The sequence below is a fragment of the Yoonia sp. MH D7 genome, assembly GCF_054439475.1.
On sequence record NZ_JBTJCF010000005.1, the window covers coordinates 113,117 to 158,748 of the forward strand.

At 53.2% G+C, this 45,632-nt stretch carries 41 protein-coding genes and 5 pseudogenes (1 of these 46 cut by a window edge); 31 read left to right on the plus strand and 15 right to left on the minus strand.

Annotated features, from left to right (window positions below):
- The 10 genes and pseudogenes from ACXLHR_RS18990 to ACXLHR_RS19035 all read right to left on the minus strand — a co-directional run.
- Positions 1-1,367: the 5' portion of a glycerol-3-phosphate dehydrogenase/oxidase gene (locus ACXLHR_RS18990; protein ID WP_458793023.1), read on the minus strand. It extends 70 nt beyond the left edge of the window; 1,367 of the gene's 1,437 nt are visible here — the first part of the coding sequence; its start codon is at positions 1,365-1,367; its stop codon lies off the left edge, out of view.
- Positions 1,368-1,448: 81 nt separating this feature from the next.
- Entirely contained in the window at positions 1,449-2,453 is a 1,005-nt protein-coding gene (locus ACXLHR_RS18995) for an aldo/keto reductase (protein ID WP_458793024.1), read from the minus strand.
- Positions 2,446-3,420 (minus strand): sugar-binding transcriptional regulator, encoded by a 975-nt coding sequence (locus ACXLHR_RS19000; protein ID WP_458793025.1) that lies wholly within the window; start codon positions 3,418-3,420, stop codon positions 2,446-2,448. The genes ACXLHR_RS18995 and ACXLHR_RS19000 overlap by 8 nt, the downstream gene beginning before the upstream one ends.
- Positions 3,417-4,451: an ABC transporter permease gene (locus tag ACXLHR_RS19005; protein WP_458793026.1), complete on the minus strand. Its 1,035-nt coding sequence runs from the start codon at positions 4,449-4,451 to the stop codon at positions 3,417-3,419. The genes ACXLHR_RS19000 and ACXLHR_RS19005 overlap by 4 nt, the downstream gene beginning before the upstream one ends.
- 5 nt (positions 4,452-4,456) lie before the next feature.
- Positions 4,457-5,491, minus strand: coding sequence for an ABC transporter permease (locus ACXLHR_RS19010; protein ID WP_458793027.1), 1,035 nt, complete (start codon positions 5,489-5,491; stop codon positions 4,457-4,459).
- Positions 5,488-6,891: a sugar ABC transporter ATP-binding protein gene (locus tag ACXLHR_RS19015; protein ID WP_458793028.1), complete on the minus strand. Its 1,404-nt coding sequence runs from the start codon at positions 6,889-6,891 to the stop codon at positions 5,488-5,490. The genes ACXLHR_RS19010 and ACXLHR_RS19015 overlap by 4 nt, the downstream gene beginning before the upstream one ends.
- Positions 6,892-7,093: 202 nt before the next feature.
- On the minus strand, positions 7,094-8,104 hold the full coding sequence (locus tag ACXLHR_RS19020; RefSeq protein ID WP_458793029.1) for a sugar ABC transporter substrate-binding protein: 1,011 nt from the start codon (positions 8,102-8,104) through the stop codon (positions 7,094-7,096).
- A gap of 725 nt (positions 8,105-8,829) precedes the next feature.
- Positions 8,830-9,967 (minus strand): annotated as a pseudogene (locus ACXLHR_RS19025) (IS3 family transposase).
- A gap of 63 nt (positions 9,968-10,030) precedes the next feature.
- A pseudogene (locus ACXLHR_RS19030) lies at positions 10,031-11,154 on the minus strand (IS3 family transposase); the annotation flags it as partial.
- Between the two features lie 856 nt (positions 11,155-12,010).
- The gene (locus tag ACXLHR_RS19035) at positions 12,011-12,571 is read right to left on the minus strand and encodes a hypothetical protein (protein ID WP_458793030.1); all 561 of its coding nucleotides are present in this window, start codon (positions 12,569-12,571) and stop codon (positions 12,011-12,013) included.
- Between the two features lie 210 nt (positions 12,572-12,781).
- On the opposite strand from ACXLHR_RS19035, the gene ACXLHR_RS19040 reads away from it, so the two are divergent.
- The 12 genes and pseudogenes from ACXLHR_RS19040 to ACXLHR_RS19095 all read left to right on the plus strand — a co-directional run.
- Positions 12,782-13,066 (plus strand): hypothetical protein, encoded by a 285-nt coding sequence (locus ACXLHR_RS19040; RefSeq protein ID WP_458793031.1) that lies wholly within the window; start codon positions 12,782-12,784, stop codon positions 13,064-13,066.
- A complete protein-coding gene (locus tag ACXLHR_RS19045) occupies positions 13,023-13,334 on the plus strand; it encodes a hypothetical protein (RefSeq protein WP_458793032.1) in 312 nt (103 codons plus the stop codon). The genes ACXLHR_RS19040 and ACXLHR_RS19045 overlap by 44 nt, the downstream gene beginning before the upstream one ends.
- A gap of 90 nt (positions 13,335-13,424) precedes the next feature.
- A complete protein-coding gene (locus ACXLHR_RS19050; protein ID WP_458793033.1) occupies positions 13,425-13,877 on the plus strand; it encodes a hypothetical protein in 453 nt (150 codons plus the stop codon).
- A gap of 21 nt (positions 13,878-13,898) precedes the next feature.
- The gene (locus tag ACXLHR_RS19055) at positions 13,899-14,402 is read left to right on the plus strand and encodes a hypothetical protein (protein WP_458793034.1); all 504 of its coding nucleotides are present in this window, start codon (positions 13,899-13,901) and stop codon (positions 14,400-14,402) included.
- On the plus strand, positions 14,402-14,752 hold the full coding sequence (locus ACXLHR_RS19060; RefSeq protein WP_458793035.1) for a hypothetical protein: 351 nt from the start codon (positions 14,402-14,404) through the stop codon (positions 14,750-14,752). The genes ACXLHR_RS19055 and ACXLHR_RS19060 overlap by 1 nt, the downstream gene beginning before the upstream one ends.
- 147 nt (positions 14,753-14,899) lie before the next feature.
- Positions 14,900-15,205 carry a hypothetical protein gene (locus ACXLHR_RS19065; protein WP_458793036.1) on the plus strand — a complete coding sequence of 102 codons (306 nt, stop codon included), beginning with the start codon at positions 14,900-14,902 and terminating at the stop codon, positions 15,203-15,205.
- 33 nt (positions 15,206-15,238) lie between these two features.
- Positions 15,239-15,700 carry a hypothetical protein gene (locus ACXLHR_RS19070; RefSeq protein ID WP_458793037.1) on the plus strand — a complete coding sequence of 154 codons (462 nt, stop codon included), beginning with the start codon at positions 15,239-15,241 and terminating at the stop codon, positions 15,698-15,700.
- Between the two features lie 91 nt (positions 15,701-15,791).
- On the plus strand, positions 15,792-16,343 hold the full coding sequence (locus tag ACXLHR_RS19075; RefSeq protein WP_458793038.1) for a hypothetical protein: 552 nt from the start codon (positions 15,792-15,794) through the stop codon (positions 16,341-16,343).
- 419 nt (positions 16,344-16,762) lie between these two features.
- Complete coding sequence (locus tag ACXLHR_RS19080; protein ID WP_458793039.1) at positions 16,763-17,029, plus strand: recombinase family protein; 267 nt, start codon at positions 16,763-16,765, stop codon at positions 17,027-17,029.
- A 1,021-nt stretch (positions 17,030-18,050) separates the two neighbouring features.
- Positions 18,051-19,393 (plus strand): IS3 family transposase gene (locus ACXLHR_RS19085; RefSeq protein ID WP_458789593.1). Its coding sequence is split into 2 segments (ribosomal slippage): positions 18,051-18,378 and positions 18,378-19,393, totalling 1,344 coding nucleotides; the frame shifts between segments, so codons are not numbered across the junction.
- A gap of 80 nt (positions 19,394-19,473) precedes the next feature.
- The gene (locus ACXLHR_RS19090; RefSeq protein ID WP_458793040.1) at positions 19,474-20,277 is read left to right on the plus strand and encodes an HWE histidine kinase domain-containing protein; all 804 of its coding nucleotides are present in this window, start codon (positions 19,474-19,476) and stop codon (positions 20,275-20,277) included.
- A 553-nt stretch (positions 20,278-20,830) separates the two neighbouring features.
- Positions 20,831-21,355, plus strand: a pseudogene (locus tag ACXLHR_RS19095) (transposase); the annotation flags it as partial.
- 73 nt (positions 21,356-21,428) lie between these two features.
- On the opposite strand, the gene ACXLHR_RS19100 reads toward ACXLHR_RS19095, so the two are convergent.
- Positions 21,429-21,806 (minus strand): helix-turn-helix transcriptional regulator, encoded by a 378-nt coding sequence (locus ACXLHR_RS19100; RefSeq protein ID WP_458793041.1) that lies wholly within the window; start codon positions 21,804-21,806, stop codon positions 21,429-21,431.
- Positions 21,807-22,150: 344 nt separating this feature from the next.
- On the opposite strand from ACXLHR_RS19100, the gene ACXLHR_RS19105 reads away from it, so the two are divergent.
- From ACXLHR_RS19105 to ACXLHR_RS19140, 8 genes and pseudogenes are all read left to right on the plus strand, one after another.
- On the plus strand, positions 22,151-24,724 hold the full coding sequence (locus ACXLHR_RS19105) for a vWA domain-containing protein (RefSeq protein ID WP_458793042.1): 2,574 nt from the start codon (positions 22,151-22,153) through the stop codon (positions 24,722-24,724).
- Complete coding sequence (locus tag ACXLHR_RS19110) at positions 24,721-25,614, plus strand: hypothetical protein (RefSeq protein ID WP_458793043.1); 894 nt, start codon at positions 24,721-24,723, stop codon at positions 25,612-25,614. Before ACXLHR_RS19105 ends, ACXLHR_RS19110 begins: the two co-directional genes overlap by 4 nt.
- 393 nt (positions 25,615-26,007) lie before the next feature.
- A complete protein-coding gene (locus tag ACXLHR_RS19115) occupies positions 26,008-26,637 on the plus strand; it encodes a tyrosine-type recombinase/integrase (RefSeq protein WP_458793044.1) in 630 nt (209 codons plus the stop codon).
- Positions 26,638-26,640: 3 nt separating this feature from the next.
- The gene (locus ACXLHR_RS19120; RefSeq protein WP_458793045.1) at positions 26,641-26,889 is read left to right on the plus strand and encodes a WGR domain-containing protein; all 249 of its coding nucleotides are present in this window, start codon (positions 26,641-26,643) and stop codon (positions 26,887-26,889) included.
- Between the two features lie 52 nt (positions 26,890-26,941).
- Positions 26,942-27,190 carry a type II toxin-antitoxin system ParD family antitoxin gene (locus ACXLHR_RS19125; RefSeq protein WP_458793046.1) on the plus strand — a complete coding sequence of 83 codons (249 nt, stop codon included), beginning with the start codon at positions 26,942-26,944 and terminating at the stop codon, positions 27,188-27,190.
- A pseudogene (locus ACXLHR_RS19130) lies at positions 27,187-27,483 on the plus strand (type II toxin-antitoxin system RelE/ParE family toxin). The gene ACXLHR_RS19125 and the pseudogene ACXLHR_RS19130 overlap by 4 nt, the downstream one beginning before the upstream one ends.
- A 48-nt stretch (positions 27,484-27,531) precedes the next feature.
- Positions 27,532-27,777: a transposase gene (locus ACXLHR_RS19135; RefSeq protein WP_458793047.1), complete on the plus strand. Its 246-nt coding sequence runs from the start codon at positions 27,532-27,534 to the stop codon at positions 27,775-27,777.
- 32 nt (positions 27,778-27,809) lie between these two features.
- Positions 27,810-28,097 (plus strand): hypothetical protein, encoded by a 288-nt coding sequence (locus tag ACXLHR_RS19140; protein WP_458793048.1) that lies wholly within the window; start codon positions 27,810-27,812, stop codon positions 28,095-28,097.
- An 8-nt stretch (positions 28,098-28,105) separates the two neighbouring features.
- On the opposite strand, the gene ACXLHR_RS19145 is transcribed toward ACXLHR_RS19140, so the two are convergent.
- Complete coding sequence (locus ACXLHR_RS19145; RefSeq protein ID WP_458793049.1) at positions 28,106-29,020, minus strand: LysR family transcriptional regulator; 915 nt, start codon at positions 29,018-29,020, stop codon at positions 28,106-28,108.
- Between the two features lie 126 nt (positions 29,021-29,146).
- Between ACXLHR_RS19145 and ACXLHR_RS19150 the strand changes: the two genes are divergently transcribed.
- From ACXLHR_RS19150 to argE, 4 genes are read left to right on the plus strand one after another with little or no spacing between them, the layout of a single operon-like run.
- Entirely contained in the window at positions 29,147-30,118 is a 972-nt protein-coding gene (locus ACXLHR_RS19150; protein WP_458793050.1) for a Bug family tripartite tricarboxylate transporter substrate binding protein, read from the plus strand.
- A 32-nt stretch (positions 30,119-30,150) separates the two neighbouring features.
- Positions 30,151-30,660, plus strand: coding sequence for a tripartite tricarboxylate transporter TctB family protein (locus tag ACXLHR_RS19155; RefSeq protein ID WP_458793051.1), 510 nt, complete (start codon positions 30,151-30,153; stop codon positions 30,658-30,660).
- Between the two features lie 15 nt (positions 30,661-30,675).
- Positions 30,676-32,166, plus strand: a complete 1,491-nt coding sequence (locus ACXLHR_RS19160; protein ID WP_458793052.1) for a tripartite tricarboxylate transporter permease — start codon at positions 30,676-30,678, stop codon at positions 32,164-32,166.
- Positions 32,163-33,356 carry an acetylornithine deacetylase gene (gene argE, locus ACXLHR_RS19165; RefSeq protein ID WP_458793053.1) on the plus strand — a complete coding sequence of 398 codons (1,194 nt, stop codon included), beginning with the start codon at positions 32,163-32,165 and terminating at the stop codon, positions 33,354-33,356. The genes ACXLHR_RS19160 and argE overlap by 4 nt, the downstream gene beginning before the upstream one ends.
- On the opposite strand, the pseudogene ACXLHR_RS19170 reads toward argE, so the two are convergent.
- Positions 33,324-33,757: pseudogene (locus ACXLHR_RS19170) on the minus strand (nitronate monooxygenase). The gene argE and the pseudogene ACXLHR_RS19170 sit on opposite strands and share 33 nt — an antisense overlap.
- 569 nt (positions 33,758-34,326) lie before the next feature.
- On the opposite strand from ACXLHR_RS19170, the gene ACXLHR_RS19175 reads away from it, so the two are divergent.
- Positions 34,327-34,683 (plus strand): hypothetical protein, encoded by a 357-nt coding sequence (locus tag ACXLHR_RS19175; protein WP_458793054.1) that lies wholly within the window; start codon positions 34,327-34,329, stop codon positions 34,681-34,683.
- Positions 34,684-34,707: 24 nt separating this feature from the next.
- Here ACXLHR_RS19175 and ACXLHR_RS19180 read toward each other — a convergent pair whose 3' ends face one another.
- A complete protein-coding gene (locus ACXLHR_RS19180; protein ID WP_458793055.1) occupies positions 34,708-35,775 on the minus strand; it encodes a Fic family protein in 1,068 nt (355 codons plus the stop codon).
- Positions 35,776-36,122: 347 nt separating this feature from the next.
- Positions 36,123-36,524: a hypothetical protein gene (locus ACXLHR_RS19185; RefSeq protein ID WP_458793056.1), complete on the minus strand. Its 402-nt coding sequence runs from the start codon at positions 36,522-36,524 to the stop codon at positions 36,123-36,125.
- 359 nt (positions 36,525-36,883) lie between these two features.
- Here ACXLHR_RS19185 and ACXLHR_RS19190 point away from each other — a divergent pair, with 359 nt between their 5' ends.
- From ACXLHR_RS19190 to ACXLHR_RS19215, 6 genes are all read left to right on the plus strand, one after another.
- Positions 36,884-38,956, plus strand: coding sequence for an acetate--CoA ligase family protein (locus ACXLHR_RS19190; RefSeq protein WP_458793057.1), 2,073 nt, complete (start codon positions 36,884-36,886; stop codon positions 38,954-38,956).
- Between the two features lie 59 nt (positions 38,957-39,015).
- On the plus strand, positions 39,016-40,041 hold the full coding sequence (locus tag ACXLHR_RS19195) for an ABC transporter substrate-binding protein (protein WP_458793058.1): 1,026 nt from the start codon (positions 39,016-39,018) through the stop codon (positions 40,039-40,041).
- Positions 40,042-40,148: 107 nt separating this feature from the next.
- Complete coding sequence (locus tag ACXLHR_RS19200; protein WP_458793059.1) at positions 40,149-41,798, plus strand: ABC transporter permease; 1,650 nt, start codon at positions 40,149-40,151, stop codon at positions 41,796-41,798.
- A 1-nt stretch (position 41,799) separates the two neighbouring features.
- On the plus strand, positions 41,800-42,894 hold the full coding sequence (locus ACXLHR_RS19205) for an ABC transporter ATP-binding protein (RefSeq protein ID WP_458793060.1): 1,095 nt from the start codon (positions 41,800-41,802) through the stop codon (positions 42,892-42,894).
- The gene (locus ACXLHR_RS19210) at positions 42,891-44,555 is read left to right on the plus strand and encodes a glycerol-3-phosphate dehydrogenase/oxidase (protein WP_458793061.1); all 1,665 of its coding nucleotides are present in this window, start codon (positions 42,891-42,893) and stop codon (positions 44,553-44,555) included. Before ACXLHR_RS19205 ends, ACXLHR_RS19210 begins: the two co-directional genes overlap by 4 nt.
- 12 nt (positions 44,556-44,567) lie before the next feature.
- Positions 44,568-45,632: FAD-binding oxidoreductase (locus ACXLHR_RS19215; RefSeq protein WP_458793062.1), on the plus strand; the 1,065-nt coding region annotated here is incomplete at its 3' end.

The following is a 45,632-nucleotide window of genomic DNA, read 5'->3' on the forward strand; positions in this document are numbered from 1 at the left end:
GTATCCAGCACGTCAGTAGCATGACTGCCGTAGTGATCCATCAGATGGTGCGCACGATCTGGCTCAACGCTGCCCCCCGATGCGAATGCGTCAGTGACTTGCGCGAAATCCTTGCCGCCCCCGATGGGTAAGTCCTGCGTAGAGGTGCTCCGCGTACGTCCCAGCTCTGTTAGAACGTCGTCTGCTGTTTGCTCCGCAAAGGCGCGAAATGTCGTCCACTTGCCGCCCACCATGCAGAACTGCGGCGGCGTGCCTGACACGCGCTTGGTAAAATGCCCGCGCGAGATGCGGCCCGTAAAATCGTGGTCGCTGGTGGGTAACGGACGGATGCCGCTGTAGCTAAAAACGACCTCCTCTGGAATGACCGCGATCTCGGGGAACACCAGCCTCAGGGACGCGAGGATATAGTCCAACTCGCTGTCCTCACACCGCACCTGTGTGGGTTCGGCCACCCGAATATCGGTCGATCCGGCCAGCACATGCCCTAGGTAGGGAAACACGATACAGACACGCCCGTCCGCGTTTTCGAAATAGACCATATGCCCGTTCAACGCGGATTTGAGCGCGTCGTTGTCGATGACCAAGTGCGACCCCTTCGTGCCGGACACCATCTGTTCACCAGGGTGGTTCTCCAACTCAGATGCGGTGGCGTCCAGCCAAGCGCCTGTTGCATTGACGATGACCTTGGCGGTCACGGCAAAACGACGGCCGCTGCGCTGACACACAACCGTATGGTTCCCGTCCTCCACCACCATCTCCGCGTAATTCAAAGCAATGCTTGCGGCATTCGTCTGCGCCACGTCCTTGATCATTTCGACACAAAGGCGTTCGGGATGGCTGATCCATGCGTCATAATAGACGGCGGAATATTTGGCCTCGCTCATCAGGTCCGGCCAGTCCTTGTGGGTTTTCGCACCACTATTGAACTGATGTCGCGGCAAGACACGACGTTTGCGCGTCACCCAGTCGTACAGCGACAGCCCTGCCTTGATCGGCAATGCCCCACGGTTTGACGGCTTTCCTGACCAACCGAAAAAGCTGGCAGCGCCATTCAACAGCCCCGAGAACGCCGACGTAATCGGGATCAATGTCGGCATCGGACGCACCATGTGCGGTGCGTTTTGCAACAACAAATCCCGTTCGTGCAAAGACTCACGCACCAGATCAAACTCGCCGTTCTCAAGGTAGCGCAATCCGCCGTGGATCATCCTTGATGGCGCAGCACTGCACCCCGACGCGAAGTCATTGCGCTCAACCAGCAACACCCGAAGCCCTTGCAATGCAAGGTCGCGATAGACGCCGATCCCGTTGACGCCGCCGCCCATCACGACGACGTCGAAAAAACCGTCGCGGTCAAGTTCGTTCATCTTAGTGCGCCGCGTGACGGACATAGCTTTCCCTTTCGTCGGTGGTGAACCAACGTTGAACAGTTTCGAATATGACGCGAATTAAGCGTCCAGATCAGTCAGATGTGATGACATCGCTGCGGAGATTTTGCCGATCTCGTCGGCGTCCATCCGGATCAGGCCCGCCTTGGCGTTCTCACTCGCCTGCGCTGCATCCCGTGCGCCGCAAAGCGAGAATGTGATGCCCGGTTGTTGCAGCGTCCATGCGATGACGATCTGCGCCTTTGTCGCGCTGTGATTGTGCGCAATCGGATCAATCGCCTCCATCAAACGCGCAACCTTTTCGCGGTTTGCCATTGAAAATCGGGGGTTATCCTTGCGTTGGTCGTCACCCTCAAATTCGCGATCAGGGCCAATTTTCCCGCCAAGCAACCCGAGTGCGAGCGACGAATAGCTGAGGACGGAGACATTATGTTTTTGCACCGGCGGAATATGCGTCTCTTCGATGTCGCGTTTGATCATCGAATATTCTTCTTGAACGGCATCCAACTGGCCGGCAGCAATGTAGGCCTGAATGTCTTCGGGCGACGTGTTGCTTGCCCCGATCGAGCGGATCTTGCCGTCTTTTTTCAGCTGTTCTAGCGCTTCCATCGTTTCTGAAATGGGCGTGGTCGGGTCTTGCCAGTGGGTGATGTAGTGGTCGATCACGTCGGTCCCAAGGCGCTTAAGGCTTTGTTCTACCTCGTAGATGATCGACTCTTTCCCCAGATAGCGATGCACAGGTGCACCGTCATTGTCGAAGAAATGGTTGCCTTTTTGCGTATGCCAGACCAAGCCGCATTTGGTGGCCAGAACCACCTTATCGCGACGTCCTTTAAGGGCCTTACCAACGATCTCTTCGGAAACACCCGCACCATACATCGGCGCCGTGTCGATCAGCGTGATGCCGTTGTCGATAGACGCCTGAACCGCCTTGATCGAGCGCGCTTCATCCGTGCCGCCCCACATCCAGCCGCCGATTGCCCATGTACCCAGCCCGACAGCCGAGGCCATGATTCCGGATTTTCCGATTTCGCGGGTTAGTTGTTCTGTATTGGAATTAGGCAATTTTCTGCACCTTCTGATTTAGGATCGCTGCGGCCGTTTCTTCGTCCGTCACGAATGAATTAAGGTAACCGCCATTCAATGCGGCGATCACCGGTTCTACTTTCTCGGGGCCTGACGCCACGGCGATGGACACCGGAATTTTTGCCAGTTCCTGCGGCGGCAGCGCCACCAGCCGTGAATTGAGAGAATCTTGCGAAAGTTGCCCGTTCTGGTCGATCAAATAACCCAAAAGCTCTCCGCGAACGCCGGCATTATAAAGGCGTTTACGCTCTGCCTGACTCACTGGATGGGCGGCATAATAGGTTGAGTTTTCGCCAATAACCGCACCGATCCCGAACAGGGCGACATCGGCGACCCGCACCATGTCCATGACATCGCGCACCGATTTGACGGACATCACAAGATCCCGTTCGGCGGCTGTTTCCGCATGAAGGGGCGCGTGGATCAGCGTCGCATGTCCGGACAGTTTGTCGGCGAGTTGTGTGGCGATGTGGTTCACGTCGGTATAATGCAACCCCTGCACCCCGCCGGTCATCGGCACAACATCAATGTCAAACACCTGCTCACCCGACAGATGCGCGATCATCGAACTCAGCGCCTTGCCGCCTGAAATGGCGATCGTATCTCCGTCCCGAACAATCGAGACCAACATCCGCCCTGCCGCATCGCCCACATTATCCAGCGTCATCGCCGGATTGCCCGCAACGGATGGCACCACAAGGCAGTTTTTCAGGTTCCAACGTTGGCTCAGCTCCCGCTCCAGATCGAACTGGTGCAGGAACGGGCTATTGATGGTAATCTGCACCATTCCCAGCGCTCGCCCGCGCTTGATCAACCGGTTCACCTTGGCCGACGACAGGCCAAGTTTCGTGGCAATCTCGGACTGCAGCAGGTCGTCTTTGTAATGCAGTGTTAAAATTTGCGCGATCAGCCGATAAAGCTCGGGGTCTGGTCCAATAGTGCTCATGCCTTGAACTCCTTTCGGCTAATCAGGTGGTTTGAGGCCGCAGCCCCCAACAATGCCGCGCCGATCACCAAGGTCTGATAATACGCGGGTACAAGGGTCAACATGCCCACTGTTAGCGCCATAATGATCAACGCCCCGACAAACGAGCGCAAGACCCGCCCTTCGCCGCCGCTAAACGCTGTACCACCGATCAGGACAACAAGAATGGCGTTCAATTCCATCCCGTCACCGGACAGAGGATCGCCCAAAGACATAAAGCTGGACCGCGCAATGCCTGCTAAAGCCGCCGTCAGCCCAACCAGAACGTAGATGCTGAAAACAACCTTGGTCGTGTTGATCCCAGACAGATTCGCCGCCGTGGGGTTGCCACCTGTGGCGGCAGCATATTTTCCTAGCAAGCTGCGGTTCTGCGCGAAGACAAGCGCGAGCGTCACCCCGACCGCGACCCAAAACGCCATCGGCAAACCAAGCAACACGGCCTCACGTCCGTATGAATTAAACCAGTTTGGCATACGCAGATCGCCCACCGATTTGATCGCAGACACACCGTCCTGCACCATCAGCAGCGCAATACCTTTGAACAGGCTCAACGTAATTAGTGTTGCTATAACAGGCGTGATTTTCAGGCGGACCACCAGAAATCCATTGATTGCGCCAAGTCCCATTCCGACAAGCATCGTCAGACCGAAGGCCAGCAGGAAAGGCACGCCGTTGATCGCAAGCATGGCGTAGACAACGGCGCTCAGGCTCATAGTAGAGCCGACCGAAAGGTCGATGTAACCCGACACCATCAGCAACGTGAAAGCCCCGGCGAGCGTTAGTAAGGGTGCCGAAATCCGCAGAATATTGATGACATTGCGCTTGTTCAGGAAGTTCCCGCGCTCGAACAGGGCAAACTGGTCAAGGTTGGCAACGCTCAGAGCTGCGACAACGGCAATAAGAACAAAATATATGTAATAATCGCGCAGGAAGTCCGCACATTTTGCGCCGAAAGATTTCTGATGCGGGTTGAATGAGGATGACTGGGACATCTGGTTCACCTGTTCCGGCGGGCGAGTGCCCAAGTTTGCGCCACAATGGCAAGAAAGACGGCAATGGCCTTCAGGATATATTGCCAGTCCGGCGACAGCACCATTCCGGTTGCAGCAGAGGTCACAATCGCCAGAATGATTGCTCCGAAGAACATCCCGATCACCGAGCCAAAGCCGCCAGTGATAGCAACGCCGCCCAGCAGCGCGATGACCAAAGCGTCAAACTCCATCAACATCCCTCTGTTCGAGAAACCGGATTTGAACTCCGAGGCCAGCAAGATACCAACCACACCCGCAATTGCGGCACTGAGGAGGTAGAGGTAGGTGACATGGCGGGACCGGTCGATGCCGGACAGTTTGGCCGCAACAGGGTTGGCACCGGTCCAATAGGTCAGACGGCCAAAGACCGTACGGCGCTCGATGAAAATCGCGACCAGCAGTAGGACTGCCATAACGATCACCGGAAACTTCACCGATGCACCAAACACCGAGAGGTTGCCGAGCGAACCGAACTCTGGCGGCAAATTCGTGTTGCGCTGCGACCCCTGCGTAATGACCTGCGCAATTCCGCGCGCCAGCATCATCGTTCCAAGCGTGACAATAATAGACGGAATTCGCAGACGAACAACAAACCAAGCGTTCAAAGCGCCAATGCCCAAAGCACCAATAAGCGCACAGACAATGGCCAACCAATACGGCATACCCAATCCGGTCGACAATGGATTACCGCCCGTTGAGGACTGCGCGAACCACACAGCCAACACGCCTGACAGCGCAACAATGCCTCCGACTGACAAATCGAAATTGCCCGAAACCAAAAGAAACGTCACCCCAATCCCGAGCGAGATAACAGGCCAGTTGTTCGTTACAAGATTAAGCATATTCAGCGGCTGAAAGAAATTCGGCACCAATGCCGACGCCAGTATAATAAGTGCCACAGCGGCGCAAGCGACCAACATCGTGATGAACATCTCATCGCTCATCGCGCGTTTAGGTGTCGGTTTTGATTCTGCAATTTGCGTTCCAGTTAAGTCGGTCATTGCACCACTCCCTCACAGCCACCGGTTACGACGTTCAAGATATGAGCGACGTCCACATCCGGACCGTTGAGAATTTCGTCATCAAGCGAGCCGCCGAACAACAAGAAGACGCGGTCGCAAATGCCCAGCACTTCTTCCAGTTCAGACGAGAAGACGGCAATAGAATTGCCCTGATCTGCCAGACTGCGGATGATGTCGTAGATTTCGGATTTCGCGCCGACATCGACACCGCGCGTCGGCTCATCCAGCAACAAAAGCTCGGCTTCCGAAAACAGGCATTTGGCAAACACAACCTTTTGCTGGTTTCCGCCCGACAGTTTTTCCACATGCTTTTCGATTGAATGCGTTGCTATATTCAGGCGTTTGCGATAATCTTCGGCGGCATGAACTTCGACGCCTGCATCAAACACACCATTCTTGGAAACCCGTGCAAGGTTCATCACCGGAATATTCTCTCGGATCGTCATGCTGGTGAAAAGCCCCTGCGTCCGGCGCTCTTCGGGGACCAAGGCAATGCCGGCAGCAATGGCTTTCTTGGGTGAATTGCCCACCGGCTTTCCTTTAAAGCGTATCGAACCGGACGCTTTGTCAGCCCCGAACAAAGCGCGGGCAATTTCGGTCTTTCCCGCTCCGATCAATCCATAAAATCCGACGATCTCGCCCTTCTTGATGTCGAATGAAATGTTCTTCAAAAGCGCATTGCTCAAACCCTCCACGACCAAGACCGCCTCATCTTTCACCGAAGCGCGCGGCTGGTAATCGTGCAAGACTGCGCGGCCAATCATCAGTTCGATAAGATGCGGCCGACCGTTAATCTCGGACAGGGGGCACGTCTTGATATGCTTTCCGTCCCTTAGAATGGTCACGGAATCCCCAAGCGTGAAAATCTCCTCCAGCTTGTGCGAGATATATATGACCGTCACACCAGATTCGCGTAAACGGCCGATGACACCAAAGAGCCGCTCGACCTCACGTTCGGACAAGGCGGCTGTGGGTTCGTCCATAATGATAACATTTGCACCGGAGGAAGCGGCGCGCGCAATTTCAATAATCTGTTTTTGTGCCACACTCAGGGACGACACCCGTGCGGCCGGATCAATAGATGGCTCAATTGCTGCGAGAGTTTTGATCACACGATCTTCAAGTCCCGATTTCACCAGAATACCAAAGCGACTTTGCTCCATCCCGAGCGTCAAGTTCTCCAGCACCGTCAATTCATCGACAACGTGGAGTTCCTGAAACAACGTGGCGATCCCGTTGTCGCGGGCATCTTGGGTACTGCACGGGCTATACACCTGCCCGTTCACTTCCATCGTGCCGCATGTGGGTTTCAGCGCGCCCGTCAGCATTTTGACCAATGTAGATTTTCCTGCCCCGTTCTCTCCCATGAGGCAATGCACCGCGCTCGATCGCGAAGCTCACGTTATCGACAGCCCGAACGCCGGGATAATCCTTCGTCAATCCGCTGACTGACAGAACATGTGCTTGTGAATGACCAGACAATTTGAACTCCCATTTAGTTGTCTAAGGTGGTGCACCGAGAGGCTGGTGGCCTTTGTGTCAGGACATGCCCGACGTTAAAGGCCACCAGCCCATGTTCAGTTAGTTGCCGAACTGGGTAACAAGCCACGCCTTGGCGTCTTCCTGAGGCATCGACCAATAGGAAATCGTATAGGCTTTGTAGAAGAATTCCTCGGCGGGATCAGAAGTTGGTGCGACGTCGCCGTGGATCACATCCATGATCAAATCAACGCGCCCACGCGCCGTGTCCACCGGAGGCAGACCCATAGACACCTTGAGGCTGGAGTTCGGGTCATAGACCTGATCGAATTCGACGGTGTCGAAATCAACGCTGGCAACGATTTCTGTAAGGGGTTTGCCATCGGCAAATACGCCGCGACCCAGCTGGTTCAAGCCAGCCATGGTGCCGACTGTGAGGTTAGAAGCTTCGGAGTAGATAACGTTAACTTCAGGACGCTGTGTCAGAAGATCGACGATGATCTGCTTGGCGGCTTCCTGGCCCTGATCCGCATCCAGAGCGCCAAGGTTTTCAGCATCCGGAGCCACGGACATCACACCCTCAACAAACGGAACGGTACGACCGGAGTTCACTTCCGTGTGGTTTGGCCAGCCAAGCTGCACCATGACAATCGGCTTGTCGGGATGGGCTTCCATCCATGCTGTCGCCATCTGCGCTCCCATCTCGAACGAAACCTCGGCCTCGTTGCTGCGGGCTGTCGGAATACCGGTATCGCCGAGGGGGTTGAAGAACGACGTCATCACAACGCCCTCGTTCAACGCATCATTGATCCCCGGAGTTGCGGCTTCAGCGTCCCAGATGTGCAAAGTCGCGCCATCAAAACCGCCAGCGAGAACCTGATCGACGTTCTGCGTCATTACGGAAGAATCGGCCTGACCGTCAAAAACGATAACTTCCGCGCCATATTTCTCAGCGCCATATCGCTGTGCTTCTGCCGCCTGCGACTGGTGAAATACGTTTGAAAGGTCGGACACGAAGAACGCAATCCGCTTTCCATCATCAGCTAAGGCTGCTGTGGTTGATAAAGCCGTCGCAAGCAGCGAAGCGGCGATGAATTTTCTTTTAGTAAGCATGTCTCTCTCCCAAGTCGGACAAGTTTTTTAGTTTTCCGTTCTCCCATAACTGCGCGGGTCTACGGCAATGCCGAATATTCTTGCAGTATTTGATATTTATTGCAGTCAGTGAAATTATTGTCAATGATTGAATTTATCTTCATTCACTGGATGCAACCCGACAACGATTGTTACCAGTGAGATTGGTGGAAAATCGCAATGGCGTGTCGAACGACCAAATATCTGTGCTGTGGCGTAAAAGTTCGAAGATGTCGCGGAGGTTTTTCGGCAGTTAAAATTCGTACTTAAGTTGAGATTAGCGCAAAGTTGATCGATAAGCGTCACGGGTAATTTTTCCCAATATTATTGGTATTGAAAAAGGATCCAATTTCCAAATCAAGAAGAGTTTTTCAACAGAATTAGCCCAAAGGGGCAAATGCTGCGCCGCGAACCAATGGCTACCTTTCAGAATTCAGGTAGTGAGGTTTGAATGGTGGAGGCTCTCCACTATTGAATGATATTTGAACTTGTCCGAACATTCGGGTCTCGCTGAATACCATCCAATCATAACGCAGCGTCTTGGATGTGAAAATCTTTACAGAAGTTGCGATGTCAAGAACTGTTGCCATCGAAAAACGAGCTGTCCCGTGGTTTTGGGGTCTGATGTCAGGTGTGATAAACCCACTAGAGGTGGTCCTAGATTTTAGACCAGTTTGCAGCCTTGTTAAGGTGGATCTGGGTTTTATTTAGGCTGCTAATCTCATTGGTTCGGTTTTGCTGACATAGGCCTCATCTGGGGTCAATATGCCGTGAGTCGAATGCGGGCGCTCAGAGTTGTAATACGTCAGCCATTTGCCGATCCCAGCCCGCATTTCTGAACCTGTCTCAAAGGCATTCAAATAGACGCATTCATACTTCAACGATCGCCAGAGCCTTTCGATCATGCGATTGTCGCGCCATGCGCCTTTTCCGTCCATGCTAATCTTGATGTCTGCGTCGACCAGCACGTCGATCCAAGCGCCGCTGGTAAATTGGCTGCCCTGATCGATGTTGAAGATTTCCGGCGTGCCGTGCTTGGCGAGCGCCTCTTTCAAAGCCTCGACGCAAAAGTCTGCATCCATACTGTTGGACAGCCGCCACGAAAGCACTTTGTGGCTGTGCCAATCCATGATCGCCACGAGATACAGGAAGCCGCGTCGCATCGGTATGTAGGTAATATCTGCGCACCAAACCTGATTTGGGCGGTCGATTGCCGCATTCCTCAGCAAGTAAGGCCAGATCTTGTGATACGGATGCTTTTTACTTGTGTTGGGCTCCTGATAGATCGGAACCAGACGCATAAGCCGCATCAAGCGCCGGATCCGGTGGCGGCCACATTGGTGATTGTTGCGCTTCATGTACCGGGCCATCTGACGCGATCCATACCAAGGCGTTTCCAGGAACTGTTTGTCGATGATTTCCATGAACTGCAGGTTCTCAGCGCTCTCGCCGACGGGCTGGTAGTAAAGCCGCGAACGCGACAACTGCAATAGTTCGCACTGTTTACGCATGCTTAACTTATGATCTCGGCTCACCATTTTTTGCCTCGCATCCCGAGGCCGTTAGGCGCTGCGAGGCATCCGCCAAAAAAACTCGCTCCACAACAAGCTGACCGATCTTGGAATGCAGCTTGTCGACGTCAACGGCACTTACCCCATCGGGCGCTGAACCTTTGCGCGTAAATGCCGTCGCCATATTCTCTATCGCCGCCCGTTTCTAAGTCCCTATCTGGGTCGGATGAACGCCATATTTTTTGGACAGCTCCGCCATCGACATCTCCTCGCGGATTGCTTCAAGCGCAACCTTGGCTTTGAAATCGGGCGAATGGTTCTTTCGTTTTGTCATTTGGGATCACTTCTTTCATCATGCGATCCACCTTAACAACTGGTCCTAAAATCCGCGACCACCTCTGTTCTTCAAGGTCTGATGCCACCGCTCGATCTTGCCCTGCGTTTGAGGATGATAGGGCGCGCCACGGCTGTGCTTCATATCCTTGTCTTTCAACCATTCCGCCAGCTCCCCCGAGACGTAGCTGGAGCCGTTATCACTCAGCAGGCGAGGTTTGTGGACGACATGAACTTGGTCACATCCCGACGCTGCCAAAGCCAAGTCCAATGTGTCCGTCACGTCTTGGGTTCTCATGTTGGTGCAAAGTTTCCACGAGATTATATATCGGCTGTAGTCATCGAGGATCGTGCTGAGATAAAACCAGCCCCATCCGATGATCTTCAGATATGTGAAGTCCGTCTGCCACAACTGATTGATGCCCGTGGTTTTGTCTTTGAACTCGCTCGCCGCCTTTATAACGATAAACGCTGGGCTGGTGATCAGATCGTGCGCCTTCAAAATCCGATACGTCGAAGCCTCTGATACGAAATAGCTTTCTCGATCCGTGAACGTCACGGCCAGTTCACGTGGCGACAACTCGGTTTCTTTCAGCGCCAACTTCACGACCTTGCGCCGCACCTCGTCAGGAATGCGGTTCCAGACGTGTTTGGGCTTCGGCGATTGATCCTGCAGTCCAACTTCGCCACGCCGCAAATATCGATCATACCAACGGTAGAATGTGGTGCGGGGAATGCCCAGCTTTGCCAACGTGAGCCGTGCTGACAGGTGGCTTTCCTCGACCAGCCGGATGATCTCCAGTTTCTCAGATGCAGGATATCTCATTCGTGGTTGCCCCCATCGCCCAGCATGCTTTTTTTAAGCAAACGGAGTTCGAGCGTTTGTTCCGCCACAACTTCCTTGAGATCATGGGCCTCACGGCGCAGATCCTTCACCTCGTCAGTGTTCGCCGCACGTGCCGTATCGCCCGCAAGGCGCCGCTTTCCGGCTTCCATGAAGTCCTTGGACCATTTGTAGTAAATGCCCTGAGAGATACCCTCACGGCGGCACAGCTCTGCAATGCTGTCTTCACCACGCAGACCATCCAGAACGATCCTGATCTTCTCTTCGGATGAGTAATGCTTGCGCGTGGCGCGTTTGATGTCTTTGACGATCTTCTCGCCAGGGCTCGTCGTTGTTTGTCTCATCTTCCACTCCTCAGTGGTGACGATGAGCCAGAAACACTCTCTTATCAAATAACGCTATTTGGTCCCATAGGCGCTGACGTCAGACATCTAAACAACGCAGCGACGGCCACCCGTTCTGAGACAAAAATGGCCATAGAGACATACACACGCTTACTTAATTTGCCGCGTCAATAATGACGAGGACTTGTGTCATAGTGAGGAACGTCGCGCATCTTTGACTCGATGGCCAAATTTTTTTGAATCCTGTCAACGTGCCGCGTCACGCAATACTAACCCAAACGTCAAGCATTTCTGCCCCAGACCAGACCTTCATCGTTGGCTATGCCAAGGATCAAGTCGCGGACTTTCCCGACATTGACGTTTGAGCATGTTGCTGACGCAGCATTTGCTTGCAGTTGCAGCGGGATGGATTTTGCAGTGCAGCAAGCTTCACCAGAGCAGCCATTCAAGCGGGTAGAAAATGGTGGAACCTAAAGCGCCCTTTCGCTGCGCATAGCATTAACTCGAAAGTCGCGGACGAAGCCGACTTTTGCCGGCGCAGCATTTGCTCACGCAGCATTTCCTTGCAGTCGCAGCAAATTTCTTGCCGCGATGCAGCGCACATCACCGAAGCAGTCATTGAAATCCGAGATAAACCAAATACCGCGCAATCGCCGCTGACGGGGTTGCCGTATCTGGCACAGTTTCGGGGGATGCGGTGACGTTGCCTGCAAGGCGGTACACGTTGATCGTTGACGGGCAACCACAATCGACGTTGAACCTGAAACGGAGTTGCTGATTGACCTTGCTAAATAGGGTGATCAAAGTGGAATTGGGTGCCCCCACGCTTATGGCGAAGGGGGCGCTATCATGAACGCTATTGTTCCTGCAAAATATACGCGGGCAACAATGCGCTAAAACTGCCGTTGATTTGCATCGTCCGCGCTGGGTCAAATTCCCCGCCTGCAAGCGGCTCGCGATAATGGGCAGCCGCTTCAAAACTGCCTTCAACGAAGAACCCGTCGTCACGCTCTTCAAATGTTGTGAGGAAAAGGGCTATATCGTTGGCCTCATCCTCCGACTCGCTTGCCATCCAGCCAGATTTCCATGCGTCTGACAAATACATCACTCCAGCGTTAAGCGGGATCAATTGGCCACCAACAGACATAACCTCGAAACTGAACAAAAGGCTATCTTCGGAAATTTTGACAGTATCTTCGCTTGGTTGACCCCAAAGCTGAAACGACTGCAAATTCGCAACGGCTATCGACAAGCCAAAGGATTGGCTTTCGTTGTCCTGTGCGGTCAAAAACCACGTGCGTTCTTCACCGTTGAGTGTGGCAGTGATATTGCCAAAAACGTCTTGTGCAAATGACACCGTCGGCGCGATGGAAAGTGCAGCAGCAAAGACAGCTTTGTGAAAGGATGAAAATGGCATTGGCGTTCCAATCAGTGAATGGTGAGATAGTTGCGCCTAAACAGGTGGCCTTATCAAAGCGTAGCGACCAACCCGTCAGTCTGCCAACAAATTATTCAGATCCCGACACTCAGATTTTCAAGGTCACGATTTTCTATGACGCATTTCTAAAACTGCGTGTTAGGCTAACCGTTATAGACTCCATTTCTTATCGCTTAAGGAGTATTTAAAATGTGTTTCAAGCCCAGCATTGCCCTTGTTCTGCCCCTTCTTTGCCTAGCATTTCCTTCCTATTCCGCGCCTGATGTTGCTTGCGACTATGGGACCCCAGACGCTTGGGCGCAGGTTGACGGGACGATTGTGGGGTCTTGGCAAATCGTTCATCACGCGGGCTTTGTTATTGCAGGCCCGACAACGATGCCCTTCCCGGCAAGTAGCGACGTTGAAACAATGCAGATTGAGATGACCTCTGATGGCCGCCTCATTGGCACCCACCCCGAGGCACAGGCCCCGTGAGTTCGTTTGGGCGGATGAACCACCATGGAGCTTTGAAGCCCATGCAAAGGCGGATGGCATTCCTGCGCCGCTGTTATCATCATCGGATGTTGAATCGATGATGGGCTGCAAGGTTGATGATCTTGCGCGTTTGATCGGTCATTCGCAGGTGACAATGAACGGTGTGACAATGGATTTTACGCTGCGATTAATGATCCTTAGAGCTACGTCGATCTATGGTATTTTTCATACCTCGAGCATTGTAAACGGCGTTTCGGTGAAAAGTTGACGCTCGGTGACAATGACGCGCTAGGCTCGTCAGAAACTGTGTAGGGAGCTTAAAGTGAGTAAGCAAAATCAATCCGCTGTGGGGCATTTCTTGCGCGACAAAGGCTGGATATACGCGCTTATGATAATCGCGGGGATTGCACTTGCTGGATTCAAATTTTCGGAAAATCAGAGTGCGGCGGAAATGGCGAATGATGGTGTCGATGCGATTGGCATTGTGACGCATAAAAAACAAAGTCAAACGAAATCTGGATCCGGGTCAACAGTCCATTACAGTCTAAGCTATAGCTTTGCGATACCCAACGCCCCATATGTCACAGGCATGCAGGACGTAAGCAAAACGCTCTATGACAGTGTCAGTGAGGGTGCAGAAATCACTGTGCGCTACATCCTAACCGATCCGTCAATCAATGTCGCTGATCTAACAAACATGAACACAAACTTTGGCCTCGCATTGATGGCGGCGGCTGGGCTATTCTTTTCAGGTTTGATTGCTGGAGCTTTGGGAATTCGACGGGCACAACAAATTTCTAAAAATAGCTGAACTCGATAGAAGGTATAAAATATGATGCTTGGGTTTTCTAGAATAACGACGGTAATTTGGCTTGCTGGCCTTTTGTCAATTGCGGCACCAGCTATCGCCGATAGTGAACGCAAATTGATCCCAGAGGACGACCTGCGCACGCTGGTTTCATTCGGCAACGATGATATTCTCAAGCTAGCAGAATGCGAGAAAAAATCCTATCCGACCTGCACCTATGTTTGGGGCACCTTTGATAGCGATGACGAAACGCGGATCAAAATGGGTGGCAGGCCCGACGGTGAAAAACTGTTGACCGTGTTTGCGCAGGCACGCAGCATCGAGGATTTTGAGCGGGTGGTCTCTGTGACACCAGACGCACAGCCCGTCGAAGATATGGGTATCGTCGCAATCTGGTCGGCAAATCGACGCCAGCTTTCGTTAATGAGCGAGGATTTTTTGGTGATCCACGTAAATGTCGATGCGCGCAGTATTGACGACCCAAAGTCAACTGCGTTGCAAATCGCAAACTATTTGATGGAGCAATAATGATGCGCCAGTTTGGAATTCTGTTCATATGCACTCTGTGTGCCCCGATGGGTGCAGGTGCGCAATCCACGGCAATCGCAGACGGCATATATGATGCTTACGACTGCTCTGTCCCGATCAGCGACCAGCGCATTGAAGTCACGGGTAACCATCTCGCTCTTTATGAATCGTCTTGCGATATTTCAAATCCGCAATCCATTCCCGGTCTTGACAGAACGACCATTTATGATGCGGCATGTCAGGGCGAAGGTGAAACATGGAGCACGCGTTTTATTCTGATGCAGACCCAAGACGGCGGGCTTGCAAGGATGGATGAGATGTGGGGCGATCATTATGCGCGCTGCGATTAGCCGCGTTTGGCGTCAATTCAACCGTTCAAACCAGACGTTTTAACAAAGTAGAGTGAGTATAAAATGACTAAATTTGCAAAACGTATAACATCTCTCTTTTGCGCTGGAGTTTTGGCCGCATGTGTAACAGAAAACGAAACGTTGGTAGTGGCGATACCTGAAACGGGTATGCCACGGCTGGCGGGCGAGGCTGCAAGTGTTGATAAGTTAATTCCACTATTGGCCAAAAAGGGCCTGATTATGCAGCCAGTACCAGACAGCCGCGCAGCCGCGATTGCACGGTTTTGCAGTGGTGGCGCAGAAGCCTTGGTTCTAACAAGTGCGTTCACCGATAGCGAAACCGATAGCTGTGCCGCTGCTGGCGGTCACTGGAGCGCGGTATTTGCTGACGGCATGCCCGCATGGATCGCGCCAAACTTCAAATCAAATTTTGATACGTTTAACGGGCTTTAATTATGGCACTTAAAATAAATTAAGGGGCCTACAATGAACAGATTTCTTGGAATGATCTTTTCAACGGCAGTGGCATTTGGATTTTCAAATATCCAGCTAGCAGCACAAATGGCCACAGCGACCTTTGAAATTAGCGCCAAGATGCAGGGCGGATGTGAGGTGATGAAAGCCTGCGCATTTTACACGCTGTCCCCCGATGGGACAATCTCCTACACCCAACCTGGGATTTTTGACGGTGAAGCTAAGCAAAAAACTGGAGTAATGAGTGCTCAAGATTACTTGACTTTGACCCAACTTCTAACCTCCGAACGCTTGCAATCACTCGAAAGCTCTGTGTTCACTGGGACTTGCCCATCATATAGTGACGGCGAAGATTACATATTTGAAATCACGCGCGACGGGCAAAAAACGCAACTGAAAACATGTGGAAACGCGCTTGCTGACGATCCGCAGATTGACACGCTAATCAGCTTTTTCGGCGTTTTTACCAAATAAAACGACCTGTATTGTTGAAGACTGGCCAAAGCGGCCATCCATCAAGTCGGCCAAATATAATCGCATGAAGGACAATAAGATGCACATTTTTATGAGAGCCATTGCTGCAGCCTTCTTTGGCCTGATGCTGCCAAGCTTTTCTACTGCGCAAGAGGCGTCTGGGCAGATAATCACGCAGATTGACGGTAAAGATTTTGTGTTCACGATCGTTAGCAATGCAGATGAGGCATTGGGTATGGATGACGCCGACGCGATATCCGCGTTTGCCCCGCAATCAGACGAATTTTCAGGTATCGTTTCTTTGGTCCTTTGGACCACAGAAGAGACGAGCGAGATCCCCTTAATGCTCACTATTTTTCACCGCGTTTCGGGGGAACCTACAGAGGTAGATCTATTTTTCTCTGGGGTTCTCTTTTACGCCGAGGGCGGCGAAGAATGGGGTTGGGTCGCGAACCTATCGCAGGATGGATCAACGATAAGCGTCGAAAGCTACGTCGAAACAGAGACCAGCGCCAATGTGACTGGTCAATTCAGCACAACTGCGTATTACGAAGCGGCTGATCAGGACGAACCTGATCTTAGTCGTAGCATCAGCATTTCAGGGAGGTTCGAGGCGGTCCTTCCGCGTCTTGAAACCCAATGACACTGTTGTGCTTTTGATTTCAGAAATGGCAACCTAATTTTCATGCCACCTTTTCGCATGTAAAACCGTGCTTTGATAAGATACCGCTCAAGATTCCGAATGTGTCTGACAACAGTATTGCCAGCAAAGCGGAATTTCAGGGGTGCCGCGGCTAATGAACGAAATATCTGCTACGTTTCGACGAATAAATCAACGCATGTGCAGCATTTTTTTGAGCTGCGAGCGCACGCAGCTCAAAATCAACAGGTCCGGTGTGGGCTCTTTCGACGCCTTCGCTGCGCAATGACCGAACGACCGGTCTTCCTCATTGGATCGAAAGTCATAACTTATGCACCACAGAAAATTACCCAGCAAATCAAAGGCAGGGAGTGGTGCATTATTCCGGTGCGGGTCTCGCGCCGATCTGATACTGATCTGACATGCAAATTGGATACGCCAGAGTTTCAACACAAGCTCAATCCCTCGACCGCCAGATTGGAGCGTTGAGAGGAGATGGCGTAGATCGCATTTTCCGCGAAAAGGCGTCTGCAAAGACCGTGAAAAACCGTCCGCAACTTGAGAGCGCTATTGATGCACTGGGGGCAGGGGACGTGTTCGTGATCGCAGAGTGGGATCGGGCAACCCGGTTAATGGTGGATGGCATCGCTATCATCCAGCGCGTAGGGACCCAACCTTTCAGGAGCTAAGGTCCGACTTGGAGCCAGAACAAAACGCTGAACTTGACCGGCTATTGCTGAGGTTTCCAGCGAAGTGGTTCTGAGGGCGGATTCCAGACATTCGCTGCAAGTGCGAAAGATGAGCGTTTTGCAAAAGTAGCTGACATTTGCATCCGGCAAAACGCCGATTATTTGAGATAAATAATTCCAAACAGAGCTGCCAACAAATTAGAGACGCTGTCGCAGATCCGGCCGAACCCTGTCTTTAACCTGTTCGTAAATTTCATTTACGCTAGGCATAGAAATTGTGACGGCCAAAGCGAACGTAACTCGCCCTTCAGCCTCCATTCCCGTATCCGGCATCCGTGAAACCTCAAAGTCGACAGTGTCATTCTCACCCACAACGGCTGCGCTATCGCCTGACCAACGACGTGAGGCAATTGTCCCTCGGTTCATTTGATTTTGATCTGGTTGATCAGAACATCCGCTTAGAGCCATTACTCCAAGCCAAGCTGGTTCTGTTAACTTGAGACGCACACCGCGGTAACCTTGACGTCCAGCGTTGACCGGCGTCATCCATGCCAGTGTTGCTGAGATAGAATGCAACTGGGGCCTCCCACCATATGCTAAAGGAATTGGTACTGAGATTGGCACAACCTGCTCTGGGCCTACCTCGCTAGTCGCCCAGAAAGTTGCTCTATCAGATGCACAGGACACCGCTTTGTCCAAGTCGTATGAGCCATAGCCAAGAAACCGTCGAATATTGTCTTTTTGCTTTACGTGTTGCCTTCCATCCGTTGGCCCGACAGTCTGTTTGATAAGTGCTGCAGTCTGCTTATCCCAAACTGCTGGATGTACCAGTAAAGCCTTGAGTAATGTGGCTCGCTGCAAGCTTGAGAGGTTCAGAAACTCCCGACCGTATTCGGCTTCTAGTGCATCATGAATTCTGTGCGCTGTTCTTGATGTGTCTGACGTCAGCGCCTATGGGACCAAATAGCGTTATTTGATAAGAGAGTGTTTCTGGCTCATCGTCACCACTGAGGAGTGGAAGATGAGACAAACAACGACGAGCCCTGGCGAGAAGATCGTCAAAGACATCAAACGCGCCACGCGCAAGCATTACTCATCCGAAGAGAAGATCAGGATCGTTCTGGATGGTCTGCGTGGTGAAGACAGCATTGCAGAGCTGTGCCGCCGTGAGGGTATCTCTCAGGGCATTTACTACAAATGGTCCAAGGACTTCATGGAAGCCGGAAAGCGGCGCCTTGCGGGCGATACGGCACGTGCGGCGAACACTGACGAGGTGAAGGATCTGCGCCGTGAGGCCCATGATCTCAAGGAAGTTGTGGCGGAACAAACGCTCGAACTCCGTTTGCTTAAAAAAAGCATGCTGGGCGATGGGGGCAACCACGAATGAGATATCCTGCATCTGAGAAACTGGAGATCATCCGGCTGGTCGAGGAAAGCCACCTGTCAGCACGGCTCACGTTGGCAAAGCTGGGCATTCCCCGCACCACATTCTACCGTTGGTATGATCGATATTTGCGGCGTGGCGAAGTTGGACTGCAGGATCAATCGCCGAAGCCCAAACACGTCTGGAACCGCATTCCTGACGAGGTGCGGCGCAAGGTCGTGAAGTTGGCGCTGAAAGAAACCGAGTTGTCGCCACGTGAACTGGCCGTGACGTTCACGGATCGAGAAAGCTATTTCGTATCAGAGGCTTCGACGTATCGGATTTTGAAGGCGCACGATCTGATCACCAGCCCAGCGTTTATCGTTATAAAGGCGGCGAGCGAGTTCAAAGACAAAACCACGGGCATCAATCAGTTGTGGCAGACGGACTTCACATATCTGAAGATCATCGGATGGGGCTGGTTTTATCTCAGCACGATCCTCGATGACTACAGCCGATATATAATCTCGTGGAAACTTTGCACCAACATGAGAACCCAAGACGTGACGGACACATTGGACTTGGCTTTGGCAGCGTCGGGATGTGACCAAGTTCATGTCGTCCACAAACCTCGCCTGCTGAGTGATAACGGCTCCAGCTACGTCTCGGGGGAGCTGGCGGAATGGTTGAAAGACAAGGATATGAAGCACAGCCGTGGCGCGCCCTATCATCCTCAAACGCAGGGCAAGATCGAGCGGTGGCATCAGACCTTGAAGAACCGCATCCTGCTGGAAAACTACTTCCTACCCGGCGATCTTGAGGCTCAGATCGAAGCCTTCGTAGACCACTACAATCACCAGCGTTACCACGAGAGCCTGAACAACGTTACACCCGCCGACGTATACTTCGGACGCGACAAAGCCATTCTACAGCAACGGGAAAGGATCAAACGTAAGACGCTCGAAACGCGACGCTTGCATCACAGACAACACGCCGCATAATGCAACCAACCAGATGAGCCGAACTCTCTCTTAGTCTAGGCCGCCTTTGGTGCCAAAAACCCTGACGACGGACATGCAGGATGTTGCAAGGGCCAGAAACGACAGTAGACAGCGTCAACGCAGTACGGTCAGCAATCAACGAACAACGGGTCGAAACGGTAGAAATAATCAATTATCGAAAAGACGGAACCAGCTTTGTAAACGCTCTTCAAATCGGCCCAATTCTTGATAACGACGGCAAATTGGTGTTCTACTTCGGTTCCCAACTCGACGTTACAGAAAAGCGGAATGCGGAACGTAAGGCTCGCAAGCTTGCTGATGACGAGCTCATCCACAGACTGCGCAATATTGTTAATGTGATGAGTGTTGTCATCCGCATGACGGCGCGTGAGGAAGGTGATGCCAAAGCACTTGCTGCGATCGTGGATGAACGGCTCAGAGCGTTAAGTGATGCACATTTTGAGACGATCGGTGGGTCAGAAGGCCAGAACCTGACTTTCGAGAAACTAGCACAAACGATCTTGGCCGCTTATGCACCGAAAGGTACACAACAGTTTCACCTCAACGGACTCGACTTTGTTCTTCCCGGTCATTTGCTTTCTTGTGTTGCCCTTAGTCTGCACGAATTAGCCACTAATTCAGTAAAGCATGGTTCACTAGGTGCCGAGAAGGGCCTGATCAATGTCGGTTGGGAGATTAGAAAAACAGACGATAGTAGCAAGTTTATTTTCCAGTGGTCTGAAACGGGTGGCCCAAAAGTTTTCACGCCAAAACGAAGTAGCGGTTCCAAACTCATCCAGAATTTGATTGCGGCTGCTAACGGCTCAATTGAGCTTCACTGGGAAGAAACTGGCTTGGTCGTGAAAGCCGAATTTCCTCTTTAATTGGTGCACCGAAGAGCTGCTTCTTCCGCATTCTGTGAGTTCGCCCCTCGATATTGCAAGCGCAGCGAATGTCCGGTCTCACGGGTCGCACCGCAGCAATCCAGATCACCGGTTAATGTCCGCAAAGGGCCGTCGCTATCGTGTTGATGCTGTTGAACCCATTTGTTCAGCGTCGAAAGCCCAACACCCAAAACTGTCCGAAAAAGCAGGACCACTTCACTTTCACAAGTTGATCCACCTTAACTACTGGCCCGAAATCATGCGACCACCTCTTTTCTGTACCCCGCAAGGAATCCTCAATCAGACAAAATTAGCGAAAACCGCCAACATTCTTCGAACGGAGAGTTTCCACACAGTCTGGCTCGTTTTTGGCACAAAATGGCTAACGCCTAAGTTTGGCAGGCAAGGCTCCTAGACGTTTCACGTTTAGAAGTTCTGGGTTTAGTTTTTTATAAGACCGCATGATGCGGTCCACAGCTTCGGCCTCTTCAAGGTGCGGTTTCAAAGGGTCGACGCAACACTTTAATCTTTATGGAAAGATGGAGTGTTTATAATGAAGTATCGCACACGTACGTTTTATACGGACCAGCAGAAATCCGAGATGTGGGATCGGTGGCAACGCGGCGATTCAATGGGGTCGATTGGCCGTCACTTCAATCGTGCGTCTTCTTCGATCTTCCCTCATTTGGCGCGAACTGGTGGGATCCGACCTGCTGATCGTACACGGTCAAGATGTGCTTTGAGCCTTATTGAACGGGAAGACGTTTCCCGAGGGCTTGTCGCCGAACAGTCATTTCGTTCAATCGCGCAACACCTGAACCGGTCGCCTTCGACAATCAGCCGAGAGGTTCGCAGAAATGGCGGACGCCAAGCCTATCGCGCGACCCACTCAGACCAGCGCGCTTGGGACTGCGCAACACGGCCCAAGTTGTGTCAGCTCTCATTCAATGATCCATTGTGCCAGTTGATAGCGCGCAAGCTGCGACGGAAATGGTCGCCGCAGCAAATTGCAGGCTGGCTCAAACGAAGATACCCTGATGAAGAGCAAAATCGCGTGTCACACGAAACGATATATCGCAGATTTAACTCTGTCCGTTTCATAAACTGTTCTCCTGATTTTCCAGTAGATAGAGGAAAAGTCGCTTCCCAGTTTAAAATGTGCCTTCGGACAGTCCCATCTTGTAAGCCACTTCGGACGTTCTGAGGCCGTCAGAAAAATACGCAAGGCATTCACGTTGTTTTCGCGTCAAAGTCAGTGGTTGGGCATTCGGAGATTGTGCGCTCAAACCCGCATAAAGCAACTGGCACCACGCCCGCCAAGTGTCTTCGTACTCGGCGCGCACTTGGGGAAAATCGGCCCTATTATAGTCCGTCATCAAATTCAGGCCAACGCCAGCCCCATGTGCGTCGGGCCGGATAGTCACGGACATGCCGGTGCGGATGTCCAGTGACGCACTGCCCTGCGCGATTTGGTCCAGTTCGGCTTGTGTCAGGTGCTCATGGTCCTCCAAATGCCTGATGCCGGTCATTTGTGTTGTAGTTCCCGTCAGGCAGTTTCGTGCAAACGGGTCTAAACCTGCCTAAACAGCATGGCGATATCCCTCGGCCCAGACATCACAAGCATTCGTTAAAATCAAAGGTGTGTCGCGCTGTGAAAGGTCAATTGCGGCAAACATTCAATTGCCGCGTCCCATACCTGCGATGATGAACAGCCCGTGTCCATCGTATCTGCGAGCGATCGGATTAGTGACATAGGCTCTCCTTATCTGAAACATAAGGATTTCCTTACCTTGTGTAAACGGCCACGGGTTGTTCCACTCTATTGACGATCGCTCGAACACTGGCCTGTGCCCTACTTACGATAGGATTTTCTATGCGTTTCCTTTTACCGCTGCTTATTTTGCTTTCTACGACGGGAATGGGTGCTGCTCAAACCACGGACCGCGATGTCATGGTTGTGTTTGATATGTCGGGGTCCATGTGGGGACAGGTCGACGGTGTTGCGAAAGTCGAAATCGCGCGTAATGCGTTTGATGGGCTTCTGGAGGATTGGCAGGCGAACAACACGCAAGCGGGATTGATCGCTTATGGCCACCGCGAACGCGGTAATTGTGCCGATATTGAAACCCTTGCCGTGCCTGGTGACGGCGCAGATATTGCCGCCTTGGTTGCGGGCATGTCACCCAAAGGCAAAACCCCCTTGTCTGATGCGGTCCGCCAAGCGGCTGAGGTTCTAAAGTTTACCGAAGAGGCAGCGACGGTAGTGCTATTGTCGGATGGGGTGGAAACCTGTGATGCTGACCCTTGTGCGGTTGGCGCCCAACTCGAAGCGCTTGGGCTTGATTTTACAGCACATGTCATCGGATTTGATATCGCGGAAGGTGACAAAGCGCAGCTTCAGTGCCTCGCGAATGCGACAGGCGGGCAGTATTTTGATGCCGCAGACGCGCGCGAGTTGTCAGAGGCGATGGACGGTGTCGTGCAGGCCACCGCCGTTGAAGCTCCAGAAGAATTGCGCGGGCAGGATTTCCAGACCGTGACGCTCAGGGTCAAAATGGACTCTATGGCGCTATCCTTACCGGACGAGATCACGATTTACGGCAATGACATTGAACTGGGCACATTGACCGACGACACTGCCGCCCACCCCGGTTTGTTGATCGAAATGCCATTCGGCGAAATCACCTTACGTGTCGAAGGTTTGGGCGTGTCAGACGAAATGCTGGTCGACGTGACGGACCAGACCGAATTCATCGATCTCGCAGTTTCAGGCGCAGAGGCCGACTATGTGCTCTGGCGCGTGGGCCAGTTCCCTGTTCTGGACAACAAGCGCTCAAATATGATCCTTATCAAAAACACGACAGGCGTTGATCGCGGCAGTTTTTATCCGCTTTACCTTTATCCGTCCGGCAGCACCGATCCGGCGCAGGGTGTGAAGATTGATAATCTGTCGCCCACTGCCGGCATATATATCGAGGCTGAAATTCCGTCCGATGTTGTGCCGGGTGATTACGATCTTGTGCCCACCGGAACGGACGGCACGCAATACGCGCGTATCCCGATCAGCTTTGCATCCGGAATTGATCCGGTCTGGCAAGGCACGCGCGCGGTTGAAGCCGGTGGCATGTTGGATGCTTATTGGGCAGGGTCATCAGACACTTTCGACCAGTTTCGTTTTATGCAGGGCGAAGATGCGGTCAGTAGACATCGGGTTTCATCCCTTGCAACAAAAGACGGTTTCAAGCTGCCTGCTCCGACAGAGCCGGGCCTGTATGAATTGGTCTACATCTCTGAATATGTGAACAATTTTGAATTCCAGACCACCTCAATGGGGATGATCGCCGTCGGCGTGCCGCTTCCAGTCGCGGACCCCGACGGTCTTGCAGAGGAAGCCGAGGCGATGGGCGGCGAAGAGGGACCGCTGCCCCCCGTGGGAGAGTTGCACGGTAATTGGGTCTTGATGGCCCGCAATGATGCGATGAACGTGCCATTGGCCAGATTTCAAGTTGCCCATGATCAAGGGACTGACTTTGCAGAAGGCGATTTCGTGATCGAAGCGCCCGAGGAATGGAACCTTGGGCCACAAGGATCATCCGGAACATCGGGCTTGGGTATCATTGATGATACCACCCGCATGTTAACATTTGTAGGCAAAACAGGAACCCAGACAGTTGAACTTAAACGCGACGGGAACGTGTGGCGTGCACCCACGGATATGGTCGCGCAGCATTCTGGCATCACGCTCGATGTGATGGTGCTACGGTCCGATGATCTTGCCGGGGTTGATACGGCACCAGTGGTTAGCTACCTCCAAGCCTATGATGAACGAGGCACTAAGATCGCGGGACCTGTGGCGTGGGATCTGTCCCTCTATACCGCTGGGACTTTCGATCAGATGCGCACTGAAACCGGATTGAACAGTACACAGCGCGCGCAGGGCACATACGAGGTCACGGCAACCGCAGGTTCCTTAACTGGCACCGACATAATCACTGTTTCGCGCAGTTCTCGCGCCAACAACGCCATCATCCTGCGCACAGACGGCGAAGGGGATACGTTGCCAATGGACGTGGCCTATTATTGTTCGGCTGGCGAAGATTGCGACATGTTTGAACCCGATTATGCGGTCAGTTTCACACTGCCCGAAGGCTGGGGTGCACAAAAAGCCCTGCGGTCGCGAAACTGGGGCATTGCCTTTGATATGGCAACGTTGACACCTGACGGCGTGTTCTACGCGACCTTGAACGATCCTAATCGCAGTGGGAATGTTGGCCCCTGCTATGACGTGATCGCAGGCGAATTATGCCACGCGACGACGAAAGATCCGAAACTGCTTGCTGATATCGATACCATACGGCGCGGATTATCGGTGAAGTCCGTAGGCGAACCGCTGGATCAAGACGATATCGACACACTGTTAAACGAACTGACGGGGACCTCCAAATGAAACGCTTACTTCTGACAACTGCCCTATGGGCGGGCCCCGCATTTGCTGAATCCGTAGACGTTTTTGTTGTTCAAAATGACGGCAGCGGTGTGGTCCAGCACGAAAGCAACGTCACCGTCGATGTTGCTGCAATCCTTATTGAAGGGGACCGTCCTGCCGGAACAACTGGTGTTGTGCTGCAAGATGGCGAACCCGTCGTATGGACAACCTTGACGCCCGAAGAAATTAACAAACACCACGGCGGCACCGGAGAGCCCTTTATCGTCCATGGCCCGGACATTGAACCAGACGATGTGGAGTTTGACGAGGACGAAGAACGCGACAACCAAGCCGACGCCGAAGAAGACCCCTCTGAAATGGAATTCGACCCAGAAGAGGAACCGCCCAAGCAAGCTGACCCAGAAAAAGAACCCGACAAGGACCAAGAGCCCAGCACAGCACAGGCCGACGTCGACGATATGGAATTCGATGAAGATGAAGAGCGTCGCTTTCAAGAAGGAGACGCAATGGACGCGGCGCAGATAAAACCACTCGCGGGCAATTGGATTGGCGACATGACCGAACAAACCTTAACTGGTTGTCCGGCGGGGATGGAAGAGCCGTTACGTGCGCAGGCTGCTGCACTGTCAATGAGTGCAGTGCAAGGCAATATTGACCCGACTTTTACACCGCACCGTGTGGCACCACAGTTTGATTGGACCAAATCCGGTGCGAACTCGTGGGTTGGCACTCTTGATCAAATGACCGAGGGGTCGGGCGTTCGTGTGCAATGGGTTATTCAAATCAAGTCACCAATCCTGATCGAAAATCGGCAACAGTTGAACTTCGGCCTTGGTCCAATAGGCAGTTGTGAAGCGTATATGGTTAGTTATTGGTTGCGCACAAATTGACCGATCCAAGGTGTTGGGCCGCCTAACAAACCGGACGGACATGGACTAAAAGCTATCGTTCGAAAATTGAGCTTGGGTGGCAGCAATGTCCGCGTACTGTGAATCCGGCCTTCGCAAATTTTGCAGTTGCAGCGAATGGCCGCAATGACGGGCCGCACCGCGGCATAACCGAGGGTGGGTGAAGGTCATCAATGGGCCGATCATGTCGAACGGCATTCGCGAATTGCGCAATCATCGCCTGCAGTTCATGCGAGCTTTACTATATAAGCTTGCATGGAGCCGCGGGCCAAAATCAACCAAAACCTGAGAAAAGCGCCTCATCGCACAACTCGCTACTTTCATCATGCACGGTTTATAGGTATATTTATACAATAAGCTTGCAAGGATTTGTCGATGACGACTGCACCTGAGACCACCTGGAACAAAGGCCGTGTCGTGGGCAAAAAGCCACCGCTGACGCCCGACCAAGTTGCGCTGATCCGGATGATCCTAGGCCAGGATCGCGCGCTGCGTGATCTGGCACTGTTCAACACGGCACTTGATACGAGCTTTAGGGGCTCGGATCTCGTGCGGCTGCGAGTCTTGGACGTGGCAACCCCGGCAGGGGTCCGCGAGATCGTCGAGATCCGCCAGAAAAAAACGGAAAGCCGCAATGCGCGCCCGGTCCAAGCGCGACTATCGTCGGGGACGCGCAACAGCCTGCGCGCCTATCTCGCCGCCTCTGAAAAGCAGATGCATGCATGGTTGTTCACGGGGCAGGGGGCAAGATGGTCTCACACCCATCTCAGCGAAAGCCAGCTTTGGCGGTTATTCAAATCCTGGCTGGAAAAGGCCCGCCTCGATCCCAGTCTCTACGGGTTGCATTCGCTGCGGCGGACCTTCCCAACGCACATCTATCAGCAGACCGGTAACCTGCGCGCGGCCCAGCTCTTGCTCGGCCATGCCAGCATTGAAAGCACCAAAGAATACATTGGCACCGAACAGGCCGAAGCCCTCGAAATCGCGCGCAAGTATCATCTCTGAGCCATGCAGACTTATCTCGAAAAGCGCCAGCCTTCTAACAATGTCGCCCGGTTTTACCGGATGTCCGTCATGCCAAACCTGTTTGGCGAATGGACGCTTCTCCGGGAATGGGGTCGCATAGGGCAGGGAGGGCAGGTCCGGATGGATTGGTTCTCGGATGAAGTCCAAGCCGTCGCGGCCTTGGTTACGTTGGAAACGTCCAAGCGTCAGCGCGGGTATTGGGTGGAGCCTCAACAGCTGGCAATGTTGTAAACACTAGCAAAGATACCAAATATTGGTATATTGCTTCAAAAGGAGATGCATCATGCCCCGCAACACGTCCGTCTCACTAGGAGACCACTTTGCCAACTTCATCGACGCGCAGGTCGGGGAAGGGCGCTATGGATCCGCAAGCGACGTTGTCCGCGCAGGCCTACGCCTTCTTGAAGAGCATGAAGCGAAGGTAAAATCGTTGCAGGATGCGCTGATCGCTGGCGAACAATCTGGCGAGCCCAAGCCATTCGACTTTGACGGCTTTATTGCACGAAAAACAGCGGAAGCTCAGGCGCATTGACGGGATATATTCTATCCCCAGCGGCGGAATCTGACGTCAACGACATCTGGGATTACACCGTCGAGCGATGTGGAGCCCGACAAGCTGCAAGCTATGTCGGAGACATTCGGGATGCGTGCGCCGCTCTTTGCTAGGGAACGCATGTGAGCCGCCCTGTCACAGTCCGCGACGGTTATCACAAAGCGATAGTGGGAATGCATATGGTTTATTTCAGGCGTACAAATGACGCCACAATTGTTGTCGTGCGTATCCTGCATCAAAGTATGGACGTGGAGCGGCACTTGCAGGGATAGCGGACAGATACTGAACGGTTGTTATACTTACTGGAACGGCACAAAAACGTGACAGGTCCAGTCTTCTGGCGCGTACAGACAGATTCACCGTGGCGCGACTTGCCATCCGGTTTTGGCAATTGGAATACCCAGTTCCGGCGGTTCCGTCGCTGGGCTAAGGCGGGCGTATTCGAGAGTCTTTTCAACGCCATGAGTGGTGATCCCGACTTCGAATATGCCCTCATTGATGGTACAGTTTTTCAGGTTCACCAAAAGGCACCTGGTGCAAAGGGGGGGCTCAAGCTCATGCCATAGGACGTTCTCGTGGCGGGCTAACTACCAAAATAGTGGCTCTGGTCGATGCCCTTGGCAATCTCGTACGTTTCCTTCTTTTGCCTGGTCAAACCCACGACATGAAAGGTGTTGTATCGCTGATTAAAGACATCTCATTTGAAGCGCTTCTTGCTGACAAGGCATTTGACGCGGTTTGGTTATTGCAAGACCTCAACGCGCGAGGTGCCACCGCTGTAATTCCTCGCAAGGTAAACCGCACGGTGCAGTGCGACTACGATGCCGAAGGCTTCTGCGACACCCAGATCTTGTGCCGCGTCGAGTACTGCAAAATCAAATGGTGATAAGATCATTACAGCGGGGCGATCAGATTTTTCTGCGTTAGCACGTTGATCTCTTCTAGAAGTCCAGCGTAAAAAATTTCAGCAACAGTACTTAATTGCCTATCTTTTGGTTGAAATAATGCAATTTTCCATTCGATAGATGGAGTAAGTTGTTTGATCACGACCTTACGGTCGTCGAGTAGTAGCTCCGCAATCGGGTCGATGATTGCTACCCCCACATTACGTTCAACCAGCGCACAGACGCCGCGAACGTGACGCATTTCGGCTGCGATCTTCCGGTGCACATTCATGGTTTGCATAAGATGGTCTACGCGAGTACGAAGGGGGCTGCCTGAAGATAATTCCACAAAAGATTCATGGCGAAGCCGTGGCAACGGGATTGGGCCTGGCTGATCAAGGGGGTGCCCCACTGGGAGCAAGCACCGCGCCTCGCAACGCCCAAGCGGCGTGATCGTGGCACCGTAGGTGTTTGCGTCAAGTGTGATTCCCAACGCCATATCGCAACTTTGCTCGGCAATCATCTTTAATAAAACTTCGAGTCCGACATCGACCAGTTGAATCGATACATTCGGGTGGGTCTGCTTAAATCGCGCGATTACATCTAGCAGGAATGTGTCACAGAATATTGGCTGCGCCGCGATAACGATACGTCCGAGCTGTTTGTTTGCAATTGCTTTGGCATCATCACGGACGGAATGGAATGTCTCGATCATTCTCAAAGCAGAATCGTGAAAAAGAAAGGCTTCGGGGGTTGGGTCAAGACGATTCCGTTTTCTTTGAAAAAGTATAAAACCAAGCTTTTCTTCAAGAGATATCAATAATCTACTGATCATTGGCTGACTGAGCGCCAAAGCATCAGCCGCCGCTTTTGTTGATCCATATCGCATGTAGGCGTCGAAAGCCTCAAGTTCACGTATCTTCATTTCATCACCTCACTATGCATAAAGTGTATACAGCGCATCATTGTTGTCATTCAACGCATGCTGTGAAACAAAATGATCCAAGTTTAATTAGGGCGGAAACGGTTCGTCTTACTCTGGGAGGAAGTCATGAAAAAAATTCTTACAAGCATTGTGCTTGCCACGACGATTGTTGCTGGGGGTGCCTATGCTCAGACATATCCAGAGGCAGCAGTGACGCTCGTTGTGCCTTACGGCCCCGGTGGCGCATCGGATTTGGCTGGTCGTGCATTGGCTGAAACTGCGCGGACCTATTTGGGTCAGCCTGTCACTGTTGTGAACAAGCCTGGTGCCGGTGGCATGAACGGCGCACGCTCGGTAACTGAAGCCGAACCGGACGGTTATACATTGTTGTTGGCGCGTGTTGGCATGGCCCTTACGCCAGCGGTGAATCCGCAAGCAACAGTCGACTGGGATGAATACACGTTTCTTGGTGCACTCGAAGCAACACCAATGATCCTCGCAGTGCGTGGCGATTCAGAGCTTAACAGCCCGAAAGAGCTTTTGGATGCGGTCAAGGAAAGCAACGGTCGCATGACCTATGCCGCGTCAGGCCCGACAGCGATTGACGGTTTCTCGGTGCAGGCGATGTTCTCTGATGTTGATCTTGACCCGCTGACAGCGGCGACTTTGGTGCCCTACAAAGGTGGCGGCGAACTTGCTACGGCGCTTCTTGGTGGTCACGTTGACTTTTTGGCGATTTCTGCTGGTTCCTTGATGCCACATATCGAAAGCGGCGACATGAAGCCTTTGATGGTGTTCGCGCCGAAGCGTATGGATAAGTTGCCAGACGTTCCAACTGCTGCCGAGGCTGGTTTTGCACAAGCCGGACAAATCACAGGTTGGAGCGCGCTTTATGGTCCAAAAGACCTGTCCGAAGACGTGGTTGCGACTTGGACCCAGACATTGGCAAGCGTTGCTACGGATGCACAGTGGTTGGAGTTGGCCGAACGTCGCGGGTCGATCTCGACGATTGGTGAGACTGACATGACGGCATATGCCAAGGCACAGTATGAGCTGTTCAACGGCTTGGCGAAGAAATTTGGATATTTGCCAAACTAACGCCTGCGGGTATTGCAAAAGGGGGAGGCGCCATGCGTTTGGTTTTATTCCGCGGGATTATGACAGCCACGTTATTCGGCATTGTATTGTTTGTGATGATACCGGCCTATGTGCCGCGTCCCGCTTTCATTCCAGGCTTTGCGCCTCCGCCTGACATGTGGCCAAGAACCATCGCGATTTTGGGGGTGGTTCTTGGTTTGATCTCGGCATTGCAGGCATTTGCGCGCACAGGGGTCGCGATGGCCGATCCCGAAGCAGATAAAATCTGGCAACAGACCGCATCGACACGCGTTTTTCTGACCCGCGTTGCCCTGGCCATCTTAGCCTTTGTCGGCTTTGTGCTGATCCTGCCAGCGCTTGGCTTTTTGATCTCTAGCATCGCACTGACTGCATGCACGATCCTCTTGACCGGGGAGCGCGAGAAATGGGTCTGGGCTTTGGCCGTCGCCGTTACTTTGCCAACGGGTCTGTTGTTATTTTTCTCAAAGGCACTGGGCACTCAGTTTCCGCTTGGCCATATTATGAAATCCTTAGGTCTTTAAGAAGGCGTACTTCAAATGCTCAATGATCTTCTGTTCGCATTAAATGCTGTTGCGACCATCGAAAACTTTGTGATCATGGCCGCCGGTATCTGGGCAGGTGTCATTATCGGTGCCATTCCTGGAATGACCGGCACAATGGCCGTCACACTGGCGTTGCCGTTCACGTTTTACATGGATCCTGTTCCAAGTATTTTGTTGTTGGTCGCGCTCTATAAGGGATCAACATACGGTGGGTCTGTCTCTGCTATTTTGCTCAAGACACCGGGGACTGCCTCTGCTGCCTGCACTGCGTTGGATGGTTATCCGTTGGCCCAGAAAGGGAAGGCGGGCAAGGCGTTGAACATGGCACTTTATTCGTCGTGTATTGGGGATTTTATCTCAAATATCTCACTGATTTTCTTGGCCGCACCACTTGCGCTTTTGGCACTGCGCGTTGGGCCGCCTGAATATAGTATGCTAATGATTTTCGCACTCACGACTGTTGCGGGCGTATCTGGAAACTCTTTGTTGCTTGGCCTGATCTCGGCCTGCCTTGGTTTACTTTTGGCCACCGTGGGTGAGGATATGTATGGTTCGTTCCGTTTTGCTTTAACAGATGACATGCAGGGCGGCCTTTCGGTGGCCCCTGTGTTGATTGGCTTGTTCGCACTGCCCGAGCTTTTAAAACTTATAGTATTCCGCAATGCCAAACCTCATGACGCGATGGGCATTGGAGATGACCGCGTGAGCCGTGCTGAATTTCGCGGATCACTGCGTTCTATCATTAAAGGGAGCGGAATTGGTGTCGTTATGGGCGCTATTCCGGGGATCGGACCGTCTGCTGCTGCTTTCTTTTCTTATGGTGAGGCGCAGCGTAGTTCAAAGAATGGTGCCAATTTTGGAAAGGGTGAGCTTGAGGGGATCGCAGCCTCTGAATCAGCAAACAATGGCTGCTGTGGCGCCACGATGATCCCCTTGCTCGCACTCGGAGTGCCGGGGGATGTTATCACGGGCGTCATGCTTGGTGCTTTCATGATTCAAGGGCTGACACCGGGTCCATTGCTGTTCCAGACCAATCTACATGAAGTCTATATGCTTTTCATTGGGATGCTGCTGTCATCTGTTCTGCTCTTCGGTGCGGGTAAAATGACTATGCGGATGTTCACACATATTGCCCGTATTCCCACGACGTTGCTTACGCCCGCAGTGCTGACGTTGTGTATATTCGGTATTTACTCGATCTCGAACTCGACCTTTGATGTAGTGGTGCTTTTGGTGATGGGTGTTGTGGGTTTTGTTATGTTCCTACTGTCATTTCCGGCGGCACCGTTCCTGATCGCCTTCATTCTTGGCCCTATGATCGAAGAAAACTTGCGCCGTTCCCTCGCGATCTCACGCGGCGAGATCGACATTTTTCTCTCGTCTCCTATTTGCTGGATATTTGGTGCGCTGATTATCGTGGTCGTAAGTATTACGCTGCGCCGCGAGATTGCAAAATCAAAAACCCGAAAGGCACAAACAATATGACCTCTGCTTTGGTAGCGCGCGCGCGCGCCGATCAACGTCTGACTGATGCGAAAAACCATCTCTCAAAACTCATCGCATTCGATACGACAAGCGTAAATTCAAATCGGGCGATAATTGACCATCTCGCAGACTATTTTGGCGATCTTGGCGCTGATATAGCGATCTTGCCCGATGCGACGGGCGAAAAAGCCAACTTGATCGCGCGTTTTGGTCCTGAAGATACCGCTGGAGTTGTCTTGTCCGGGCACACAGATGTTGTGCCTGCAGGTGCGGATAAATGGCAAAGCGCGCCGTTTGAGGTGAGCGAAAGAGACGGGCGACTTTATGGCCGTGGCACATGTGACATGAAGGGCTTTGCTGCCTGCATCATGGCAATTGCCCCTGACATTGCAGAGATGCGCCTTAAACAACCGTTCTATTTGTGTTTCTCTTATGATGAAGAGGTCGGCTGTCTGGGTGCACCAGATATTGCCCGCCATCTTGCTGCGCTTGATGTGCCACCAGAGATCGCGATTATCGGCGAGCCGAGTGAGATGAAGCTGATCACTGGTCAAAAAGGAAAAATCGCTATGCGTGCGACTGTAATGGGAGCAGGCGGTCACTCGTCATTTGCCCCGTCGCATGTGAACGCGGTTGAGTATGCGGCGCGGATCATTACGATTATTCAAGATCGCGGTTTGGCGTACGAAAACGACGGCCCCTTCGACAGAGACTTTACTGTGCCGCATGCCACCACGCTCACGACAATGATTGTTGGCGGTGTTGCAACGAATGTGACCCCTGACAGTTGCAGTTTTACCTTTGAGCTACGAAGCATCGATGAAGCGTCAGCGCAGGCGGATATCGAAGCTTTGCTCGCGCATGTTGACGCCGAGTTACTGCCAGAGATGCAAGCAAAATGCGTTGATTCAGGTATCGTTTGGGAACGCATATTTGCGTACCCTGCGATGGGTGATGCCAGCCAAAAAGAGGGATTTAAACGGCTTCTTGACGTCATGCCAGAATGGGGTGGCAAAGTGTCATATGGCAGTGAAGGTGGCGTTTTTGAAAACATTGGAGGGATACCCGCTGTCATCATCGGACCTGGCTCCATCCTGCAAGCGCACAAAGCTGATGAGTTTGTCGCGATTGATCAAATCGAAAAATGCTTGTATTTTCTAGATGCTCTTTGCCAAAAGGCTATCAGTTGATATTAACGCTGGATCTGCAATCCCACCAGCGGCAACGACCGGAATGTCAACGACATCAACCGCGGCTGGAACAAACGCCATCGTCGAAACTTGGCCCCAAACATGCCCTCGGCTTCCCATCCTTGGGCCACAATGACGTCAGCACCTGCATCTGCGGCAATTCGGGCTTCGTCAGCGCACCCGACGCTTACTAAAACGACCAAACCTTCCGCTTTGGCGCGCGCGATGGCCGTTGGCTCCATTCCCCAAAACAACGACACCCCATGGACGCCCTTGCCGATGCACGCCTCCAACTGCTCTTTGTAGGGAAATGACAGATTGAGATTGGCGGCACGTTGATAGGATTCAAAAAAATTTGGCCATCGAGTCAAAGATGCGCGACGTTCCTCACTATGACACAAGTCCTCGTCATTATTGACGCGGCAAATTAAGTAAGCGTGTGTATGTCTCTATGGCCGTTTTTGTCTCAGAACGGGTGGCCGTAGCTGCGTTGTTTAAACAGGTCAAGTATCGCCCGGCCTCATCAAAGTAGTTGCTGAACTCCGCAGATAGAATGTCGCGAAACTCTATTTGGAGTGCCGTGTTTTCGGGTACGACCGGCAAGAGTGGTGGAACGCAGAACATTGTGCTCGTCTCGCCCTCCGCATTCATCCCTGACCCGGTCAGTGTGACAACTGCGACGAGCAAAGCACCCAGAGCAGGGGTGCGTGGCATCACGTATTTGAGGCTTGCGCTGCTCCATTTTCCCCTCACCTAAGACAATCCCCTTATTTTAAAGATACTTACGTCTCCTATCGGCGAGGTAGGAATTTTACGGCTGAATGGGTTGTAAGTGGTTTTATGTTTGCGTAAGGTTTTTTTCAACATACAAAATAATTATTACCATCACTAAATTGTTTTCAACAATATTGCCGCTCGCGGCAACCCTCCGCTGACTCTTGCGCTCACTCAACTCACAAACGGACGGATTATGAAGAATAAGTCTGCATTACTGGTTTTGGCGACCGTAAACAAAGAGCTGGATGATGTGAGCTGGTTGGAAGTCGAATGTTCCAAAGCAGCTTCAAAGTCTGGATCAGTAATGTGCGGCGAGTGGACGTTTAGTCTGGCCACGCCGGTGAACGGGACCGATGTTCATAGATCGCGGGTCGTCGTCTGGCGCACTCTCGAAGCAAAGAAAATCACAACGATTACTGGCCTGACGGCTCTGGCTCTGACGCTGGATATTCGCCTGCCAGTGTTTCCACTGCGCGACGGAGACGTAGGTGTTTGGACGCGTGACCCGTCAAAACCAGCTCGAAACTGTTCCATGGGGGGAAGCCAATGAAGATATTTTTTAACATAACATGTATTATCGGATCGAATACCAAGCCCCCCGCGCTTGACCGTGCAGTGCGAGGTGACCATCGTTCACCAATGTTTTGAAGTGTTGCTTGAGGGTGTTCCGGTTGGCACCTGTCAGCTTCACGGCATCTGCCATTGTGAGACGCCCTTGTTCACGTGTGAGCTCGACAATTTTCGCGGCGAGTTCAGGCATTGCGCCAATCATCAATTTTTCCCGCTCAACCCGTGTCTTGAGCCTTTGCATCTGGCGTTGCAACGCACTGAGGAAGAATTCTAGCCACGGAGTCCACTCGGGATTTGGCCTCCTAATCGTGCCCTGGGTTTGCCTCAGCGCGAGATAATAGGCTTCCTTACTCTGTTCGATCACGCTTTCAAGCGAACTGTATGTCACATAAGCATACCCTGCCCTGAGCAGCAGTAGTGTTGTAAGAACGCGGCTAAGTCTGCCGTTGCCATCTTGAAACGGGTGTATTTCCAACAACACAACAACGAATATCCCGACGGCCATTAATGGGTGCATATCGGGATCTTTAACCGCGCCTTGATACCACGTCACCAACTCTTGCATTAGTCGTGGCGTGTCGAACGGCGAGGCCGTCTCGAAGACGATTCCAATCTGAGCACCCGTCTCGTCGAAAGCCGCGACGCTATTGCTGGAGGTCTTATAGGCCCCCCGATGGCGTTCGTCTTTGTTGCTATACTTTAACAGGTCCCTATGCAGTTGTTGGATATGGTTCTCTGTTATCGTGATGTTTTCCCACGACCCAAAGACCATCTCCATCACTTCAGCGTAGCCAGCAACCTCTTGTTCGTCACGGGTTTCAAAGGATTTGATTTCTAGATTGGACAAAAGCCGTTGCACGTCTTGGTCTGAAAGCTTGCTTCCTTCAATCCGTGTTGATGAGCCAATACTTTCAATGGTCGCCACGCGTCTCAGCGAAGACAATCGCTCCGGCGCAAGCGACCCAAGGGCGCGCCAAGCCCCCTTAAATTCGTCGATTTCAGAAACCTTGGCGAGGATTTTAGGCGTGATAACGAGTGACGAGGTGTTCAACATACCCATATGAATACCCATTTACACCCAATCGTCAATTCAATTCAACATCCATAAACACCCATTTGAATTGGGATCGCTAGATAGCCTACAAAGTCGTTGGTCCAAAATAAACTGACCAGTCTCGCCAGAAAATAGACAAACATAGATCAAGATGAGGTAGCCCCAACTGCCATTGATGGCCCAAATCCGGACCTTCACTTAAATCGCAGCGAAGGCTACCGAAGAGCCCACACCGGACCTGTTGATTTTGTGCTGCGTGCGCACGCAGCGTGGATTTTGCTGCAACTGCTAAAATTCTGTTGTCGCAACGCGGCGTGAAAACCAGTCATTCGAACAATTTGCAGCGAAGGAATGATTGCCAAGGATCAAAGTGCGGACCAAGCCGACCTCGGCCCCTTCGAAGCCAACGGCCGCTTGAACACGGATGCTAACGCAGCGAAAAGCAGCAAGGGAGGGAAGCGGGAATTATTGTCAAATCTGGTGTTTGAGGATTGTTGGTCATGCGGCGATTTGGTTGGGTTTGGTTTCAATTCCGTCTTTGAATGTGGTGCCTGCGATGACTTTCGCGAGGTGGTCAAAGCCGCGTAGCTTCCACCAGTTTTGCTCGGCGCATTCAATGGGCGGATCACGTGGGGTTTTGTAAACACGCCAGCGCCAGCAATCAACATGACTGGCAGCCGATCATCTGCAGCGAGCTGCTCTTCAAATTTGTCCAGAGTATCGAAGGAGGCTGCAAGAGCGGCGGCGTAGATCGCTTGATCAGACAAAAACGCCGCTTTGTACCCGCCGTTGTTGATACTCCATACTACGTGTTGACAGTGGCGCGGAAGCAATGCGTAACACTCAACCTTTACGTATGATACGTAGTTTCAAATCACGATGATTTTTGCCGACACGTCTCTAAATATTGATTTTGCGATTGTCTTAACTTGCCCGCTTGCAGTTCCGCAGCTGACTTCTCCAAATCTGTTGAAAAATTAAACGCCCCCACAACTCCCACTTAGTTCCTTAAAAAGACTGGACTAAATCAGAATTAATACGTTAGTCAAAAATAATAGTTGACGTAATGTCAATTTAAGTAGACGTTATGTCAAGATAGTCAGATTCTTATTAATGGGTCATTAAAATGCTCGATCAAGTCAGCCGTTCTCAGAAAAACCTTAACGCGCTTTTGTCCCCTGCTCGCATCGCGATTGTTGGCGTTTCCGCAGGTGATGCGCAGTCGTGGGGACACCGTGTTGTGCGTGTTCTGATTGATGGCGGATTTACGGGTGAGACGGTTGTTGTGCATCCCAAGACGGATTTTCCGGATGTGAAAACAGTGCGCAGTATCGCAGAGATTGACGCGCCAGAGCTGGTGGTGATTTGTGTGCCGGCGCAGCGCAGCATTGGTGTTGTGGCCGAAGCGCGTAAAGCAGGTGCGAAAGCGGTGATTGTATTTGCGTCCGAGTTTGCCGAAATCGGCGCCGAGGGCGAGGCGCTGCAGGATGAGCTGGTTGCCGCCGCAGGTGATATGTTGATGCTTGGGCCAAACTGTTTTGGCGTCTCTAACCGTGTCGAAAATGTGAAATTGTCCGCCGCGCCTTTCTTGAACAACCCGTTGCGCGATGTGGGCGAAGTGGCGCTGATTGCGCAATCGGGCGCGCTTGGTCTGGTGCTTAGCCGCTGTGTTGAAGAGGCAGGCAGCGGGTATTCGCATTTTATCAGTGTCGGGAACGAGGCGACATTGGGTGCCACGGAAATCGCCAGCCACGTGATCGAGCGCGAAGAAGTGGGCGTTGTGTTGCTGTATCTTGAAGCATTACGCGACCCTGCAAATCTGGCGCGCACTGCCGCGCGTGCACGCGAAATGGGCAAGCGCGTTGTATTGCTGAACGCGGGGCGGTCCGAGGCGGGCAAGCGCGCGGCGCTGTCGCATACCGCGGCGATTGCGGGCAATGACATGTTCTTGCAAAGCCTTTGCAACGATTTTGGTATCGTGCGTATTCATGATGATGACGAGGTCAAGCCTGTGCTAGCAGCGCTGGAGCGTGACTGGTCCTTGCCTGACAATCCGCGTGTTTGTATTTTGTCGAATTCTGGCGGCGCGGGTGCGGTTCTGGCCGATCAGGTCGAGGCTGCGGGTGGTCGCGTGCAAGCGATGACGGATGCGATCCGTGCAAAGGTGGCCGAGATTGGCATGATCGGTGCGGGCGACGGCAACCCGATTGATATTGGCGGCGGCTGGGAGGCAGTAACGCATCTGTTCAAGCCAACGCTGGATGTGCTTTCGGGGGCAGAGGAATTCGACGCGCTGGTGGTTTATTATGCCTTTGGTGAAATGTGCATGGATGCGGTCGTCGAAATTTCGCGCCACTGTGCCGAGTGCAAAAAGCCCGTGACCTTTATTTGGCAAATCGCGCCTGCCGAGGGTATTGCCAAAGTGACCACGCCTGGAATTCTGGCCACGTCCATGGGTGAAGGGGTGCGTATGTTAGCCGCCCAGATGAAGATCACGCAAGCGGGCGCTGCCACATGGGTGCCACTTGCTGCAAGCGATTTGGAATTGCCTATAACGAGTGCGGGTCAGAGCACATTGGCGGAATATCAAAGTAGCACAGTTTTAGCAGGGTTGGGGTTAGATTTTGTGCCATCAGCGTTTGCCCAAGCTGATGCCTTAGACGATCTGGCGGAACGGGTCACCGCAAACGGCTGGTCACGCGTTGTGGTCAAAGGCAATGCGTATGATGTGCTGCACCGTAACCGTGTCGGGTTGGTGCGTGTTGGTGTTGAAGCGGACGAATTAAGCAGCGTTCTGAAAGAAATGTCGGATCTGCTGGATACGCACTCTGACGATCCTGCACGCGGGTTGATTGTGCAGCCGATGGTGGCATTCGATGGCGAGATTGGTGTAGGCGCGCTGATTGATCCGCTGTTCGGCCCCGTTGTAGTGATTGGACCGGGCGGTATTGGCATCGAGGATGCGGATGGCGCGCGCGATGCGCTATTGTTGAACACGGACAGTGCAAATTGGGACAGTTACGCCGCGCGAGTCGAGCGCCGCTACGAGTTGTCGGCAGGCGCTGTGCGTCAGGTGCTGGACGCGCTGGCACAGCTTTTAGGGTCGGGGCGTGTCAGCGAAGTTGACGTGAACCCGATGATCAGAACCGAAGCCGGCGGGTTATTGGCACTCGATGCGCTGATCGTCATGGCGTCGTAAGACGGCGGGCACTGCGGGAGGCAGTGTCGGCACAAAATTTATCAACTGGAGGAGATACCATGAAAACTTTTATTAAAATGACAGCTGCCGTCACGGCGCTGGTTGCGGGGCCGCTTGCGGCGCAAGACAAGCCCGACCAGATCATCGTGGCTAACACTGGCGGCCCCTACATGGAAGCCGTGCTTGAGGCGACCGGTAAGGCATTTACCGACGCAACTGGCATCGAAGTTCTGGGTGACGGACCGCAAACACTGCCGCAACTTCAGCAAATGGTGCAAGCAGAGCGCGTCACATGGGACGTTGTCGAAGTGCCGCCTGTTTTCACGCTGCGCCACTGCGGTGAGCTGTTTCAAGAACTGCCAGAGGACCTGCAAAATTACGCAAACGTCATTTCCGACTTTGCAAACGAATGTGGTATTCCAGTTGCAGGCTACGCAAACCTGATGCTTTACAATACAGAAACGTTCCCTGACGGTGGCCCGACAAACTGGGCAGACTTCTTTGACGTTGAAAAATTTCCTGGCAAACGTGGCCTCTGGGATGGTGCTGAAGGCGTAAATCTGGAAATCGCGCTGATGGCTGATGGCGTAGCCCCTGCTGATCTTTATCCGCTTGATCTTGACCGTGCGTTTGCAAAACTTGAGGAGTTGCGGCCGCATATTGTGTTCTGGCGCTCTGGTGCGCAGTCCACGCAGATGATGGAAAGCCAGGAAGTTGATATGCTGATGGCGTGGTCTTCACGTGCATATCCTGCGCTGAACAACGACGCACCATTTGCGCCAGTGTGGAACCAGCACATCATCTACAACAACGTGTTGGCTATCCCTGTGGGCGTAGAACATCCTGATGTCAGCGCGGATTACATCCGGATGGCGATGCAGCCAGAACAGCAAGCCCGGGTCTCCGAGATCTATCCGGTAACACCTGCACTGATCGGCACATTGCCCGAGATGAACGAAGCAGGCATGGCCGTTTTCGCCGCAACGCCAGAGCGCGCCGCATCTGCTGTGGTTCCTAACCTTGCGTGGGTTGCGGACAATGCGGAAGAGATCAACCGTCGCTGGACCGAGTGGCTTAACAACTAATCACGTTGTGATACTTTGCGGGCCGTGACCAAGCGGCGGCCCGCAGACCCGCTGCCTCACCCTTGTCATTGCACAAACCACAGGCGTTTCGCCTGACTGGAGAAATCATGTCCAAGAGTATAAAAACAGGTCTGACCCGCGATAAGCAGACGTTGCTACTGCTGATGTTGCCGATTGTGGCTTTCCTCGCGATCTTTTTCGTCTGGCCCGTTGTGCTGGTGCTGGCCAATAGTTTCGACACTGAAAACGGGTTTTTGGGCGAATACATCGAGTTTTTCTCAAGCAACACTTATGTGCGTATTGTTTTCCGCACGATTTTTGTCGCCCTGACAGTGACGGTTTTGTGCCTGCTGATCGGTTATCCCTATGCCTATTTAATGGCCCGCACGCAGGGTAAGACGCTCGCGTTTCTGACGGGTGTGGTGCTTTTGTCGTTCTTTACCAGCGTGATGGTTCGTAGTTTTGCGTGGATCGTGCTGCTGCAACGTAATGGCATTATTGATAAATTTGTCCAATCAATCGGCTTTGACGGGCTTGTGCTACGCGGCACTACAACGGGTGTGACGATTGCAATGGTGCAGGTGATGCTGCCGTTTATGATTTTTCCGCTGTATAGTGCGATGGCAGGGATCGACACCCGGCTAGAGCGTGCGGCGACGTCGCTGGGGGCCACCCGTTGGGCCACGTTCCGCGATGTCTGGCTGCCGCTGTCGATGCCCGGCATTATCGGCGGGTCGGTGATTGTGTTTGTGACCTCGCTTGGCTTTTACGTCATTCCCGGATTGGTCGGGTCGCCGTCAAACCAACTGCTGTCACACCTGATTTATTCGATGATTAACACCGTGCTGAATGTTCCGTTGGCCTCTGCTGCGTCGGTGGTCATGCTATTGCTGGCGCTGCTGGTCGTGTTGCCTGCGATGATGCGCTATGATGTGACAGGGTCCACGACAAGTCGCTTTGCCTCTGATGACGGGGGCAAGCCGCGTCAGTCTTTCTGGCTCTGGTTCTGGGCCGTGCTGGTTGTGATCTTGCTGCTTGTGCCCGGATTTGTTGTGATCCCGCTCAGCTTTCCCGAGAACCGCAGCTTTGCGTTTCCACCGCAGGGGTTCTCATTACAGTGGTATGCGCGGTTCTTTGAAAGCCGTGAGTGGTGGGGGTCGTTTGTCACATCAATGCAGGTCGCGGTTCTGGTCACGATCACGGCCACTACACTGTCTGTCTTTGCGGGATTGGCCCTGCGCCGTGCCTCTACCAAAGTGCGCACCGTCATTCGTGCGATTGTTCTGACGCCGCGCATTGTGCCCGGTGTGATTATCGCGATGGCGCTTTACGGATTGTTCCTTGACTGGCGGCTGAACATCACGATCACCGGTTTTGTGGTGGCGCATACTGTGATGGCATTGCCGTTTGCATTCATCCCGATTGCCGCCACGTTAGAGCAGTTTGACGCACGTTTCGAGCAGGCCTCTGCCAGCCTTGGGGCCACAAAACTGACCACCTTCTTCCAGATTATCCTGCCGCTGATCAGCACAGGTGTGATGACGGGGGCCTTGTTCGCTTTTGTGATTTCATTCGACGAAGTTGTGGTCTCGCTGTTTGTCGGCGGCGTCGGAATGCGCACCTTGCCTGTGCAAATGTACCGCTCGATTGCCAATGATATTGATCCGACGATCGCTGCTGCCTCTACGATGCTTCTGCTTTTGACAGCGACCATCGTGATTGTCAGCACAGTCTATAACCAACGGAAAGGCCGCTAAAATGGGTGATAATTCAGCAAATGGTGCGGCGCTAAAGCTGCATAATCTTGGCAAGTCTTACGGCGGGCTACAGGTTCTGGGTGGCGTTAATCTTGACGTGCAGCCGGGTGAATTCATTACGTTTTTAGGGCCAAGCGGATCGGGTAAAACCACGACGCTGAACCTGATTGCGGGGTTTGCCGACCCTGATGCGGGGGGCACAATGTCGCTGGACGGGCGTAGCCTGAACGAGGTGCCAGCCCATAAGCGCGACATTGGTGTGGTGTTCCAGAACTATGCGCTTTTCCCGCATAAGACCGTGCGTGAAAATATCGCGTATCCGCTAAAGCAGCGCCGCCCGCGGCCTGATCAAGCCACGATCAACCGCCGTGTTGATGCGGTATTGGCGCTGGTCCATCTTGAGGCGTTTGGTGATCGTCGTCCCGACCAGTTGTCGGGTGGTCAGCAGCAGCGTGTGGCCCTTGCGCGCGCGGTGGTTTTCGAGCCGAAGCTGTTGTTGCTCGACGAGCCGCTTGGCGCGCTCGACAAGCGGCTGCGCGAGTCCTTGCAGCTTGAGTTGCGCCGGATTCACCGCGAGTTGGGTGTGACAATTATTTTTGTGACCCACGATCAGGACGAGGCGCTGACGCTGTCGGACCGTATCGTTGTGTTTCGCGAAGGGGCGGTCGAGCAGATCGGCACACCGCAAGAGTTATACAATCATCCGGGCAGCGAGTTTGTGGCGACGTTTCTGGGCGATTCAAACATTATCGAAGGCCGCATGAAGGATGGCGCATTTGCCCACGCGGGTGAAACTGCACGTTTTGCGCCTTTCAAGACTGCGGCAGATGGTGCCAGTAAAATTCTGGTGCGCCCTGAAAATATCACCGTTCATGCGGGATCTGCGCCCGCGCAGGCCGAGAACGCGATCGAAGTGACGATTACCGATGTGGTGTTTTCAGGCGCAACCCAGCGCGTCGAGGGCGTATTGCAAAGTGGTCAGCAACTGGTCGCCCGCACGCCTGCGGATGCCGCACCGTTAAAGATAGGTGAAAAGGCGGCATTTTGCTGGCCTGCAAGTGCGACCCGTATCGTGGCCGCAGGGCATGCGTCATGACGGTTTCACCTGACCTTTGGGAAAACCTGCTGGCCGACGAGCCATTGGCGCATCGCGCGGATCATGTGGCGCGGCTCGCTGACGGGCCGTTTGATGTTGTCGTGATTGGCGGCGGTATTACGGGCGCTGGCGTGGCACTGGATGCGGTGTCGCGCGGCTTGTCTGTGGCGTTGATCGAGGCGCGTGACTTTGCCTCTGGCACCTCATCACGGTCCTCTAAAATGATCCACGGCGGCTTTCGCTATTTGCAAACGGGCGACGTGGCCTTGGTGCGTGAATCGCTGCGCGAACGCTACGCTTTGCAGCGCAATGCCCCGCATTTGGTGCATATCATGCCGTTTATGATCCCGCTGTTCCTTAAGGGTGGCGTGATCAATCCTAAACTGTCGCGTGCTTTGGGTGGCGCTTTGTGGAGCTATCAGTTTGCCGGGGCATGGCGTCTTGGTCGTCGTCATCGTCGCCTGACCCATGAGGATGTGGCGGCCCATATGCCCGCACTTGACATGGACCGCATCGGTGCGGGCTATATGTTTCACGACCTGCGCGGCGATGATGCACGATTGACCTATGCGGCGCTGGCGACGGCGGCGTCGATGGGCGCTGTTGTGGTGAATAACTCGCGCTGTGTTGGGCTGTCGTCACAACAAGGCGGTATCCGTCATGTGCGCGTGGCGGTTGATGGCGCCGAGGTAGAGGTTGCGGCGCGGATGGTGGTGAATGCCACGGGCATCTGGGCGCAGAAATTGCTGGGCGAGGTGGGTGTGCCTAATGATCGCAAGCTGGCCCCCGCAAAAGGCACGCATATCGTGGTGCCGATTGAAAAGTTGCGCACCGATCTGGCGGTAAGCCTGCCAGTGGCCAGCGACCGCCGCACGATTTCCGTCGTCGACGAAGGGCCATTTGCCTATATCGGTTCGACCGAGACGACTGATCCTGCGGATGTGAATGATCCTAGCGTGACTGAGGCCGATATTACCTATCTGCTGGACGGGGTGAACCGCCATTTGACAACGCCACTTTGCAAGGCTGACATCACCAGCGGCTGGGCAGGCTTTCGCCCCTTGATTGCCGATGCAAAAAGCAAGCGTAGCTCGGACCTGTCGCGGCGTCATTCTATTGCGCTTGATGCGCCCGGATTGATCACGGTGACGGGAGGCAAATTGACCACCTACCGCGAAATGGCCGAAGGCACGGTGGATGCGGTGTGTGAAGCATTGGGGCGCAAGGCCCGCTGTCAGACCAAGCGTCTTAAGCTGTTCGGGCATCAGGCGGGTGATAGTCATCTGGATAAAGGCACCCGTCTTGGCAAACGCTATGGCAACCGCGCGGCCAAAATAGAGCGACTTGTGGCGGCTGATCCTGCTTTGGCGGAAAAGATCACGCCGCAGGGTGACACGATTATGGCCGAACTTGTCTGGGGCTTGCGCGCCGAAATGGGCAGCACCCTGTCTAACGTTTTATTCCGCCGCACGCGGCTTGCCACCTACGACGGGCGCGCCGTTCTGGCAGATGCTGACGATATTGCTGCGCGCGTCGGCAGCATGAGCGGATGGGGTGCGAACCGCATCACATCCGAGACTGCCGATTTGAAATCAACACTTTGCCGCGAACTTGGCGCACTTGCGCATGATCTGCCGGCTAAACCCACATCCCGTACCTAGAGAGGACATCACATGACAACGCATCCAATCGCTATTGATCCCCGCCGTCCAAGCCCCATTCCAGGTGAAGCTGGCGTAAAAGGCATCACCCCGCGCGAGACGCTGACAGGGTCCGCCGTTGCCGTCGATGACGCCTTTGTGCAGTCGTTGGAAAAGGTCTGCACGCAGGTTGACGTCGATACCAATTCCAAGTCGGAATATGCGCGTGACTGGTGGCCGCTTGGCATGGTTTGGGCCTCGACCGGACACGTCGCACGTTTGCCTGCCGCTGTTGTGCGCCCGACATCGACGGACGAGGTTGCTGCCGTTTTGCGGCTGGCCAATGATGCGCGTATCCCCGTCACGGCTGTTGGCGGTCGTAGCGGCGTTCTGGGCAATTCGCTTCCTGCTTTTGGTGGCGTGGCGATGGACCTGACCGCGCTTTCTGGTATTACCGATCTGCGTGGTGACGATCTGGTGGCAGATGTGCAAGCTGGCACCTTTGGCGACCTGTTCGAGGATGCTTTGCAGGCTGAAGGCTATACTGCCGGCCATTGGCCACAGTCGCTGGCGCTGTCCACAATCGGCGGTTGGATCGCCTGTTCAGGTGCGGGTCAAATGTCCACGCGTTACGGCACAATGGCGGATATTACCCGCGGTGTGACGGCGGTTCTGGCCGATGGCCGTGTGATTGAAACCAGCGAATTTTCGCACTCTGCGACTGGTCCTGACATGACGCAGCTATTTGTAGGCTCTGAGGGCACATTGGGCGTGATCGTGTCTGCCCGCCTGAATATCCACCCTAAGGCCAGCTATTCCGAGAGCCTTGCGGTGGCTTACGACACCTTCGATGAAGGGGTCGCCGCAATCCACCGTTTCTCGCGCCGCGGTGCGCGCCCTGCGGTAGTGCGTCTGTATGATGCAACAGAATCGCGCCGCAACTTTGATACCAAAGACCAGCATATCCTGTTGGTCCACGACGAGGGTGACGAGGGTTTAGTCAAAAGCATCATGAACGTAGTGCGGGCCGAAGTGGGTGGTCGTCAGACAGACACAGCGCTGATGGATCGCTGGTTGGCCAACCGTAACAGCGTGCAC

Bases quoted from the DNA above. Each gene is read 5' to 3' on its own strand.
- ACXLHR_RS19000 (WP_458793025.1), bottom strand. From the start codon at position 3,420: ATGAGCACTATTGGACCAGACCCCGAGCTTTATCGGCTGATCGCGCAA.
- ACXLHR_RS19005 (WP_458793026.1), bottom strand. From the start codon at position 4,451: ATGTCCCAGTCATCCTCATTCAACCCGCATCAGAAATCTTTCGGCGCA.
- ACXLHR_RS19010 (WP_458793027.1), bottom strand. From the start codon at position 5,491: ATGACCGACTTAACTGGAACGCAAATTGCAGAATCAAAACCGACACCT.
- ACXLHR_RS19020 (WP_458793029.1), bottom strand. From the start codon at position 8,104: ATGCTTACTAAAAGAAAATTCATCGCCGCTTCGCTGCTTGCGACGGCT.
- ACXLHR_RS19035 (WP_458793030.1), bottom strand. From the start codon at position 12,571: ATGCCATTTTCATCCTTTCACAAAGCTGTCTTTGCTGCTGCACTTTCC.
- ACXLHR_RS19040 (WP_458793031.1), top strand. From the start codon at position 12,782: ATGTGTTTCAAGCCCAGCATTGCCCTTGTTCTGCCCCTTCTTTGCCTA.
- ACXLHR_RS19045 (WP_458793032.1), top strand. From the start codon at position 13,023: ATGGCCGCCTCATTGGCACCCACCCCGAGGCACAGGCCCCGTGAGTTC.
- ACXLHR_RS19055 (WP_458793034.1), top strand. From the start codon at position 13,899: ATGATGCTTGGGTTTTCTAGAATAACGACGGTAATTTGGCTTGCTGGC.
- ACXLHR_RS19060 (WP_458793035.1), top strand. From the start codon at position 14,402: ATGATGCGCCAGTTTGGAATTCTGTTCATATGCACTCTGTGTGCCCCG.
- ACXLHR_RS19070 (WP_458793037.1), top strand. From the start codon at position 15,239: ATGAACAGATTTCTTGGAATGATCTTTTCAACGGCAGTGGCATTTGGA.
- ACXLHR_RS19075 (WP_458793038.1), top strand. From the start codon at position 15,792: ATGAGAGCCATTGCTGCAGCCTTCTTTGGCCTGATGCTGCCAAGCTTT.
- ACXLHR_RS19080 (WP_458793039.1), top strand. From the start codon at position 16,763: ATGCAAATTGGATACGCCAGAGTTTCAACACAAGCTCAATCCCTCGAC.
- ACXLHR_RS19090 (WP_458793040.1), top strand. From the start codon at position 19,474: ATGTTGCAAGGGCCAGAAACGACAGTAGACAGCGTCAACGCAGTACGG.
- ACXLHR_RS19100 (WP_458793041.1), bottom strand. From the start codon at position 21,806: ATGACCGGCATCAGGCATTTGGAGGACCATGAGCACCTGACACAAGCC.
- ACXLHR_RS19105 (WP_458793042.1), top strand. From the start codon at position 22,151: ATGCGTTTCCTTTTACCGCTGCTTATTTTGCTTTCTACGACGGGAATG.
- ACXLHR_RS19110 (WP_458793043.1), top strand. From the start codon at position 24,721: ATGAAACGCTTACTTCTGACAACTGCCCTATGGGCGGGCCCCGCATTT.
- ACXLHR_RS19115 (WP_458793044.1), top strand. From the start codon at position 26,008: ATGACGACTGCACCTGAGACCACCTGGAACAAAGGCCGTGTCGTGGGC.
- ACXLHR_RS19120 (WP_458793045.1), top strand. From the start codon at position 26,641: ATGCAGACTTATCTCGAAAAGCGCCAGCCTTCTAACAATGTCGCCCGG.
- ACXLHR_RS19125 (WP_458793046.1), top strand. From the start codon at position 26,942: ATGCCCCGCAACACGTCCGTCTCACTAGGAGACCACTTTGCCAACTTC.
- ACXLHR_RS19145 (WP_458793049.1), bottom strand. From the start codon at position 29,020: ATGAAGATACGTGAACTTGAGGCTTTCGACGCCTACATGCGATATGGA.
- ACXLHR_RS19150 (WP_458793050.1), top strand. From the start codon at position 29,147: ATGAAAAAAATTCTTACAAGCATTGTGCTTGCCACGACGATTGTTGCT.
- ACXLHR_RS19155 (WP_458793051.1), top strand. From the start codon at position 30,151: ATGCGTTTGGTTTTATTCCGCGGGATTATGACAGCCACGTTATTCGGC.
- ACXLHR_RS19160 (WP_458793052.1), top strand. From the start codon at position 30,676: ATGCTCAATGATCTTCTGTTCGCATTAAATGCTGTTGCGACCATCGAA.
- argE (WP_458793053.1), top strand. From the start codon at position 32,163: ATGACCTCTGCTTTGGTAGCGCGCGCGCGCGCCGATCAACGTCTGACT.
- ACXLHR_RS19175 (WP_458793054.1), top strand. From the start codon at position 34,327: ATGAAGAATAAGTCTGCATTACTGGTTTTGGCGACCGTAAACAAAGAG.
- ACXLHR_RS19180 (WP_458793055.1), bottom strand. From the start codon at position 35,775: ATGGGTATTCATATGGGTATGTTGAACACCTCGTCACTCGTTATCACG.
- ACXLHR_RS19190 (WP_458793057.1), top strand. From the start codon at position 36,884: ATGCTCGATCAAGTCAGCCGTTCTCAGAAAAACCTTAACGCGCTTTTG.
- ACXLHR_RS19195 (WP_458793058.1), top strand. From the start codon at position 39,016: ATGAAAACTTTTATTAAAATGACAGCTGCCGTCACGGCGCTGGTTGCG.
- ACXLHR_RS19200 (WP_458793059.1), top strand. From the start codon at position 40,149: ATGTCCAAGAGTATAAAAACAGGTCTGACCCGCGATAAGCAGACGTTG.
- ACXLHR_RS19205 (WP_458793060.1), top strand. From the start codon at position 41,800: ATGGGTGATAATTCAGCAAATGGTGCGGCGCTAAAGCTGCATAATCTT.
- ACXLHR_RS19210 (WP_458793061.1), top strand. From the start codon at position 42,891: ATGACGGTTTCACCTGACCTTTGGGAAAACCTGCTGGCCGACGAGCCA.